Source organism: Corynebacterium sp. S5S1 (genome assembly GCF_001913985.1).
In the GTDB taxonomy this organism is placed as follows: domain Bacteria; phylum Actinomycetota; class Actinomycetes; order Mycobacteriales; family Mycobacteriaceae; genus Corynebacterium; species Corynebacterium marquesiae.
The window spans coordinates 1-42,638 of the sequence record NZ_MKXT01000018.1; the positions used below are offsets into that span (position 1 = coordinate 1).

The window sequence follows — 42,638 nt, forward strand, 5'->3', positions numbered from 1 at the left end:
TTTGGGCTTGGTTTTGATTTCTGCTCCATTTTTAAAGCATGGAGGATCGATGTCTCGAGACATCGCTTTTTACCGTTTCTGGGCAGTTTTAGCTTCAGGGACTTCTACCGGAACGATGTGGTGAGACATTGGTGCTGGTTAGACCGGAACGATCTTATGAGACATGCGGAACGATGTCTCCGAACCAGACACTGTCGGGGACACATTCACCGCTGACCACTTGATCTTTCTGGTGGTCAGCGGCTTATTTATCTTCCGGCCCGCTAATTATTTCCACTCCGGGTTTGCGGTATCCACCCCTTGTGCCTTTGCTGCATGCTCAATCGCGTCTGCCAGCCACCGCGCCAACCCCTCCTGCTGCGCCTCATAGTGAGCACGGAAGCGCTCGTCAGCTACGTAGCCGCGCGAGATTAAGAAGTGCTTTGCCGGCGTGACGGGAAAGAAGGCGCTTAATGCTTCGCGGTGCTTTTCGACGATCCCCTGCGCCTCCTCCGAATCCGGTGCCTTACCGCTCGCTACAGCTTCGGCAAGTTCTTTTTCCACCTCAGCCACGCCGGCTTGAGCATCGTTCCAGTTCTTCTCCGACCAGCCGGCAGTGCGCTGCTGATACATAGCCCAGTCCTCGCTGGGTCCGTAGGCCTCCTCGGCTTCTTGTTGATGCGCGGCGAAGTTGGCATCGCCGACAATCTGCCCAATTTCTTCAGTGGTGAGCTTTCGGTTATTCATTGCATCCTCCATCAAAGTGTCAATTGCTGCCAGCATGTCAGTAAGACTGTCGCGCTGTGCGAGCAGGCTTTCTCTTTGCCTCTGCAAATGTTCTAAATCAGAGGCCCCGCCATCTAGCAGCTGTTTAATATCGGTCAATTTCATACCAGTAGCGCGGTAGATCAGAATCTTCTGCACACGGGCGCAGTCCTGTTCGGTATAGAGCCGGTAATTGGACCAGCTGCGCCACGTGGGAGACAGCAAGCCTTGCGCTTCCCAGTGATGCAAGGTGCGCACCGTAATGCGAAAAAGCGCTGCTACCTCGCCAACGGTATAAAGAACTTCATCGATGTCGTCCATGGTTACATTGTCGCGCCTCACGCTGCGTCAGGGTCAAGGCCAGAAAAAATTTGCAGAATCTCTTGCCAGAGTGTTGGGTTTATGCAACACTTCGGTGCATGACAGCAAACGACGCCCCAGTTTCAACAACGATCCGCGCCAAACGGTTCCGCCGTCCCGGCCCCACCCGTGGATTAATCGCGTCAATGTATGGCTGCGTAGCTGTATCTGCGATTTTCCTCATCCTCGCATTGGCACTTTCTTCTTATTGGGCACTGTTGGGAATGTCTATAACAATGGTGTTTTCTTGCATTCCATGGACCATTCTGCGGGTATCCATTGATTCCCAAGACCGCAAGCCGCTGTCCTCTCTTGATGAGTACGAGGCCCAGGTCCTCGACCAGTGGCGCCGCAAGGCTTTCCAGCTGTCTACCGCCCTACTTTTTACCGGCGGTCTTGTCACCCTCCTCGTAGGAAATTGGTTCCTAGGCGGAGGCATTACCGGCACCATTGGCACCAAATATTTGCTTGGAGCTGGCTACTACCTGCTCTTTAGTTACTTCATCTCTGCCACCCTGCCCGCTGTCGGCTACGCACTGACCTTCAACCAGAACTCGGAGGACTAAACATGCCCACCTTGACCATCGACCACCTCAATAAGTCCTTCGGGGAGACTCAAGCCCTGCGGGATATGACCTTTAGCGTTAGTGACGGCGAAATCTTCGGTTTCGTCGGATCCAACGGCGCCGGAAAGTCCACCACCATGCGCATTGCGCTTGGTGTGCTGGCGAAAGACTCCGGCGAAGTCTATTTCGATAACGCCCCAATTAATGACGATAATCGCCGCCGCATTGGCTATATGCCGGAAGAGCGCGGCCTCTATGGAAAAGAACCGTTGCTTAGCCAGCTGGTCTTCCTCGGCACCCTGCACGGAATGGATAAACCCGCCGCCAGGCGCGCCGGCACTGAGCTCCTTGAACAGTTAGGGCTGGGCGAGCGCATGAACGATAAGCTCGATGACCTGTCTTTGGGCAACCAGCAGAGGGTGCAGCTGGCGGCCTCCCTTATCCATGATCCTGACATGCTGATTCTGGACGAGCCCTTCTCCGGCCTAGACCCCGTTGCGGTCAACGTCATGTCAGACATGCTGCGCGAGCGCGCCAACCGCGGGGTGCCCGTCATTTTCTCCTCGCACCAGTTGGACCTGGTGCAGCGCTTGTGTGACCGCGTGGGCATTGTGACGAAGGGGCATATGGTGGCTGAAGGGGGCGTCGATAAGCTGCGCAGCCAAGGCCCGCCTCGCTTCGAGGTTGCTACCCCAGCGCGCGGCTGGTATCCGGAAGGTACAGAGCTGGTGGCAGAAACTGCCGATGCCGTAGTGCTCCAAGCCGATCCCGCCGTAGATGATCAGACAATCCTGCAGGTAGCCCTTGCCGCAGGCCCGGTGCATTCCTTCGGCCGCAAGATCCCAGACCTGACCGAGCTTTTCCAGGACGTCGTCACCAACAACCAGAATGAGGAGGCCTAAGCCATGCAGTATTCCGCAATGAAGACCATCGGGGTTGTAGCCAAGCGTGAAATGGCAGTCGCACTGAAGTCGAAGATGGTAGTGGGCACAATGCTGCTGCTTATCCTCGGCGCCATTATCGCACCCATTGCTATCAATTTCTTCAGCGGCGATGACGAACCGGATTCCGTAGCCATCGTGGGCATGGAAGCGTCTGCCTTTGATGATTCCGGTATCGATGCCACAGAGGCAAAAGACCGCGCGGAAGCCCAGCAATTGGTGGAAAATGACGAGGCCGATGCCGCCCTAGTACCGGCAGAGAACGACGGCTGGGATCTCCTCAGCAAGGGCGATACGCCTGCCGCGGTAACTACCGCCGTCAACCAAATCGTTGCTTCTCAAGCACAAGTAACGGCGCTGGATAAGCTCAATATTGACCCGCAAGAGTTAGAAAAGGCTACCCCGTCCACCACGGTCAATCAGGTGAACTTAGAAGAAGAGGACGACACGGAGCAAAAGATGGCCGGCGTAGCCACGGTCCTCATTGCCGCAATGGTGGTCGTCTTTTCCGTCATGACCTTCGCCGGCTTAATTGGTGGCCGCGTCACGGAGGAAAAGTCCTCCCGCGTGGTGGAAATTATCTTGTCTTCCGTGCGCCCGGTGGACTTTTTGGCCGGCAAGATTTTGGGCAATACCATCATCGGTTTCTTGGCCACCCTCCTCATCCTGGGCGGCGGTGCAATCTCGCTTGCTGCAACCGGCTTGGCTGGTGACTTCGAGCTGGACTACGGCTTGGTAGCCGTCCTCCTCGTTGGCGAGATTCTAGGCCTGCTCTTCTTTGGCAGCCTCTACGCTGCAGCCGGCTCGATGGTACAGCGCACCGAGGATCTCCAGTCCACGCAGGCACCTATCCTGTTCCTCGTCTTTGCCACCATGTATGTACCAATGTTCGGCTGGATGCACTTGGATGCCACGTGGATGCAAGTCATGACCTGGTTGCCGCCGGTGTCCATGCTGGTCGCTCCGATGCAGGTGGCCGGGGGCAACCTCAGCTGGTTGGGCTTGCTAGCTAGCTATGTGCTCATGGCTGTGGTGACCGCACTGATTATCGTGCTGGTCGGTCGCATCTACCGCCGCGCCATTTTGAACAATGGCCGCAAGATGACCTGGCGCCAAGCCCTGGGCAAATAAAATTATCCGGCTCCCCGCCCTATGCAGGGGGAGCCGGATTCTTCTATGTGCCGAAGCTACTGAGTAATGAACTCGTTGGTGATCGGCTGGGTGATGTCCAAGGTGCCGTGCTCGATGTAGTACATACCGAAGAACATGGCAGCCAACATCACTACGGCTAGCAGCATGGAAGGGATCCACTGAAGGAATACGGGAACCCAGCCATTGCCCTTATCGCGAGCTGCTGCTTCGCGCTGTTCCTGAGCCTCACGCTCGTTCATAATGATAAAACCTTTCGATCCACCGAGGATTAACTACGGATATCTTAACAGTTAAGTGCCCGCAAGGCCGCATTCCTCGCACTTTTGATTGACGCCGAAGTCCGAACTCTAGATCCCCGGGTCCTCGTTATTAAGCAGCGCTTCTACGAAAGACTCGCGATCAGCGAGCATGCGCTCGATGTCTTCCTCCGCGCCTACGATCCACAGCTCGGTGTCTTGGTCGTAGGTCAGCGCGGAGTCTGGGTACGCCTCTAGCGCCTCTTCCATGGCGGCGACTTGTTCTGCGCTAGCCGTATCCTCCAAGTGTGCCTCGGGGTCGCCGATTCGCGGGCTAAGCTCCTCCAGCGCGGTGATGCCGTAGGTTTTATATTGCTTTTTTGGGTGCTCAAAGAGCTCTTGGCCCATCATGGAGCTTAATCCTTTCCGTGTAGTAGTGAATCCGGCACATACCCCTCGTAGCCTGGCAAGTTAGTCACCTGCACAACTCCGGTGAAAAAGCGCTTAAGCGCCGGGATATCCTCGGGCTGCAAGTGATCAAAGACCATGCGCCGCACCGATTCCACGTGTTCGGGCGCGGCGCGGCGTAGGTGTTCTAAACCGGCGTGCGTTACGCACACATTGATACCGCGGGCATCGTCCTCGTCCGGTTCCTTAAACAATAGGCCGCGCTTTTCCATCCTGGTTACTTGGTGGGAGGCGCGGGAGCGGTCCCACTCCAGCTGCGTGCACAACTCGCGCAGGCGCAGGCGCTGTTCGGGCGCCTCTGAAAGAGCGACTAGGACGGCAAACTCGGAGGCAGAGACTTCCCCGCCGGCTTTCAGCGTTTCATCCATTCCCCTATCTATTTTGCGCACAGCGGCAAGCAACAGGCGCCATAGCTCCTGTTCTTCGTCGTTTAACCAGCGAGTTTGATAAGGCATGGGACCTAGATTACCCCTTTGAGGGAAGCTATGTCGCGCTCGTCGCGTCCCGGCACCCGGGAGTAGCGCTCTGGCATGCAGGTAAAGACCAATACCTGATTATCCCGGCCGACATGGGAAAAGAGCGTGGCCATTAGTTGCAGACGGTGCGCGTCAGTAGAACCCAGCGCATCGTCGACGATGACCGGTACCGACTCCGCCCCCACTAATTGTGCAATGGCAAAGCGGGTGAGGATGGCCAATTGCTCGCGGGCACCACCAGAAAGGCTAGCCAGACTTACCGTCTCATTGTCCTGAGTGCGAGCGATGACACGTAGATCTTCATCGAGTTCAAAGGTGATTTCGCCACCATAAACAGTGCGCGCCAACTGTGAGAGCGCAGCCACGAAGGGCGCGGCGTAGCGCTGGCGGGCGGCATCGCGGTGCTTGAGCAATATTTCGCGGAGGTAACGGGCTGCTTGGGCGCGCTTGTCGACGCTCTCGTACACCGCCCGAGCCATCTCTACCGCCGCGGTGGCCTGCTGTGCGCGATCGGCGGCACCGGAGTGGAAGTTCACCTCGCTAGAAAGCCGGCCGAGGTCCACCTCGCAGCGCTGTATGCGTTCGGTGAGGTAATCCAGATGGGATTGCGCGCCTTCCACCAAGGAGTTGGCGGTCTTAAGGTCCACAGCTTCCATCTGATCCAGTTGCCCACGCAGGTCCGCCACTACGGATTCCAGGCGGATAACCTCGGCACGCAGGTCCCCGTCAGCGGCGCGTTCACGCCCGGAGGAAAGGTCTCGAGTCACGCGCTGCGCATTTTCGCGGGCGGCGTCTAGCTCGGCATCTAGGCGCACCACCTCGTGAGCAAGGCGGCTTTCGCGATACGGCATAAGCTCGCGGTCGAGCGCATCGACCTTTTCGCTCGCGGCTTCCTCTGCGGCTTCAGCGGCAGGAAGGTCTACCTCGGCGGTATCTTCAAGGTCCGCGACTTTTTCAGCCAGCGCGGAATGCTGGGAGCGCAAGCCGGCCAAGTCATCTGGACCCAGCTCGGCACTAAGCGCACGGGTAGCCGCATCGAGGGCATCGTTCTGCGCACGGTGCGTCTCATGGGCTTCCTCGGCCGCAGCCACTGAACCCACGCCCAAGGTATCGAGCAGATCGTGCAGCCGGGTGCGGGCCTGTTCCACATCGCGCTGGGTGTCCTCGGCCGAGTAGGAACCGGCCGAGAAGCGGGCGGTGATATCGCCGATGGTGATTACGCGGGAATCGACAAGCTCGACGGCGGTGTCCTCCCCCACCTCGACGTCCTCGCCATCGACGCGAATGGTAGAACCCGCCGGCCCAGAAAAATGCACCTTGGCGGCCGCAGCCTCGTGCAGGCGCTCTGCTACCGAAAGGGCCGAGTCCGCCTTATGCAAACCGGTGATATCGGCCGCGGTCACCTCGCGGCCGCGCTGCGCAATGACGGCGCGGGCTTGATCCGCCTCGGCGGCAAGGGCGTCAAGCGATTCTAGCCGGGCACTGAGCTGCTCAAATTTCTGCTTATCTTGCTGGCGGCGCGCTTGCTTAAGCGTACTACGAGCCGCGGCATAGTCCTCTTTGGCCTCCGCCAAGCGCTTTTCTAATCTTTCCTTCTCCTCGGCCTCCTCTTTAGCCTTGTCCTGCGCGGCGGTGAGCTTGTACTGGGCAGCCTCAGTGACCCTGGCAGATTCCTCAGCGGCGGTGACGAGCTCGGCGCGCTCGGTGACTGCGGATTGCGCACGAGCGAGGTCGTCCGTGGCACGCTCGAGCGTGGCTCTATGGGAGTCCAGCTTGGCCTGCGCGGTCGCGGCTTCCTCGGCCCGAGACCGCTTGTCAGTGAGATCGGCCTGCGCAGCGGGAAGTTCGGACTGGGCGGCGGCTTGGTCGCGCTCGAGTTGCTCATAGCGCTCAACCACGGAGTCGAGCTCGCGCAGTACGCGGGTAGCCTCTGCGTATTCTTCTTCGGCGCGGGACAGGGCTTCGGCAGATTCTTTGTACTCGCCGGCCGGGTTACCCTTCGCCGCGGTGAAGTAGCGCTGGTATTCCTTGTCCACGCGGGCCAAGAGCGCGGAATCATCGCCGGAGACCTCTTCTTCGGCAAGACCCGATTCGCGCTCCAAGGCGCGGGTGAGGCTAGGAATGCCGACGGCAGAGATGGCCTCGCCGGTGTCGTCTTGGCGCATAAAGAGGGCGTCGACAAGCGAGCGATCCAAGTGTTCTGAAAGGATACGCTCCAGTTCATCGTCGGCCTGGCTGCCGGTAAATTGCGCCGGCCGTGGGGAAGAAATATTCAGCTCGCACGACTTCTTAGACAGCCAACGCTTGGCAATGCGGAAGCGGTACTCTCCCACGCTCAGCTCGGCCGTAACTTCCGGGGCAACGTCCTTGCCCACCGGCTGCAGGGCGCGAATGCGCTTGGAGCGGCCGCTATGTTTTTCGGTGAGCACCACATCGAGTGCCTCCACGATGGTGGACTTGCCTGCCTCGTTCTCGCCGTGGATGACCACGACGCCGGTCTCAGGCAGCTCATCGAGGGCCAAGTGCTCAATACCGCGGACATTGGTGAGTTCTAGGCGGTGTATGCGCATTAGGACTGTCCCTCCAGGCGGAATAGCAGGTTGGCGGCATCGCGCGCGACGGGATCCTCACGGTTATCCAATAGTTCATGCAGCGCCTCGGCCGCGTAGCCGGAAATATCGAGGCTAGCCAATTCCTCTTCGCTGGGTTCCAGGTAAAGGTCCATGGTGCGCTCACGCGGACGCAGGGACGCAAATACGGCCTCGTACTCATCCAGGCCGCGCTGCAGGCGGGCATGCGCCTCGACCCCGAGCGTTCCGCGCAGACTATATTTCACGGCCGTGCGCACCTTATCCGGGTACTCGCCCAAGCGCGCGAGGAAGCGGTCCACGTCTTCGGCGGAATCCACGGCAGCGTCGAGGGCTTCAAAGGTCCAGCGGCCAATGCGGCGCTTGTCGACGTCCACCTTATCCCCCACGCGCACCACCAACGCATTGCCGGAATCGGATTCGCCGCCACCAGTACTCGTTTCCTTATAGTCCGTGGTCTCCGGGCTACCGGAGAACCACACCCGGCCGGTGGTGCCGAGGCTCGCAGTGGAGTGGGTATCACCGAGCGCGAGGTAGTCGATGACCCCGCGGTCCAGGCAGTCCTCGACGAAAGCAAGGTCGATGGTATCGGCGTCATCCTCGCCGGAGTGGGAATCCACCTGGCCGTGGCCGACGGCGATGCGGATGCCCGCGGCCGGCTCCAACGGTTCGAGCGCTTGGCGGACCAAGTCGTGGTTCGCGCGCTTGGAAAGGTACGGCGCGCCAACCAGTTCCACGCCGGGTGCGACCTCGATGGGCTCCGAGTCTGCTATGACGTGGACATTGTCCGCGCTGGCCTTATAAAAGACCGAATCCGCCACCAGCGGGTCGTGGTTGCCGGGCAGGACATAGACCGGCACCGGTAGGCGCTTGAACATCTCCGTGGCGCGGGCGAGGATTTCGCGCGAGAGGGCATTATGCTCGAAGACGTCACCAGCCACGACGATGAACTCCGCGCCGGTGTCCTGAGCCAGCTCTCCCAGCCGGACGATGGCGGCCTCGCGGTCATCATTAAAGCGGCCCTGGGCCTCGCCCTTCAAAAACCACCGGGTCATGCCCAGCTGAAAATCGGAGGTGTGGATAAACGTGGTAGCAGTCATTAGTGCGAGAGGTGATAGTAGAGGTCTTCAATATCGGATACCGCGCGCAGGAGATCCAGATTGGTGTGTGAAACCGAGCGCATGGCCTTGCGCAACAGGTCCGGATCGGAGTCATCGATAGCTGGGGCTACCTTGGGCTGCGGCAGCTTCGGCAACTCACGGCCGTTCCAGAAGATGTCATTCTTTTCTTCCTCGGACAGGTCGCTCGGGGTAAAGCTTTCGCGGCTGACCGTCTTGGCCTGCTCTAAGACCATGCGCTCGAGACGGACAAAATCCAGACCACGCATATTAAAAATGACGGCTGGGTCCGCATCAGCACGGGTGGCGAGCTTATCGCCCACCGCCACGATGTGCTTGCACACGTACTCGCCATCTGGGCAGTCGCAGGTCAGACGCAGGTCTTCGGCCTCGGGGGCAAAGAGGGTGTCCAAGGCGGCGTCGGAAAGCAGGCCTTTGCGCGCATTGGCCACGGAATTGGGGGTCCGGGCGAACTCGGTGGCCAGCTGGGCAATATCATCGTTATTGCGGTACGGCAGCTGGATGAGCACCGCAAAGGGCTCATTCTGGGAGCCAGCCACGCGCCCGTGAATCGCACCGTTGCGCACCTCGAGGCCTACGACGTGTCCGCCCTCGGCATACTGACGGCCGCGGGTAATCCGGCCGCGGTCCGCACCGTGTGAGGTAAAGGCTGCGATCCGCGAAGCCGTAGTGGACAGGATGCGCCCGCTGCGGTCGACGTGATTGACTTCGTCTGGGGTACTTACCCGCTTTCGAGTGCCAAAATTGGCATAGATGACGTTGTCGTCGCCTTTGACGGCCATGGATTACTCCCTCCCCCGGTAGCTCATGAGTGCGGCCAGCTGATCTGGGTCCAGCTCGGTGAGCCAGCCCTCGCCTTCGCCCACCACGGCGCCGGCCAGCTGCGTCTTACCGTCCAAGATATCCTGGATGGATTCCTCCAGCGTACCCGCGGTGATCATCTTATATACCTGCACATTGCGGCGCTGGCCAATACGGAAGGCACGGTCCGTCGCCTGGTTTTCCACCGCCGGATTCCACCAGCGGTCCATGTGCACGACGATAGATGCGGCCGTCAGGTTCAGACCGGTGCCGCCGGCTTTGAGCGAAAGGATCATCGCCGGCGGGCCGTCTTCGGACTGGAAATCTTCCACCATCTGGTCGCGCTTATTCTTGGTTACGCCGCCGTGGAGGAAGGGGATATCGCGGCCCAGCTGGTCACTCAGATAGGGCTGCAGGATATCTCCAAAGGCCTTGTACTGGGTAAAGACGAGGAGTCGCTCGCCGGATTCGGTGGCCTCGTCCACGATGCGCATGAGCTCTTTGACCTTGCCGGAGCGATGCTTGCCCTTCAGCGTCACCGGCGAGTTATCGCCCAAGTAGTGCGCGGGGTGATTACAAATCTGCTTAATACGGGTTAGCGAGGCCAACACCAAACCGCGCTTATTGATGCCCGTAGCCTCCTGCAGGTCCTTCTTTACCTGGTTGACCAATGCCTTATACAGGGCGGCCTGCTCGGTGGTCATGGATACGGTGAGGATTTGCTCGGACTTTTCCGGCAGGTCATCGATGATATTCGGGTCCGTCTTGACGCGGCGGAGGATAAACGGCGCGGTGAGCTGGCGGAGGCGCTCGGACATTTCCTCGTCATTATTGCGCTCGATGGCCTTGGCAAAGTGATTGCGGAAGAACGAGGCGGTGCCCAGCACGCCGGGATTGCAGAAATCCAGGATGGAGCGCATCTCGGAGAGTCGGTTTTCCACCGGGGTGCCGGTCAGTGCCACGCGGTGCTCTGAGGGCAGCGAGCGCACGGCCTTGGACGAGCGTGTAGCGGAGTTTTTGATCGCCTGGGCCTCATCGAGGACAACGCGCTGCCAGCCCACCTCGCCCATGTCATTAAAGTCGCGGCCCACCGTGCCATAGGTGGTGATAACGAGGTCGCACTCGCTGGCCTCCTTAAAAAAGTCCTCGCCGCGCGGGCGGTTCGAGCCGTGCTGCACCATGACTTTGAAATCTGGGACGAAGCGCTGAGCCTCGCGCGCCCAGTTGCCCACCACGGACGTTGGTGCCACCACGAGCGTGGGGCCGGTCTGCTCGCCGCGCTCCTTCTCCACTGCAAGGAGGGAGAGTAGTTGGAGGGTTTTGCCGAGCCCCATGTCGTCGGCAAGCACGGCACCAATGCCACTGCGCGACATCCAATACAGCCAGTCGACGCCGCGGCGCTGGTACTCGCGCAGCTCCGCATGTACGGATGCGGGAATATCCACGCGTTCCGGGGCGACCTTGTCCACCCCACCGAGCAGCGCCGTGTGCCAGGTGCTGCCGGTGAACTCGATGGGCTCTTGGGTCATGGACTCCAACGCCAGCTCGCGCAGTTCGGCCACGGTGACCTGTTCGTGCTCCTCGCCGCCCTCGTTGAATTCTTGGCGGCGGCGCTCCACGTCCGCCATCAGGGCTTCCCACCCTGGCTGGTCGAGCTGCTTGGCCATTTCCGCGGAGGCGGCTAGCTGCTCGAGCTCCTTCTTCTTGCGCGCGATGGACTTTTCCCGCAGCGCGTCCATGTAGCCGGAGACTTGGGAAACGACCTGCTTATCGGCCATGACCCACTTGCCGCGCAGCTGGATGAGGCCGGACTTGGAATTGACCAAGTCCTCCATCTCTTCCTCGGTCAGCTCCACATCGCCCACGGACATGCGCCAGTTATAGTCCACCAGCTTATTCATGCCAATGTGCTTCTTCGTGGCGGCCTCGGCCGGATCGCGAGCCTCGTGGGTTTCCAGCTTGGCCTTAGTTTCCATCTGCGCCCACGCCTTGGGCAGCATGACGGTCACGCCGCTGGCCTTGAGCTTATCCACCTCGTGGGTAATAAAATGAGTGAGCTGGTGGGTTTCAAGGTAGACGTCCCAGTCGCCGTCGCCAGGCTGCGGCAGCTGCGCGGTCTCCCCCAGCGTGGGTGCGATGCGCACGGCTTTGCGGTGAGCCTCGCGCAGCTTTTCCACACTCGCCCTATCCAAACTCTGCGCCGACACCGGCCGCGGTGAATCCGTGCCCGAGCGTACCCGCACGCGCACCGGCCACTTGGCTGCATCCGGGTCATCGTCAAGCGGTTCCTCCACGATGTAGACCAGCTGGAGCTCTACCTCGTAAATGGAATTCTTCCACTCATTGAGCCCGCGCAAAAGCTGCGCGCGTCCACGCCGGATCGGCCGCGTATCGAGCAACGCGCGGGCGAATTCGTGCCATGGCATTGGCCGCGGTGCTTCCGTCACGGGCCGCAGCTCGCGGAAGGCAATCCAGTGGGTGAGCTCATCGGCCAGGTCATCCGACAGCGCCCGGTTATTCACGTGCAAGATGCCCGGCGCAGCTGCCATCATCTCCGCAAGCCATCCGCGCTCACCCAGGCCGGAGGCCAGCTGCCACATGGGGAACCACTCATTGGCTTGGTAAGCAAGCCGGAAGGTCACGCGCCCGGCGCGTACGAACTTGCACAGCCCGCTGTAAGCATGGATCAGCCATTGGAGATCCGGCGCGATGGTGGCGGGCGGCTTGTGATTCAGGTGTTCCATTTGGGCAAGCGCCGCCACAGCCTCTTCTGGGCCGAACATTGCCATCGGCACCATCAAGGACACATCCTTACCCTTGGGCGTGCGCAGCGATACCCGTGCTCGGTTGCGGAAGGATTTCTTCGCCAAGATGGACTCCACCGCCGGCGGGAAGGTGCCCTCAGGAACGGCGTTGGGCATGACAATCTTGTGCCCTTCTACCTGTTCAATCCATAGACTAAGTCCCGTAACGGGGAGCCACAGTCCATGCACGAGGTAAGAAGCCATAACCGCCAGCATAGCAGCCCTTCCCATTTTGTTACATGCTCGTTATGTTCTCCCCTTTTCCCAGTTGAACGATAGAAAATCCATACGGAGATATGCGCCACACCTGTATTCTCGCTTGGGTTAACCTTGTGACCTAGTTAACGTGGGTATGTCCTACAGATCACTACAAGGAGTAAAACGTGCAAGATTCAACTTGGTACGTCATTGCGATGATCGTGTATCTTCTCGCAATGGCAGCCATTGGCTATTGGAGCTACAAACAAACCGATCAATATGACGATTATGTTTTGGGCGGCCGCGGTCTGCACCCATTCGTAGCCGCCCTCTCCGCAGGCGCTTCCGACATGTCCGGCTGGCTGCTCATGGGCCTGCCTGGCGCCCTATTCCTTTCCGGTATGTCCGAGCTGTGGATGGCCATCGGCCTGCTCGTCGGTTGCTGGGCTAACTGGAAGTGGGTCGCACCGCGCCTGCGTTCTTACTCAGAAATCGCGGCCAACTCCATCACCGTGCCGTCCTTCTTTGAAAACCGCCTGCACGATAAGTCCCGCCTGCTGCGCATCATCTCCGCAGCCATCATTATCTTCTTCTTTACCTTCTACGTCTCCTCGGGCATGGTTTCCGGTGGCCGCTACTTCGAGTCCACCTTCGGTGGTGACTACCTCACCGGCATGCTCGTCATCGCTGCGGTGACCATCTTCTACACCTTCGTCGGTGGCTTCTTGGCGGTGTCTTATACGGACGTCGTCCAGGGCGTTCTTATGTTCGTCGCCCTGATGATCGTGCCGATTATGGCCATTGTCTCTCTCAGCGATCCTGCCTCCATCTTCTCTTTCGCCGGCAATAATGCCTACGGCACCGATGGCGTAGTGGAAAATGACAGCTACTTCTCTATGTTCGCGGGCGTTTCCGCTGGCGTCATCATCGGCAACCTGGCTTGGGGCCTGGGATACTTTGGCCAGCCGCACATCGTGGTCCGCTTCATGGCGCTGCGTAAGCCTTCCGACGCCAGCCAAGGCCGCTTCTACGGCGTAACTTGGATGGGACTATCCGTCATCGGTGCTATCTTCGTCGCCCTATCCGGCACCGTTTACTTCACCCAGACCGGCCACAGCATCACCGACCAGGAAAACTTCGAAACCATCTTCCTGGATATGGCGCAGGCCATGATGCACCCACTGCCCGCAGGCTTCGTCCTGACCGCGGTTCTAGCCGCCATTATGTCCACCATGTCGTCCCAGATGCTCGTCGTCTCTACTTCCCTCATCGAGGACCTCTTCCTCATCTTTGCCAAGAAGAAGCCAGGCGAGCAGGTCCTCATCAACCTCTCCCGCACCGCCATCGTAGCTATCGCGGTCATTGCCGCCCTGCTGGCAATCAACCCATCTGACTCCATTTTGGGTCTGGTTGGATTCGCTTGGGCAGGCTTCGGCTCTGCCTTCGGCCCGATCATCTTGCTCTCCCTGTACTGGAAGCGCCTCAACTCCGCCGGTGCCATTGCCGGCATGCTTACCGGTGCCATCGTTGCTATTGGCTGGGGTATGTCTCCGCTTTCCGACGTCCTCTATGAAATCGTCCCAGGCTTCTTCCTGGCCCTCATCGTGGCAGTTATTGTCGCCAAGCTCACCAAAGAGCCTAAGCCAGAGGTTGTGGCCGAATTTGAAGAGTCCACCAAGCTAGCCAAGCTCGTGGAAAATAACTCCAACCTCGACTTCGAGGAAGCAGCAGAGAAGGTCACCGATAAATAGTCGGAACCAACGCGGACTCCGCGCAGTCCAATAGGACATGAAGTCCTATTACCTGGCCGCGCTATCATGCGTCACCGTCCTTATCGGCGCATGGTATGCGTGGCCTTTTCCACGTTTTGACGTCACCACGCTTCCCTCCCGTCCCGAGGCCACCGGCTACGACCGCGAAGAATTCGGCATTTGGCAGCCCCACGGTGCCTGTACCACCCGTGAGGTCATTCTAGAAAGCCAGTCCAGCGATCCCCTCCACGGCTGCCATGCCCGTAGCGGAACTCTCTATGACCCCTACAGTGGCACCACTATTCCTGCTACCTCCCCTATTGAGATCGACCACATTTTTCCCCTCTCCGCAGCCTATGACATGGGTGCTTCCGAGTGGGACCGCGAAACCAAGGTCCGTTTTGGCAACGATCCGCTCAACCTCGTAGCCACCAGCCGTGAGCTCAACCAAGAAAAGTCAGATTCCCTCCCTGCGGAATGGCTTCCCCCGGCCAACCGTTGCGACTACTCGCGCCGCCTCGCCGACATCGCCCGCAAGTACTCCCTTCCTCTACCCTCCAAGGATGTACGCGCGATGCAAAGGCAATGTCGGTTAGCCCTCCTGACTGGAAATTGATTAGGGTTGACGTGGCAACTTTCCGCGATTGAAGGGTTCTTTCAATGACTTCTTTCCTTGTATTCCTCCACGTGGCCGCGGCCATCCTCTTGATTGGCCCGGTGTGTGTATCCACTTCCTCCTACCAGACCCAAATGGCGAAGGCAGCACAAGGTGACCAAGCAGCCCTTGGCTCCGCCCGCGTTCTACACAACATCACCAATACCTACGGCTACATCTCCGCCATCGTGCCTATCCTGGGCCTCGGCGTATTCCTTTCCGATATCGACGCCTACAAGTCCGAAGTGAACTTCCACATCGCCATCTTGGTAGCCATCGTCGCATGGTGCCTGCTCTTCTTCGTCATTCTGCCGAAGCAGAAGAAGGCAATGGCCGCCCTCGAGTCCACTGAATCCTTCGACTACGCGGCAGCAAAGAAGCCGCTGTCCGCATTCGGCGGCGTATTCAACCTCCTGTGGATCATCTGCCTCATCCTGATGTACGTCAACTTCTAAGTGGCCTTTTAGAAAGCCATTTACTCCTCTGGGACAGTGTCTTCACTGTCCCTTTCTTCGTTTTCTAGCTCTTCTTTCAACTGCTGCGCATCTTCGTGCGCATTCTGCCGACGCCGCCGCGTCGCCTGTGCCACAGTCTGCGCCCACCTCCGGTTCTTCGGTGCAAGCGGTCCGCTGGCTTCGTCATAGACCCAAGTGGAATCCTCAAAGAGCCAGACGACATCCCCGCTGATCGGGTCCTTGATATAAAATGCCCGCCCATCAGTCTTGATGTTGTGGTGATGTTGACACAGACAAGTCAAGTTCGCCGCCGAAGTAGGTCCTCCGTCAGCAAAGTCATGCCGATGGTCCATCTGGGAAGCCATCGCCGGTCGCGTACATCCAGGCCACCGGCAGGTTCCATCGAGCCCTTCCACAAAGGCGCGGATATGCGGCGGCGTGACGTAGTTTCCACTTTCGTCTTCTGCAGCCTTCTCCATGTCGCGCACGGTCGTGGCGCGCGCTTGCATGTCATCCGCAACCTCCGGCGAAACCCAACCCAGGTTTTGGACGAAAGCAGGAGCATCCGGCAGGTCGCAGCGGTACATATTGAGCACCACTTTTGCCTTGGCCTCAGCCGCACCAATAAGCAACTCGACCGCCGCTTGCGCCAAAGGAATGTCCTTCTCCGCAGCCACACCGCGAATATTTCGGTCAATGATTTCGGCAGTCTCTAGGCCCACGTCGAGACAAACAGCGGCCCACTCCCCGCCCGTGGGCTCCAGGTGATAAGTCTCTTTGCGCCGCGGGTCGCGTGCGGCGATGGTCGGATCAAGGCGGACAATGAGCTCCCGCAGCTTTCGTCGCAGGTTGCGATGGGACGGTAGTTTTTGGTTGGGGCGTTTGGGGGTGAGGTAGGTGGTTAATTCGGCGTCGATAAGCAGGCATTGTTCGGTGCCAATCTCGCCCAACTTGGACAGCGATTGGTCAATAGTAATTAACCGGTCTAAATCTAAGTGGTAAAGCTCTTCCTGCCGGGCTTTAAGGCGCGGCAGCTCCTGTAATCGCTCAAAGGCGAAAATAATATTTCTAATTCGGGACTGCCGCGTTCCGGTGAGATCCGACAGTGATTGGCTAATTATTTCGATATCGTCATCCGGGTCTGGATGCAGGCGCTTCCATAGGAGGTATTCGGCCTTGCGGATGTCTGTAGCTGCTTGTGAGGTGGAATTTTCTGGATTGGTATTGGCAAAGTAGGGCGCATTCATGGACTTCCCCCGCAGAAGTTTCTCTAGAACATGTTTGCGCTTTCAGTATACAAAACCCCTCCGACACCCTACCCCCGTTTATAGTAAAACCGCAGGTCAAAAGGCACGAAAAAATGGGCCTCCGCAGAGGCCCATTGAGTCGAAATTGCTAATCGCGCCAGCGTCCACCGCGCTTGCGTCCGCCGCCGTGATCACGGCGTGGCGGGCGGCCGGTGTCCTTTTGAATCTTGATCAGCTGGCCGGAAATGCGGGTATCCTTCAGTCGGTCCAGTACTGCCGGGTCAAGGTTCTTTGGCAGGTCAACCAGGGTATGGCCCACCGCGATGGTGATGCGGCCGAAGTCCTTGGCAGACAGGCCACCCTCGTTGGCAATAGCACCCACGATGGCTCCCGGGCGCACATTTTGCCGCTTGCCGACGTCCAGTCGGTACGTCTCAAAGTCTCCGTCTGGCCGCTTAGGACTACGGCCCTTGCCGCCGCCCTTGAAATCGCGCTTGCGATCGTCGCGGCGGTCGCGGTCGCGCTTCGGCTTCGGCAGGGGCTTGTCTTCCATTAGGAAGTTCTTGCCGCCTTGAAGCATGACAGCGAGGGCCGCGGCAATGTCATCCATGGCCGCGTTATTGTCCTCGGAGTACTTGCGCACCAGGGTGCGGAAGAAGTCCGCCTGCTTATTGTCCATGGAGTTGGTAATGGACTGCGCGAACTTTTCCTTGCGCTTTTCATTGACTTCATCGACGGACGGCAGGTCCATCTCTTCCAGACGGGCGTTGGTCACACGCTCGATGGAGCGCAGCATGCGACGCTCGCGCGGGGTGACGAACAGGATGGCTTCGCCGGAGCGGCCCGCGCGGCCGGTGCGGCCGATGCGGTGCACGTAGGACTCGGTATCGTTCGGGATATCGAAGTTGACCACGTGCGTGATGCGCTCGACGTCGAGGCCACGGGCGGCGACGTCGGTAGCCACGAGGATGTCTAGGCGGCCATCCTTGAGCTGATCGACGGTGCGCTCACGCTGCGCCTGCGCAATATCGCCGTTGATGGCGGCGGCGCTGAAACCGCGGTCACGCAGGGTCTGGGCTACCTCTTCGGTCTCGTGCTTGGTGCGGCAAAAGACGATAATGGCGTCGTAATTGATGACCTCAAGGATGCGGGTGAAGGCATCCATCTTCGCGCGGTGCGGAATGAGGAGGAAGCGCTGCGTAATGTTGTCATTGGTGCGGCGCTCGGACTTCACCGTAACCTCGGCGGGGTTATCGAGGTACTGCTTAGAGAGGCGCCGGATAGCGTTCGGCATGGTGGCCGAGAAAAGCGCCACCTGCTTGCGGTCCGGGGTGTCCTCCAAGATGCGCTCGACGTCTTCCTGGAAGCCCATGTTCAGCATCTCATCGGCCTCATCGAGGACGAGGAACTGCAGCTGGGACAGGTCCAGCGAGCCCTTCTCTAGGTGGTCGATGACGCGCCCCGGGGTACCCACGATGACCTGCGCACCGCGGCGCAGACCGGATAGCTGAATGCCATAGGCTTGGCCGCCGTAGATAGGCAGCACCTCGACGCCCTTGAGAGACTCGGCGAAGGATTGGAAGGAGTCCGCCACCTGTAGAGCCAGCTCGCGGGTTGGGGCGAGCACGAGTGCCTGCGGATGGCGGGCCTTGGTGTCAATCTGCGACAGAACCGGCAACGCAAAGGCTGCGGTCTTGCCGGTACCGGTCTGGGCGAGGCCAACGACGTCGCGGCCTTCCATCAAGATCGGGATGGTTTCTTCCTGGATGGGGGACGGCTTGGTGAAGCCTACTTTCGCAACGGCCTCCAGAATTTTCTCTGGCAGACCAAGATGCGCGAACCCCTGGGAGTTGTCGTTGGCTGAGTCTTGGGACTCAGCGCCGGTGTCCTCAGAAGTATTCGCAGCCCTGGTGTCCTTGGTGACACCTTGCGAGTTGTCCTGAGATTCCGACTTATTAAAATCTTCCGGCTCGTTGACGCCGCCGGTGGCGTTATCGGTAATGCTCATTGCTTCACCAACCCTACGCGATTGCCGCCCCAAACTCCATATCCTAAGCGCCCGCGACGAAAGTGCGGTAGCTCAATGGCATGCCTGGGCGGTAGGCCAAATGCACGGCGCTGGGGGCGTCGAGCACGTGCAGGTCCGCTGCGGCGCCCTCCACGATGGTGCCCTTGGCGGGACGGCCCTGCGGGTCGAGGCCATTGCCAACGTTGTGGCGGCGCAGGGCGGTCGCCCCACCGGTGGTGGCGGCGTGAATGGCCTCATCGACGGAGAGATGTTGCTGCAGGACCGCGGTGGTCACGCAGTAGTTCATCGAGGAGGTATAGGACGTGCCGGGGTTGAGGTTGGAGGCAATGGCGAGGGTGGCGCCGGCGTCGAGAAGCTTGCGGCCTGGGGCGAGCGGCTCGCGAGTCGACAGGTCACAGGCCGGCAGCATGGTGGCTACGGTAGCGGAACTGGCCAGCAGCTCGACATCCTCGTCGCTCAAGTGGTTGACGTGGTCTACCGAGGCGGCGCCCAGTTCGACGGCTAGGGCCACGCCTGGGCCCTCGCCCAGCTGGTTGCCGTGCACGCGCAGGCCAAGGCCCAGCTTCTTACCGGCCTCCAGCACGCGGCGGGATTGGTCCTCGTTGAAGGCACCGCGCTCACAGAAGACGTCGATCCACTGCACATAGGGGGCAACGCCTTCGAGCATGGGGCCAACGACCTCATCGAGATACTCCTCCGCGTCCGCTCCCGGCGGGACCAGGTGCGCGCCCAAGAAGGTCACGTCATCGACGTGGCGGGAGGCTACCTTGGCAGCCTCCACCTCGGACTCGGTGTTAAGGCCGTAGCCGGTCTTGGTCTCGAAGGTGGTGGTGCCACCGCGGCGGCCGGCGGCCACGCGATCCGTCACCAGCTTGTCCAGGCGGTCGGTGCCGGCTTGGCGGGTGGCGTCCATGGTCACCGCGATGCCGCCTGCTTCATAGGAACCGCCGGAGATGCGGGCCTCGAATTCGGCGGAGCGGTCACCGTCGAAGACCATGTGGGTGTGCGAATCTACCCAGCCGGGCAGAACGGCGCGGCCACCTAGGTCCACCTTTTCGTCGGCCGCCGGTGCCTCGGAGGCTGGGCCGACCCAGGCGATGGTGCCGGATTGGGCGATAATGGCGGCGTCGTTAAGCGTGCCACGCTCGCTGACCGTACGGAGTTCTGAAATGCCGGTAAAAAGTGTGCTCATCTAGTCCCTTGCCTTGAATTCCATCGGAATGCGGACGCCGCGCTCGTCGGCGACCTCCTTCGCGCGAGTGTAGCCGGAATCAACGTGGCGGATAACGCCCATGCCCGGGTCATTGGTGAGCACCGCGCGCAGCTTGGCCGCGGCGAGCTCGGTGCCATCTGCAACGGTGACCTGGCCGGCGTGGATGGAGCGGCCCATGCCCACGCCACCGCCGTGGTGGAGGGAAACCCAGGTAGCGCCGGAAGATACGGCGGTCATGGCATTGAGCAGCGGCCAGTCAGCCACGGCATCGGTGCCATCGAGCATGGCCTCGGTTTCGCGGTACGGGGAGGCCACGGAACCAGAATCCAGGTGGTCACGGCCGATGACGATCGGCGCCTTGATCTTGCCCTCGCGGACCAGGTCATTAAAGAGCAGGCCGGCCTTGTGGCGCTCGTTGTAGCCCAGCCAGCAAATGCGTGCCGGCAGGCCCTCGAACTCGACATACTCCTCGGCGGCATCGAGCCAGTTGTGCAGGTGCTCGTTGTCTGGGAAAAGCTCCTTGAGCGCCTGGTCGGTGACCTTGATGTCCTCTGGGTCGCCGGAGAGCGCGGCCCAGCGGAAGGGGCCTAGGCCCTCGCAGAAGAGCGGGCGGATATAGGCGGGAACGAAGCCAGGGAACTCGAAGGCACGCTGGTAGCCGGCCTTGCGGGCCTCATCGCGGATGGAGTTGCCGTAGTCAAAGACCTCGGCGCCCTCATCCTGGAACTCGACCATAGCCTGGACCTGAGCGGCCATGGATTCGCGGGCCTTCTTGGTAAAGGTGGTTGGGTCTGCCTTGGCCTCGTTATGCCAGTCCTCTACGGTGATTTCAGAAGGCAGGTAGGACAGCGGGTCGTGTGCGGAGGTCTGATCGGTGACGATGTCGACGGTAAATTCCCCGGCGCGCTGGCGGCGCAGGACCTCTGGGAAGACCTCGGCGGCGTTGCCTACCAGGCCGACAGACAGGGCCTTCTTGTTTTCCTTGGCATCCAGGACCAGCTTGAGGGCCTCATCGAGGTCGGTGACCACCTCATCGAGGTAGCGCTTATGCTGGCGGCGCTTGAGACGAGTCTCGTCCACGTCCGCGATGAGGCAGGCGCCGCCGTTGAGGGTGACAGACAGCGGCTGTGCGCCGCCCATGCCACCGCAGCCACCGGTCAGGGTGAAGGTGCCGGCCAGGCTGCCACCAAAGCGCTTCTTAGCCACGGCCGCAAAGGTCTCGAAGGTGCCCTGCAGGATGCCCTGGGTGGCGATGTAGATCCAAGAGCCGGCCGTCATCTGGCCGTACATCATCAGGCCTTCATCTTCGAGCTTGCGGAAGTGCTCCCAGTTAGCCCAGTCTCCCACGAGGTTGGAGTTAGCAATAAGTACACGCGGTGCCCACTCATTGGTCTTCCAGATGCCCACCGGCTTGCCGGACTGCACCAGCAGGGTTTCATCAGATTCCAGGTCCTTAAGGGATTCTACGATGGCATCAAAAGCTTCCCAGCTGCGCGCTGCACGGCCGGTGCCGCCGTAGACCACGAGGTCCTCGGGGCGCTCTGCAACCTCGGGGTCGAGGTTATTCATGAGCATGCGCAAGGGCGCTTCGGTCTGCCAAGACTTGGCGGACAATTCGGTTCCGCGCGGCGCGCGTACTTCGCGTGGTTGAGACATGGCTTCCTTTCGTCGTGCTTTTCGACACCCTCCCAAGCCCCCTAGGCCGGTTTCCCGGGGCTGTCCCCGAGGACTTGCTCGGTGTCACATGTCATAAGGTACTGTGACGCAGCTCTGTGTACCATGACACATAAGCCCTAACTGTCTCGTATATGAGACACCCGCGGAATGATCTACGATGGCCTGCATGCGCCGGTTCATCCCCCTCCTTTCCGCGGCCCTCCTCGCCGCTTGTTCCACCCCTGCCGAGGAACCGCAGCCACCCCACTATGTAGCGCTGGGAGATTCCTATGCGGCCATGGGATCGACCACGCTGCCGCTCGATCCGCCCAATACCTGCGTGCGCGCACAAGATTCCTACCCCGAGCTCGCAGCCAAGGAGATAGGCGCAGAACTCACCAATGTCACCTGCCAGGGCGCTAGCACCCTCGACGTACTCTCCTCGGCCGGCGAGCACCCCGCCCAGGTGGACGCCCTACGCGAGGACACCGACCTGGTCAGCCTATCCATCGGCGGCAATGACGCCAGCTTCGTGCGGCTTACCCAGTGCGCCACGGACGATATCTGCCAGGCGGAATCAGGCGCGCAGATTGACTTAGAAATCCGCGATCTGCCCCGCCGGCTCGACAAGGTCTACGAGGAAATCCACCACCGCTCCCCTAATGCGAAGGTCCTCGCCACCGGCTATCTGCCATTGATTAAGCCTGGAGAGACCTGCCCCTACATAGAAAAAATCCCGGCCACTGACCGGGAATGGTTGGCAGAGTCCATCGAGCGCATCAACCAGGCAGTGCGCGAGGCCGCCGAGCGCCATGGGGCTACTTACGTGCTTGCCGACGCCGCCCTAGACCACACCGCCTGCTCCCCCTCGCCGTGGGTGGACTTTACGGGCAAGGACACCAATTCCTTCCCTATGCACCCCACCCACGCGGGACAGCAGGCCATGGCTGAGGCGCTACGCGCTGCCCTCTAGCCCGGCGCGCGCGGCGTCGTCGGAACCGGGCACGCGCAGCGTGGTCTTGTACTGGCACTCGAACTTCACCGGCGATTCTTTCACCATGGGAATGCGGTAATTGTCCGCATATTCCTTGGTGACGGACAGGCGGTCCCACTCACTGTCGCCATAATCGAGCACCTGGGCGGATTTATTGACTTCCTCACGCAAGTCATAGGTAGCTATATTCCACACGAACCAGCCGGTTTCCTCGGCATTGACGACCGTGTCCTTACAGCGACCATCCGGGTACTGGTTGGCCGAAAACATCACCATGGGTGGATCGAAGGTGAGGTTTTGCCACTGGCTATAAGGAGCGATATTTTCGCGACCTTGGCCGTCGACGCTAGAGAGCCAACCAATTGGTCGTGGCACCGTGCTCGCCTTAAAGGGCGAAAATGGCAAGGGGTTATCGTCGACATATTAACCACGCAGCTTTCCAGTAGCGTCCTCAACGGCGCCGATAAGAGCGCCCTCCTTAACTAGGCGCACGGTCTCCTCGATTTCCGGAGACAGGTAGCGGTCCACGCCGGGGCCGTCCACAGTCTCGCGCAGCTTCTCAATCACCGCGCCGGTTCCCTTGGCCGGCGTGCCCTCGCGCATGTCGATGGCGCGGGCGGCGGTGAGGATTTCCACGGCCAGCACGCGCTGCAGGCCATCAACAGCCTTTCGCAGCTTGCGGGCTGCGGACCATCCCATAGACACATGGTCTTCCTGCATGGCCGAAGACGGAATGGAATCGGCTGAAGATGGGTTGGCCAGGCGCTTCATCTCACTGACGATGCCGGCCTGGGCGTACTGGGCAATCATGTGGCCGGAGTCAACACCGGGGTCGTCGGCAAGAAAGGCATTCAGCCCGCGGTTGCGCGCCGGATCCAGAAAGCGGTCGGTGCGGCGCTCAGAAATGGAGGCCATGTCCGCGGCGACAATAGCCAGGAAGTCGAGCGCATAGGCTACCGGCGCGCCGTGGAAGTTGCCATTGGAGACCACGCGACCATCCTTGGTTACCACCGGGTTATCCACCGCGGCGGCGAGCTCGCGCTCGGCCACCTGGGTGGTATGCGCCAAGGTATCGCGGAAGCCTCCGGCTACCTGCGGGGCGCAGCGCACGGAGTAGGCATCTTGTACCTGATTCTTTTTGAACTCCTCGAGTGCAGCTTCCAAGATCTGTGATCCCTCGGCTACCTGGAGGATATTGGCCGCGGCATCAGCCTGGCCCGGATGTGGGCGCAACTGCTGCAGGTCATCCGCAAAGACCACGAGGGTACCCAGCAGGCCCTCCACGGTCATGGCGGTGGCAATATCGGCGGTCTTTGCGGCCGCGCGCAGGTCAGTAATGGCCAGGCAGAGCTGGCCGAGCATGCCATCGGTGCCGTTGATAAGCGCTAGGCCTTCCTTCTCGCGCAGCTGCAGCGGCTCGATGCCGGCCGCGACCAGGGCGTCGCGCGCATCCTGCAGCTCGCCGTTTACGCGCACCTCGCCTTCTCCCAGCAAGGCGAGCGCACAGTGAGCAAGCGGCGCCAAATCGCCGGAGCAGCCCAGTGAGCCATACTCTCGCACCACCGGCACAATGCCGGCGTTAAGGGCCTTGGCATAGGTTTCCACCACCACGGGGCGCACACCGGTGCGGCCGGTGCACAGGGTAGACAGGCGCAGCAGCATCAGTGCGCGGATAACTTCTTCTTCTATCTCTGGGCCGGTGCCTGCAGCGTGCGAACGCACAAGGGAAAGCTGCAACTGGGCGCGCATCTCCTCTGGGATATGACGGCGAGCGAGCGCGCCAAAGCCAGTGGAAATGCCATACACCGGGGTGGGATCTTGCGCGAGTTCTTCTACGCGCTCGCGGGTGGCGGCCACCTCTTCTAAGGCTTCGGGCGCAATCTCCACCGTCGCCCCATAGCGGGCAACGGCAACGACATCCTCGATGCTCAGCGCGCCAATGTTAACGGTCACGGTAGTTGGGTAGGCGTTAGGCATGGCAAAAACTCCTTTAAATAAGGGATCAATAAATTCCATGTGTCACGCGACAGCCTAACGCGATGAATGTATGCTACCTCACTTTTTGTGATTGCGGTACATTTTGGCCGCTACCTTGTCCGATGCTTCCAGCAAAGCTCGAATGGCGGCGTCTACCTTCGCATCCGACGTCCCTACCGGATACGTCACCGCTACCGCCGCCGCTGGGCGGTCCAAATGATCCAGGATGGGTACCGCCACAGAGGCCTGACCGCGAGTAATTTCTTCAATCTCCTGGTCCCACCCGCGTGCAGCTACCAAACTCAACCGTTCTTTCAACGCGGTAAAGCCGCTACCTCCCGCAGTATCAAAGGCGGCGCGCACCTCCGCATCAGGCAGATGCGCCAGCATCACACGCCCGGATGCCGTCTTATGTGCTTGCAGGCGCACGCCCACCTCGGTCACCAAGGAGGTAGCCCCGGCCGCACGCACCTCCTGCAGATACAAAATTTCCGATCCAGCCATACGTGACAGATGCCCCGATCCCCCCACCAGTGCCGCACACTGTTCCAAGTCCCGAGTAGCCATGCGCACCAAGGGTTGCTGCGTCACATAGGCCGAGGCCATGGAATACGCGGCCAGACCCAGGCCATAGGTCTTATGCTCCGGCAAATGGGCCACAAAACCAGCATCAACCATCTCCGCCAGCAGGTGGTACGTAGATGAACGCGGCAGGTTGAGCTCACCTTGGATGCGGGCAGCAGAAATAGGGACGTCGATGGTGGATAAAAGCTTGAGGATCTCCATCGCGTGACGCGCCGCGGGGACTCTGTTGGTACTCACGCTTAGTGATTGTAGGCAGAGTTTCCTGCCACACGCCGCGGTTTTACCTAACATCGAAAACCATGAACACTGAAAAAGCTGAACTTTTCACCCCCGCCCCCGAATGGTCCGGCCGCTCCGATGGCCCGGGACCAGAGCACGCTCGCTGGCATAGCGTTATCAATCAGTCCACCGACTCCCCCGCCCCCGTAACGCTTCTGGGGTTTGCCTCCGATGAGGGCGTGCTGCGCAATGGCGGCCGCCAAGGCGCAGCCGCAGGCCCAGCCGCACTGCGGTCGGCCCTGGGTTCCCTGGCAGTCCACCATGGGCATGCACTTGCCGACACCGGCACGATCACCACCCAGGCCGATGACCTCGAGGGCGCCCACGATGCGCTCTCCGAAAAGGTGCAGGAACTCGTCGAAGCCGGCACCCTCCCGATCATTCTGGGCGGCGGGCACGAGACTGCCTTTGGCTCCCACCGCGGCCTCTACCGCGCTGTAGGCGCCACCAAGATCATCAACCTGGACGCCCACTTCGATCTGCGTCGCGCGGACCACGCCACCTCCGGCACCCCGTTCAAGCAGATTTCGGAGCTTAGCGATGACTTTGATTACACCGTGTTGGGCATCTCCCGCCCCAATAACACCAAGGTGCTTTTTGATGAAGCCGAATCCCTTGGCGTGGCCATCACTTTGGATGAAGAGCTAACCAACCTCTCCCCGGCCGAATGCGGCGAACTTGCAGCCCGCGCCACCGAGGGCAAGGACAAGGTTCACTTGTCCATCGACCTCGATGTCCTACCGGCTTCTACCGCGCCGGGCGTATCCGCCCCGGCATCTCTGGGCGTGAGCTACGAGCGTATCCGCGCCATGGCCGTAGCAATTGCACAGACGGGCAAGCTGGCCTTGGTGGACGTCGTCGAGCTCAACCCCACCTTTGACATCGATAACCGCACGGCGAAGGCCGCAGCCCGATTAATCGATGACATCGTCACGGCCCACCTCACTAACTAAACGCCAACGGCGTTGGGGTTTACCCGGGCCGTGCAGTTTAGCGGGTAGCTTTCTTACTCATCCAACGTTGGACTCCCCACCACATAGCGGGAGTAAAGGCAACGGCGATGAGCCAGTAGACAAGCCAGAAGCTACCCGCTAAGCCAGTCATCACAATGCCTATTAGCAGCAAAAGCGCTGCGCCAGCACTTGCGAGGACACATTGTGTGAAACTGCGCTGGTCATCTTTGGCCCCTTTGCGAGTGCTGGCGCCAGAAACTTTCTGGTCAACGAATCCAATAATGTCTTTGCCGAAGACAACCGAGAAAGCAATATAAAAGGCCGCGAAGCCGTGCATGAATTCGGCCGTACCGCCTTGGCTCAGGCTCACATAGAAAAATACCAAGAGCAGCAGGTCGATGATTGGGGTCGCGGCCATAAGTATCAAGCCAAGTTTGCGCAGATTAAAGACGTAGCGCAAGAGGCAGCCAGCCACTAAGCAAAGCCAAAAAGCTACCTCAGCTGCAATAGTGGCTATAAGCATCATTGCCCTCCAGCGGTATCGATCCTCTAACCCGTCTTGGGTTCAACTTATCAAAACAGCAGGTGGGCAATCGGCGTGGCGATAAGAATGGTCAGCGCCACGCGCTCGAACCAGATGATGACCAGGTGGGTCAGCTTCACCGGGATCTTGGTTGCCAGGATGCACGGCACCAGAGCGGAGAAGAAAATGATGGCAGAAACTGCCACCACTCCGATGACGAACTTGAGCACCATGCTGTCGCTGCCTGCCACTGCGGTGGCGGGCAGGAACATCTCCGCAATACCCATGGCCGCGCCCTTTCCAGCCTGGACCGGCTCCGGCAGCTGCACTACCCACGCGAATGGGTAGAACAGGTATCCAATCCACTCGAAGATGGGCGTAAAGCGCGCAAGTAGTAGGCCAATAAGGCCCACCGACATAATGGAAGGCACGATGGCCGCCGCCATGCGCACGCCATCGCGCAGATTCTCCCAGATGGACTCCCACAAGGACGGCGCGCGCTGCAGTGCCAGCATTGCTTCGCGCCACGCGTTCTTGATGCGTGAGCCCTCCACCGGCTTTTCCGGGTCTGGGTGCGCGTCTGCAAAGTACTCATCCGGAATGGTGCGCAGCGGCGGAATGCGCACGGTAATGGCCGTCACTACAAAGGTCACGATGAGCGTGACAATAAAATAGGTGCCCCAGATCTTCATCAGATCAAGCTGCTTGGCCACGATAACCATGAAGGCCGCAGAGACCGTCGAAAAGCCGGTGGCAATGATGGCCGCCTCGCGCCCGGTATAGCCGCCCTTTTGGTAGACGCGGTCCGTCACCAAAATGCCCAGCGAATACGAGCCCACAAACGAGGCCACCGCGTCAATGGCGGAGCGCCCCGGCGTCTTCCACAGCGGCCGCATGATGGGCTGCATGAGCACGCCGACAAATTCCAGCAAACCAAAGCCAATGAGAAACGCAAGGAAAGCACCGCCAATCGGCACGATAAGTCCTACCGGAGTGGCAATGGAGTTCCACAAAAATGGCACCAAATCCTCGTCACCGAGCACCCACGGCAACGCATCAATAACCATCAGGAACGAAACCACCGCGCCCACAATATTGAGCACCGCAAAGACCGCCTGAAGCACACTTTCTTTAAACGCGCCGGTAGTAAAACTCCGCACCGTTCCATACACGGCCAGGGCAAAAATGATCCACGGCACCGCGGCAGGAATCCCCTCACGCATCATCGTGACCATGTGGTCCAAAGGGATGGAGCGCTTATCCTGATATGTCACCGGCAGGAAGAATACGAACGCGCCAATCGCGCTATATAAAAAGAGTTTCCACCGTCCCCCAGGCTGCGGGATTTCCCCGTCATGACTCTGGTGGGAGGAGTAAACCGATTCGGTAGAAGTCACAGTAAAACCGTCCCCTCAAGCTTGCCTACAAAAATCAAGCCCGCGCGACAGCCTTACGCGAACATTGGGGACATGTTATCTAAGTAACAGCTCACTGTCTACACGTTTTCGAGATCCAAGGCACAATAGAGTCATGTCTAATCCTATTCGCGTCGTCGGCGCCGTCTTCGTCGATGAAGAACGCACACAGCTTTTAGCCTTCCGCAAGAAGCCTGGCACTTCCCTTGCTGGCATGTGGGAATTTCCCGGCGGCAAGATCGAACCTGGCGAAACACCAGAACAAGCACTCGCGCGCGAACTTAAGGAAGAACTCGGCATTTCAGCCACCGTCGGCGAAGAAGTAACGACCACCGTTCACCATTACGATTTCGCCACCATCGAGCTCACCACCTTTTACTGCACCACCACCGCCTCTCTGCTAGCCGACAATCTCAGTCTCACCGACCACGACGCCACGCGCTGGGTCAACATCTCCGACGCCCTCGAACTCGAGTGGGCTCCGGCGGACGTGCCTGCGGTAGAGCAGCTCTGGGCAACGCCGCCCAAGCAAACAGTGTTTATTTAGCAAAATAATTATGTAGAAAAGGCCACAAAATAATTTGAATAATTGCCTGTGGGCTATTTAAACCACCGCTAATCTTGAATTGTCTTAAAGCAAGTTTGCTAAATTTGCTCACCAATTCCCCGGAGAAAAAATGACTGATAATTCGACTACTGCCCGTGACCTCAAAATCGAATGGCTTTTAGAAGAAATTCGAAATGCCGTCCGTACGGGAGTTTCTGTAGATGCGGCAGTAGAAAGGACTTCCAACAATCCTTTCGTCAAGCCCCCAGAAGAGCTCCTCAACGAAGCACGAATCATCTTTCTCCAGAATGCCGGGCAAATCTCAAAGTTTAAGGCTGTCGACTCCCTAATTCAGGATGAAGTGGATTCCGGCGATTGGTATGACGGCCCAGACTACGACAACCACATTTATTGGCCGCATGTAAAGGAAGTACTTCAACCCAAACTCGGCAGTGCGCTCGACGAAGTCGACAAAGCATCGAGCAAAGTGCTTTGCTCACTTCGGCCGCCCGCTGAAGATACGTTCGATGTCCGTGGCCTAGTACTCGGCTTCGTTCAAAGCGGCAAAACTACGAACTTCATATCTTTGATTTCTAAGGCCGCAGATATCGGATACAGGCTAATCATTGTCCTGGCAGGTATGACGGATAATCTCCGTGTTCAGACTCAGAAACGTATCAATGAACAACTCATCGATGAAACACCGAACTGGGTAAAACTCACCGATATCGATAGCGACTTCAATGCTTCGCAGTTCAACGCGAACAATCGGAATTCGGATACCCTTCTTGGGGCGCCGGCGAACCGACATATCGCAGTTGTGAAGAAGAACGGCCATATTCTTACTGCTCTGAATAATTTCCTCCAGGGCGCAAAAATTGCTACTAAAGATCTTCCTATTCTCGTCATCGACGACGAATCTGATCAGGCTTCTATCAATGTATCCCCCAAGGCCAGAGCCGAAGCCTCAAAAATCAACGCCCAAATCAAAACGCTTCTGCGGAATCCTAAGACGGCATACGTCGCGTATACAGCGACTCCTTTTGCCAATATCCTTATCGATCCAAATGACACCACTGATCTCTATCCAAAGGACTTCATCCATGTACTACCCAAACCGGAAGGATATTTCGGCACAGAGACTATCTTTGGCCGTGAGCCACTAAATGGCGAAGACGCCGAAGAGCTGGATGGTCTGTCTATGGTGCGGACGATCGACGAAGATGAAATCGGTGCGACACGACCTCCAAGTGGAAAGAAGGGCTTCGAAAACTGGGAGCCTGAAATTCCTAAGTCCCTCGATGAAGCAATTCGCTGGTTTATCCTCGCCACTGCAGCTCGCCGTGCGCGTGGGCAAAAAGATGCGCATTCATCGATGCTGATTCACACTGCAGTACGCACCGCTGCCCATGAGATCTTGCACGAATTAGTTCAAGAACAAGTGAAGTTCATCGCGCGAGCGCAGGACGACCCAGAGATGCTTAAGCTTCTCGAAGCACAATGGGTTTACGAGACCGAGCAAGTTTCCGCAGAAGCACTGGGATACGGGACTCTGACATTTGAGGAAATCAAGCCACAAATTTCAGACGTCCTCAAAGCAACTGAAGTAGTAATGGACAATGGTATATCCGAGCAACGACTTCAATACGAAGACGGGAAGCCGAAGACTGTTATTGCAGTCGGCGGCAATACTTTGTCCCGAGGTCTGACTCTAGAAGGCCTCGTCTGCAGCTATTTCGTTCGAAACGCTACTGCCTACGACACCCTTCTTCAGATGGGACGCTGGTTCGGTTTCAGAAACGGATACGGTGACCTTCCGCGAATTTGGATGACCGAAGATCTCGAGAATTGGTTCCATGACCTTGCTTTGGTGGAAGCGGACTTGCGAAAGGATCTAGCGCGTTACGCCGATGACGGCGAAACCCCGCTTACATTCCAAGCCCGAATCCGCACGCATCCGTCGATGGAAGTTACGGCTCGTGCAAAGCAGCAGAATAGTCGCCCAGCAGTAGTCAGTTATTCAGGCCAGAAAGTCCAGACGATTCTCTTCCGCCACAAGAATAAAGACTGGCTATCCCAAAATATTCAAGCGTCGGAATCCTTGGTCCAGGACATTCAAGGCAAGGGTCTAAAAGAGCATCAAAAGAAGAACGGTACTAAGTTCTTCAAACAAGTCCCTCCAAGCGTCGTTGAAAAATTCCTAGACGAATATGCCATCTACGAGGAATCCACTCTTGGCCGAAACAATGCGGAGCTGCTCAAGGCATATATCAAGAAGGAACACTCAACAGGCTCTATCCGAGCATGGGATATTTCCTTCTTCGGTAGGTCTGGCTCAGACAATCCTAAATCCATCGATTTAGGATTGACCAGCGAACTCAACTTGCTCAATCGTTCCCAGATGGTGGTTTCAGCAAGCCCGGATGTCGCTAACATTAAGACCCTCGTCGGTTCGCTGGATCGCTTAAATAGTGCCGATCTGGATAAGCCGGCGTTGCAGGAACTAATCGACGAGTTTGAAACACAGTCGACCAAAGCTGAAACTAAACTCCTGAAAGCGTACGAAGCAGCTGTAGGCACTGACGTCGCCCATTTAGGCATCTATGCCATCGATCCAGATTCAAAGACAAGTCAGTCGTCCGACTTCGTACACAAGTCCGGCAAAAACGTTGGAAAACTCATCACTCCGAGAAATCGACGTAAGGATTTGAATGCTGAGGACGTAATGATCGGCATCGGTCTCTTCTTCCCGACTTCGAGCAACCCAGATCCTGACGCTGAATATGTAAGCGCCCAGGACTTCCTCGATGCCGAAACCATGGAACAAGTCGCCGAAGCTGAAAGCGAAGTTCTTCAAGCTATCGAAGGTGAGGAGGCCTAGAAATGTCAGTTTTGAGCAAATCAGAATTTCTATTTCAGGCGGTTTCGAAGGATCAGAACCTCAACAATGGCGAGGAATGGGCACTAAGTACTGGTGTAGAAATTTCTGCCGGCGCCGTTCAATGCTTTTCCGATTACTCGGGAAAAATTGGCCTGATTATACCTACTTCCCAGGAGGAATTCGACACCTTCGTCGATGACAGGAAGAGCAAGGCAATTCATCTGACTCGTCGAAAGGTCGTCAACAATGGAATCGACACCGACTTCCAAGCACGACTGATTCTTCGGGATTTGAATCAACGAAGCATCTTTTATTTCTTTGTAGATGAGCTTCTAGGTTTCCTCGACGGGAAAGAAAACGCATCAATCACTGATGTGTCGGCTTTCCTTGCGAAGTGGCGTCACTTCTTCTCCAGCGATAAGCAGTTCGTTATCGATCCGCAGGTTGAAGTTGGGCTCCTCTGCGAACTAGAAGTGCTGCTCGGTTTGCTTCATGATGAAGTGCCCAATGCCGTCGAATCTTGGTACGGCCCAGAAAAGACGCGTCACGACTTCCTGCTTAACGACTGCGCGATTGAGTGCAAGGGAACGGCATCTGCGGACAGAATGTTGGTATCTATCCACGGCAGGAACCAGCTGGAAACCCCTAACAATAAACCGCTATACCTCGTATTTCGTCGATATAATCGCCATCCTGACGGAGCGCTATCGATTCCGTCCCTCGTTGAGGAGCTTCAGACATACTCTGCTTTCAATATTGAAAGCTTCACTGAAAAAATGTACCTCCTCGGGATAGATGTTTTCGATGAAGCACATTCGAAAGCCTTCAATAACTATTTCGCGGTTGACGTCCATGAATTTGAAATCACTGAGGAGTTCCCACGAGTGGAGGTCAAAGACCCCGCGAACCGAATCTCCGACCTCCAATACAAAATTGACCTAGCCGGCCCAAGTTCTATCCCTGGATACCGGCCAATCCCCTCATTCATTAAGTAACTCATGCCTTTTCACCACAAAAAGCCGTTCGATCCTTCCGGCGATGTCTACGCAAACTCCGTAACTCGAACGATGAAAAGCCAGGCTCTTTCTGCTTGGGACATGTTCACCCGCGAGACTTTGCAAAACAGTTGGGATGCCCGCGATCGTGCATCCCACGATGACGGCGTCACTTTCGCGATCGATTTTGTAGAGCTGAACCAACATCAAATCGATTGTTTAAAGAACGATGTCTTTGGCAATGACTTTGTCGGAATTCCGCAGCTTGAATCCGCGCTTGAGTCAGGCAGTCTGTCCGCACTGACTGTTAGCGATTCTGGAACGTACGGGCTTCGCGGCCCGAGTATTGCAACAGCTGCGGTAGACGGACCTACCGATTTCAACTCATTCGTTAGGAACATCGGTCGAAGCGACACCAAGAAGGTAGCCGGTGGTACTTACGGCTTCGGCAAAGGCGTCTTCTTCATCGCCAGCGAAGTTAAGACTATCGTCGTCTACACGCGAACCATCGATGAAAATGGTCAGCGTGTTAATCGACTCATCGCCATGTCTAATGCCGATGACTTTCAAGCTGACAATATCGCTTACACCGGCCGGCACTGGTGGGGAGAGCACGCCGTTGAGGAAACCGGCACTGACCGCACCGAGTTTGCTGAACCCTATACAGGCCAAATTGCCGATGCAATTGCAGCAGTTTTGGGCCTCGACAGCTACTTCACCGAAGATCGGCAGACCGGTACTTCAATCATGATTTTGAATCCTGATCTCTCTGTCCAAGAAGACCAGGTTAAATCCGGCCTAGACAGCGGCCGCATTGTTCTTCAACAAATCGCAAGTTCCCTTACTCGTTGGGCTTGGCCACACATGATTGATATCGACACGGGTATGGATCCGATCGAATTCAGTGTTTCCTACAAGCGTGAGCAAATGAAAATTCCCGACCCAAAAAAGGATCAAGGCCTCCGTCCTTTTGTAATGGCCTACTCAGAGGCAGTTTCTAATCCAAAGCCGCCGTCAAATGTCTGGAATAACAGCTACTTTGGTCGTCTAACGACGATTTCGGGCAAGCGTCCTAAGAAGGATCTAGGCACGCTGGCGATCGTGAGTTTGAACGATGCAATCTCTTCTGAGCAAACTGTCATCGGACAGGATATTTCCAACCACGTTGCCACGCTGCGAAATCCCCGAATGGTCGTCGAATATTACCAAGCTCCAGAAGCTGCAAACGGAAAACCGTATTGTGGAGTCTTTTTGGCAGACCCCGAGGCTGACCGCGTATTTGCCCGAAGCGAGCCGGCTGCGCACCACCAGTGGAACCGTGAGACGATTGCCCACGATGTAGAGCTTCTAAAAGAGTTTTGGGGAAGCACAAACAACCCTGTCAGTGTCTTCTTCACGAGACTGCGAGAAATGCTTCAATCAGTCGGACTTGAGAATGCCCGTCCCACTCGAAGCCAACACTTTCGCTCAGCGGCGGAACTGTCTAGTTCCCTAGGCACGCTAATTTCTAATGCAGAAGGCGGTACCAGCAACCGCTATATCAAGCCAAAGCTGAAAACTGTTCAACGCAAGAAATCCTCCTCGCGCGCGACTGCAAACTCTGAAATCGATTCCATTCGAAAGGCAGAAGGCGGAAAGCACACAACGTTCAGCGTCGATGTACAAATTCCGTCTAATAAACTGCCCGCGGGATTGACGATTCAACCCGCAGTAAACTCCGATAAAGGTGACCTTTACGAACAGTTGTCGAAACTAGGCGTACCTGTTCCGAAGATTGAAAAGATTGCCTTTACGGCAGACGAAGAAAATACAGCATCAAATGCATTAGCTTCCGCTGATGCACCGATCCTGCTCGAATCGCCAGAGGCTTCGTTGCTGGTCGACGTTTGGCAACCAAACGACACCGCCGTCTCACTTCGATTTGAGTTCGAGTACAACCTAAAACCTAATTCGATTGTGATTGGAGAAAGCACAGATGAGTAACGCAGTCAGTTTTGGCTACAACCGTCCTTCCCAAGACTCCATCGAAATAATTGATTTCAAGGTCGTAATCGACGGAGAAGCATTCGACAGCAAAACGGAAGAGCTCCCGACTTGGGATTATGAATCCAAAGTGGAAGTCTTCGCAGAATTAGATTTCGACTTCGAGCGGTTTACCAAGGAAGCGGGGTTCATTTCTTTCGCTGCTGATGAAGACTTACCGGAATATTCAGGGCTAATCTCTTGGTCCTGCAACAAGACTAGGCAACGCGGTGCAAGCCCTCGCCAATCGCTTCATGATGGCAAAAATACGCTGCACTTTGAGCTGGACAGTTTGTTGCTCGGCGGAGAACTTCAGATTGCAATCAACGTCGACCTCGAGACTCCAGGCGTAGCCTACGAGGACTTAATTCCGCCAGAGCGTCCTGGGTCGCGCCTATGGGCCAGCTATCCACTTCGGATTCGGTTAGAGGGCGATGGGTCACAAATGTCCATCACTCCCCTGGATTTCAAAGAAACCGGAATTCGCCCGCAAATGGCAATGTGGAAAGTGCAGGTTTCTCCTGACGTTCTCCTGCCTGTTCAAGCAGGCCTGAGAATCCTCATCAACACAGCTCACCCCACTAGCCGCAGAATGCTTGAAAAGGGTTCTGGCAAAGAAAAACAGATGTGGGAGCGTTATCTCCAAACCGACATTGTTACGCAGCTTCTCCTGCGCGCTCCAAGCTTGGACGAAATCGAAAACTTAGAAAGTCATAGCCTGTTTTCTGGCTCGCTGGCAGAAAGCATTTTCAATCTCGCCCAGGCACTATTCCCGGAGAAGCCATACGCCGACATCGCCAACGATCCATCCACCCTTTTCGCGACTGTCCAAGCGTTTACTTTCAAGGAATCCAAATAAATGGCAATCACGTATTTCCCACGACTCACCAACTCGGTCGCCATTTCGTTAATCGGGGATTTCTCTCGATTTAACGACCCAAGTGAACTTACGCAATTTGCCGCCACGCGACATGAAATGCAGTATCACGATCCACTTGCGACCTTACTCGTCGAAGAGTCGGAGCTGTCAGAGGTACGAAAGAAAATTGTTGCGCTCGCAAACGAACTTGGTTTTCCAGAGCAATTGGGGCGTCAGGCGGTAAGAAGCTTCGACCAACCAGCGGCTGACATTCTCTACAACAGTATTGATCTAGTTCCCGCCGAAGCAGCGAACGGAGAGATCTGGAACTTTCTAACTCTAGCGCTGCTTCCTGACATAGCTGCTTGGCGCTACCCAAATGTCGATGCAAAGTATGATTTCGAGCGTTGGCTCGGCGGTGACCGAAATGTTTTCCGTAAACTCTGGTGGCGACAAGCCACGCTAGGAAAGACCCTTAACGAAAAGATTGGTGAGGACGAAGCCGTAGGCGTCATGGAGCGTCCGAGCTTGTCTGCCAATCCTATAAATGCGCGCGCAATCATTTCGGCTTTCGATGAGGTTTACAAGCATCACACGCAACTTGCTCGCTCCGAGGTCATGCGTCTGGCCGCTCTACACGTCCGGCGCCTAGTGCCATTGATAGACTTTGATTTTTACAAGGAAGACGAACTGCGAGAGTTACTAATTCCAGTGATCGAAAATTCCTGCGTTGAATACGAGAACGAAAAGCGGACAAAGGAATAATGAATCAGATTTCTATCGCTCCCTCTGCACGCCGATTGACTACCTCCCTGAGAGATATCGGATACAGCTTTGAATCTGCAGTTGCAGATATTGTCGATAACTCAATTGCTGCCGGCGCCACAAAGATAGCAATCGATATCGAATTCGACGGCAAAAATTCCTCAGTCATCATTAAAGACGACGGTGATGGAATGACTGCGCAAGCAATCGACGAAGCTATGCGATTTGGTAGCCGACGTAGCTATGCCGACCAAGAACTGGGCCGTTACGGCCTAGGCCTGAAGACAGCATCGCTCTCGCAATGCAAGCGTCTTTCAGTCATCAGTAAGTCGAGCAACGCTCCACTCCAAGCAAGGATTCTTGATCTGGATTTCATCCAGACAGTCGACGACTGGGTCACACTTGATCACAGTGAAGAGGAAGAAGTAATTGCTCTCGCCGCTGAGCACTTCGGTGAAAGCGGAACGTTCGTCATATGGAACAAACTAGACCGACTGCTGCCAGCCAAGTCTCCTGACAGTGGTTGGGCAAGGCGCCGTATCGAAAACCTTGCTCCAAAACTTTCTTCCTACTTGTCGATGGTTTTCCACCGATTCCTTTCCGGCGAAGCCTACGCAAAGGTGGAGATTCAAGTTAACGGAGAATCGCTGAATCCTTGGGATCCTTTTGCACGCTCCGAGCCTCACACTCAGGAGCTCGATTCAGACGAATTTGAAATCGAACACGGTGACATCACAGGCACCGTCACGGTCAGGCGATTCCTTCTACCCCAGCGAAGCGAATTTAGTTCTCGCGAAGCTTTCGATGCTGCCTCCGGTATCGACAAATGGAACAAGCAGCAAGGTCTATATATCTATCGAGCTGACCGCTTGGTCCAATGGGGCGGATGGTCCAAAATCCGCACGATTGATGAGCACACCAAGCTGGCTCGGGCATCTGTCGATTTCGGCACCACCCTTGACGACGCGTTCAACATCAATGTCGCCAAAATGCGGGTGAATCTTCCGGGCCAGTTACGCAAAATGCTTGCAAGGCCAGTCAATGAGCTTTGCATTGCAGCAGACGCTGCTTACCGTCGTGAGAACGCGCGGAAACTGGTAGACGAGGAAAAACTGCCTGAATTCAAACCTGACTTTGGTGGAAGTGAGTCCGGTGAATCTATCGGCCTAGCTCTCCGAACCGCGGCAGCTAGAACCGGTAACTTCAAGGCTTTGGAAGCAATCTCTGAGCTCCTCAAGGCTGAAATGCCGGAACTAGCGAAGCACCTCGGTTTCGATTAAAAGAGAACGTCAGCTGAGCCCGTTGCAGTGCGTGCGTATTCGCACCACCGCTGCAAGGGACACGAGCTACACCGCGGACCTTCACTTACGCACACGGTTCTACCTAATTCGAACAGAGCCAAATGAGCACTGCGAGAATTTTCATTTAGGCCAAGCAGTCTTGCGATGCTGATTCGCCCATCGGATTGTTTGTTACGTGACTCTGTATCGGTTCCCTGAAAACGCGATGTAACACGCAAAACACCCTTCGCGACGATAACCGGCTCTTCGCTCTTACCTTCCACACCGGCATCAGGCGAGGAGAGCTCAAGGATATTTCGTAGCGCAGGATTAGTCGCAGGAAATACGTCAGGATCGATGCTTGGCTTCCAAAACTCTGCAGGTTTTTCGTTAACTTGTTCTACGATTTGTGAGAACTTCTCACGACGTTTCTCAAAACGCTCGCCTTGGAACACACCCACGACCGTCCTAAATGAGCTTTCCGGGACGCCAGATTCCCGCGTTGGTCCTTCCAAACTTTGAATCAATGGCCACAACATTTGGACTTGACCGCGCGTTGCTCGTTCTAGGAAGATTTCACAGATCAGAACGTGCCAACGATTGCCTTCTCGAATCCACGGCCACATGAGGTTAGCTTCGGGCTGTTCATTGTACCACTTAGCAAGGGTTTCCGAGGTCGCGATTGAGTCATAGGGCTTACTCGTATTTCGCTCTAGAGAATCGAGTACAGACTTTCCGATATTTTCGCCCAATCGAACTGGGACGGCGTTACCAATTTGTTTGAAAGCAGCACTCGGCGGACCGCTGAAGCGGAAGTCATCTGGGAAGGTCTGCAGTCGCGCAGCTTCACGTACGGTTAGAGTCCGAGACTGGCGTGGGTGGATGAAACCATAGCCATCTTTAGCGATATGCGCAGTGATCGTCCTTGAAAGATCATTTTCGTCTAGCCGCTTGTACTTATCGTTAAAAATGTCTGATCGATAGCGCTGAAGATGAGCTGGAAGATCCGAGTACTTCGTATCTGAAGTCATCATTTCAAAAGCGAGCTTGTCATCCTCACGTACAGGTCGTGTGATGTGGTCGTAGAGCCTGCTAGCGTCCGCGTTCGAAACACCTCGGCGAATATACTTCTGGAACTCAGTCTTCGGACCTGAATATTCAATCCATCCATCAGCGCCTCCCTCAGGACGCCAACCACCTTCTACTTCAGGCATATCGCCAATTGCATTCCAGACAGTAACCTTTTTCGTTACTTCCTCTGGCCAATCGAATTTAACGCTGTCTCTAAGAGCTACAAGAATATAGCGCTGGCGGAATTGAGGAACCCCGTAACGCCATGTATCAATAACACGGCTTTCAACGCTGTAACCGGCTTGTTCCAGTTCCTCAATCATGCTTCGCATGATGAACATTTCATCGTCCAAAGCCATGTCTGGAACATTTTCCATGACAACGGCTTTCGGACGAGCAAGGAGGGCTACTTCCAAATACGCACGCCAAAGGTTTCGACGCTGATCGTCAGGATCACGCATACCTTTCTCAACAAGATAGCGAATGCCATTACGCCCAGCTTTAGAAAAAGGCTGACATGGCGGTCCGCCCGCTAAGACATCGATGTCAGTTTCTTTCATCAAAGAGGCAACTCGTTCAACACTTTCAGGAGTTGATAGATCCCAAGTTGCTGAAATTCCAGGGAATCTAGCAGCGTGAGTCTCGACTGCGTAGTCGTAGTGATCGACTCCGAGCACAACTTCAATGCCCGCGTTAGTTAGCCCTTGGCTCAAGCCTCCGGCGCCAGCAAAAAGATCGACGCCGAGGACTGCTCCCTCTGCTTTCCTCCTCTTGGCGTATTCCAAAAGCTGATCGACTGTCTCGCAGTGATCCGGATGCTTCGGAAGCTTCACATAGGGGCCGCGGATTTGTTTGACGGCGTACTCGTCGACAGTTTTCACATGAATAATTTAGCTAGTCAAAGGCCTCTCCCACCAATCTAGATTCAATATCTACACCCATATCCAGACAACAGAGCGAAGACCTGGCGCTTTGTCGCGCCAGCGCTTGTGCGACACCCCCATCAGTAGCCCGCAATCTTTTGCAAACCACAGATTAATACCCCATTAATACTTCAACATCCGACGCTTCCAATTCCACTGATGGATTCCACCCGATAGATGAATAAATTTATCTGAGTGACGGTTGTGTCACTCCAATCGTATTCTGGGAATTACTTAACGTAATCTTATGGTTGGCGGTTTTGAATAACTTAGCGGTTTCCGTGGTTTGAGATATGCCACCTAAATGAAAATCTCTCTCACCGTCGAGGAAAAATGAATCACTCATCTAAGCGTGCTTACACGCCTTTTCGTGAAATTGCGTTCCGTCCTTCACGTATCGCACCGAAACATCTCAGGGTCCACTGCACCGGTTTCAAGCGCCGTCGTCCGCACGAACCTTATGGCTCGGCAACACCTCGTTTCTAATTAAAAACTTATAATCTTCGTTGGATGGTGGGCTAGCTTGAGATCACCATCTCTTAGTTGTATTAGGTCGCCTCATCCAAGATTCCGCGGACTATTTCCGCGATGTGCTTGGCATCGCTTCCTGTTCCCTGCTCAATCTGAGTGCGGCAGGAAAAGCCATCAGCGATGACAACCTTGCCTTCCGTGGCTGCCTTCCTCACCTTCGGGAACAGTTCGCGCTCCCCAGCGCCATGGACACTTCAGCGCGGCCTTTCTCAAAGCCCCAGTTTCCGGCCAGGCCGCAGCAGCTGGTAGCGATCTGTTCCTCGTTGATCCCCAATGCCCGCAGCACGGCAGCGGAATGTTGCGGGTCGCCTAAGGACTTTTCATGGCAATGCACCTATGTCAGCGCGGAGACATCGCCCGGCGCGATGACGCAGGCGGCGACGAATTGCTCAAGGCGCTTGGCAATAAGCTCGCTAAACGAGTGAGTGTTGCGCGCCCGGTGCTTAATCACTGCGCCGTATCTAGGGTCGTCGCAAAGCTCAGCGGCTTCATGTTGCAGCATCACGGTGCATGAGGGCTCCACGCCAATCATAGGAAGCCCGCGGTCCAGGTAGGGCTTCATCACCTTTGCCGTTTGCCGCAGCACGCGATTTACCATGTCGAGCTGCCCAGTCGAGTGCCAGGTCAGGGTGCAGCATACGAACTGTTGCGGTATGACCACCGTATAGCCGATTGCTTCGAGAACCTCCACCGCGGCCATCGCTGGTGAAGTACCCAGTGAGGAGTTGAAGGAATCCGGCCACAGCACGACCGTCTGCTCGTTGTCGGCCAGCGGCGGTACCGTCGCCTTGTCATTGTTGTTCGCGGTGCCGTTGTGCGCGACGTCGTCAAGCGCAGCGACGGTGGCGTGCTGCTTGTGCCACTTGCGCAGAGACGCGTGGGTGAAGCGGATGAGCAGGCGGTTCGGGTCGAAGCCGCCCACCTTCGCGATGAGCTCGTCGAGGCCCTTGGTGGACATCGCCTTGTCGATGAGCGCGGGCAGAAACAGAATCTTGTGTGCGATATAGCCCAGCAGCGGCAGCCAGCCCATCACCTAGTGGGCGCCTGGGCACAGCTTGCTTTTGTAATTGTTGTGTAGGAACTCCGCCTTGTACGCCGCCATGTCTACGTTCACCGAGCATTCGGAAACGCACGTCTTGCGGGACAGGCACAGGTCGAGGGCTTCCTCAACCTCTTTGGACTCAAAGCCGCCCTGGATGGACTCGCCGCGGAACATCTCACTGAACATGCGCGCACGTCCACGTGTCGAGTGCATCTCATCGCCGGTCATCTGGAAGGACGGACACATCGAGCCCGTCTCACTGCGGCACGCGGATACACCTACGCACCTATTGATGGCGTTGACCAGCGAGCCCTTGTCCTTACCCAACTTGTACACCGGCGTGAGCCCAAAGCGCCGCTGCCCCGACGCCATGCGCAGCCCCTCAGTCACTGCCTCCGGCTTTACTAGAACGCCCGGGTTGAAGAAGATCTCCGGATCGAAAATCTCCTTGAACTCTTCGAATAGCTCTCGCATCTCCTGCGAGTACATGCGGTCCAGTAACGCCGAGCGTGAGCGGCCATCGCCGTGCTCGCCCAAGAGCGAACCACCATGGGCCGAGACCAACTCCGCTGCCTCATTCATGAAGGATTCGAACTACGCGATGCCCTCCTCCGTGCCGAAGTCGAAGGAGATGCGCACGTGCACGTAGCCCTCGCCGAAGTGACCAAATGGAATACCGCGCAGCTCATGTTTTGCCATCAATGCGTACAAATCCCGCAGGTAGTCCGCCAAGTTTTCCGGTGGAACTGCCGAATCCTCCCAGTTGGGCCAGGCCTCCCCGCCATCGGTCAGGCGCGTCACGATTCCCGCCGCGGCCTGACGGATACGCCACGGCTCCCGCATTTCTTATTCCTTCGAGCTCGAGGACGGTCCCAAAACTCGGATATTTCTCGCCTCAGAGAAGTCCACGGACGAGCGCGTAGGACATCTCAAGTTGAAGCGAGATCATGGGTGCTTGATACTGTGCCCGCAGCTTTGAGTTGGTCGTGAACTGCACGGAAGATGTGCACGAAGCTGAGGAATCGTCTGTCCACTGTAGGGAGGTCCCCGAACAAGTACCGGGGAAAATATTACCGCGCTTACCTCATCTGGCTGACCTTCCCACCAATGCTACTTCTACTCCTTGGAAAGCCAACCGGACTCATTATCGCTTACGGAGTCCTAGGTACTCTGTTTATGCCGTTCTTAGGCCTTACCCTTTTGGTCCTGCTGAATACCAAACACACCCCAAAGCAATGGAGAAACGGTTGGATCGTCAACACCTTGATGGCGATAATCTCCGTCGCCTTCGTTTACCTTTGCGTTTCCCAATTGGGTGAAATTCTCTAGCCGAGAATACGTGCCTACTTCTCCTGCGGAACTCGCTTCGGCTTGTTCCCCACCCCGGCGTGCGGGTCGCGGCTGAATGCCCAGGCAATTGTCTGGTTCGGAGACATCGTTCCGCATGTCTCATAAGATCGTTCCGGTCTAACCAGCACCAATGTCTCACCACATCGTTCCGGTAGAAGTGCCTGAAG

The 42,638-nt window shown here is 57.1% G+C and carries 33 protein-coding genes and 2 pseudogenes; 16 read left to right on the plus strand and 19 right to left on the minus strand.

Annotated features, from left to right (window positions below; genetic code table 11):
* Nucleotides 1–267: 267 nt before the first annotated feature.
* Entirely contained in the window at nucleotides 268–1,065 is a 798-nt protein-coding gene (locus BKN05_RS07370) for a MerR family transcriptional regulator (RefSeq protein ID WP_286688314.1), read from the minus strand.
* A 98-nt stretch (nucleotides 1,066–1,163) separates the two neighbouring features.
* Here BKN05_RS07370 and BKN05_RS07375 point away from each other — a divergent pair, with 98 nt between their 5' ends.
* Genes BKN05_RS07375 through BKN05_RS07385 form a run of 3 tightly spaced genes read left to right on the plus strand, consistent with a single transcriptional unit; the run spans nucleotide 1,164 to nucleotide 3,742 of the window.
* Nucleotides 1,164–1,670 (plus strand): hypothetical protein, encoded by a 507-nt coding sequence (locus tag BKN05_RS07375; RefSeq protein WP_286688315.1) that lies wholly within the window; start codon nucleotides 1,164–1,166, stop codon nucleotides 1,668–1,670.
* A 2-nt stretch (nucleotides 1,671–1,672) separates the two neighbouring features.
* Nucleotides 1,673–2,572 carry an ABC transporter ATP-binding protein gene (locus BKN05_RS07380; protein WP_225747116.1) on the plus strand — a complete coding sequence of 300 codons (900 nt, stop codon included), beginning with the start codon at nucleotides 1,673–1,675 and terminating at the stop codon, nucleotides 2,570–2,572.
* A gap of 3 nt (nucleotides 2,573–2,575) precedes the next feature.
* A complete protein-coding gene (locus BKN05_RS07385; RefSeq protein WP_198492873.1) occupies nucleotides 2,576–3,742 on the plus strand; it encodes an ABC transporter permease in 1,167 nt (388 codons plus the stop codon).
* Nucleotides 3,743–3,798: 56 nt separating this feature from the next.
* On the opposite strand, the gene BKN05_RS07390 is transcribed toward BKN05_RS07385, so the two are convergent.
* From BKN05_RS07390 to BKN05_RS07420, 7 genes are all read right to left on the minus strand, one after another.
* The gene (locus tag BKN05_RS07390; protein ID WP_034668134.1) at nucleotides 3,799–4,002 is read right to left on the minus strand and encodes a hypothetical protein; all 204 of its coding nucleotides are present in this window, start codon (nucleotides 4,000–4,002) and stop codon (nucleotides 3,799–3,801) included.
* Between the two features lie 108 nt (nucleotides 4,003–4,110).
* Nucleotides 4,111–4,410 (minus strand): hypothetical protein, encoded by a 300-nt coding sequence (locus BKN05_RS07395; protein ID WP_005327602.1) that lies wholly within the window; start codon nucleotides 4,408–4,410, stop codon nucleotides 4,111–4,113.
* 5 nt (nucleotides 4,411–4,415) lie between these two features.
* The gene (locus BKN05_RS07400) at nucleotides 4,416–4,922 is read right to left on the minus strand and encodes a MarR family winged helix-turn-helix transcriptional regulator (RefSeq protein WP_049378350.1); all 507 of its coding nucleotides are present in this window, start codon (nucleotides 4,920–4,922) and stop codon (nucleotides 4,416–4,418) included.
* Between the two features lie 5 nt (nucleotides 4,923–4,927).
* Nucleotides 4,928–7,513, minus strand: coding sequence for an AAA family ATPase (locus tag BKN05_RS07405; RefSeq protein ID WP_286688316.1), 2,586 nt, complete (start codon nucleotides 7,511–7,513; stop codon nucleotides 4,928–4,930).
* Complete coding sequence (locus BKN05_RS07410) at nucleotides 7,513–8,631, minus strand: metallophosphoesterase family protein (RefSeq protein WP_286688317.1); 1,119 nt, start codon at nucleotides 8,629–8,631, stop codon at nucleotides 7,513–7,515. The genes BKN05_RS07405 and BKN05_RS07410 overlap by 1 nt, the downstream gene beginning before the upstream one ends.
* Nucleotides 8,631–9,452, minus strand: coding sequence for an SWIM zinc finger family protein (locus tag BKN05_RS07415; protein ID WP_198492869.1), 822 nt, complete (start codon nucleotides 9,450–9,452; stop codon nucleotides 8,631–8,633). The genes BKN05_RS07410 and BKN05_RS07415 overlap by 1 nt, the downstream gene beginning before the upstream one ends.
* Nucleotides 9,453–9,455: 3 nt before the next feature.
* Nucleotides 9,456–12,479 (minus strand): DEAD/DEAH box helicase, encoded by a 3,024-nt coding sequence (locus BKN05_RS07420; RefSeq protein ID WP_502686333.1) that lies wholly within the window; start codon nucleotides 12,477–12,479, stop codon nucleotides 9,456–9,458.
* A 179-nt stretch (nucleotides 12,480–12,658) separates the two neighbouring features.
* On the opposite strand from BKN05_RS07420, the gene putP reads away from it, so the two are divergent.
* Genes putP through BKN05_RS07435 form a run of 3 tightly spaced genes read left to right on the plus strand, consistent with a single transcriptional unit; the run spans nucleotide 12,659 to nucleotide 15,334 of the window.
* Nucleotides 12,659–14,224: a sodium/proline symporter PutP gene (gene putP / locus BKN05_RS07425; RefSeq protein WP_049378346.1), complete on the plus strand. Its 1,566-nt coding sequence runs from the start codon at nucleotides 12,659–12,661 to the stop codon at nucleotides 14,222–14,224.
* Between the two features lie 37 nt (nucleotides 14,225–14,261).
* The gene (locus BKN05_RS07430) at nucleotides 14,262–14,840 is read left to right on the plus strand and encodes an HNH endonuclease family protein (RefSeq protein WP_225747120.1); all 579 of its coding nucleotides are present in this window, start codon (nucleotides 14,262–14,264) and stop codon (nucleotides 14,838–14,840) included.
* 44 nt (nucleotides 14,841–14,884) lie between these two features.
* Nucleotides 14,885–15,334, plus strand: coding sequence for a DUF2269 domain-containing protein (locus BKN05_RS07435; protein WP_198492865.1), 450 nt, complete (start codon nucleotides 14,885–14,887; stop codon nucleotides 15,332–15,334).
* Nucleotides 15,335–15,354: 20 nt separating this feature from the next.
* Here the strand turns inward: BKN05_RS07435 and BKN05_RS07440 are convergent, their stop codons facing one another.
* The 4 genes from BKN05_RS07440 to hutU form a co-directional block, all read right to left on the minus strand.
* Nucleotides 15,355–16,581: an HNH endonuclease signature motif containing protein gene (locus BKN05_RS07440; protein WP_225747121.1), complete on the minus strand. Its 1,227-nt coding sequence runs from the start codon at nucleotides 16,579–16,581 to the stop codon at nucleotides 15,355–15,357.
* A gap of 148 nt (nucleotides 16,582–16,729) precedes the next feature.
* Nucleotides 16,730–18,589: a DEAD/DEAH box helicase gene (locus BKN05_RS07445; protein WP_286688318.1), complete on the minus strand. Its 1,860-nt coding sequence runs from the start codon at nucleotides 18,587–18,589 to the stop codon at nucleotides 16,730–16,732.
* A gap of 43 nt (nucleotides 18,590–18,632) precedes the next feature.
* A complete protein-coding gene (hutI, locus tag BKN05_RS07450; RefSeq protein ID WP_286688319.1) occupies nucleotides 18,633–19,802 on the minus strand; it encodes an imidazolonepropionase in 1,170 nt (389 codons plus the stop codon).
* Nucleotides 19,803–21,479, minus strand: a complete 1,677-nt coding sequence (gene hutU, locus BKN05_RS07455; RefSeq protein WP_286688320.1) for a urocanate hydratase — start codon at nucleotides 21,477–21,479, stop codon at nucleotides 19,803–19,805. It lies immediately after the preceding gene.
* Between the two features lie 187 nt (nucleotides 21,480–21,666).
* On the opposite strand from hutU, the gene BKN05_RS07460 reads away from it, so the two are divergent.
* Nucleotides 21,667–22,452 (plus strand): SGNH/GDSL hydrolase family protein, encoded by a 786-nt coding sequence (locus BKN05_RS07460; RefSeq protein WP_286688321.1) that lies wholly within the window; start codon nucleotides 21,667–21,669, stop codon nucleotides 22,450–22,452.
* On the opposite strand, the gene BKN05_RS07465 is transcribed toward BKN05_RS07460, so the two are convergent.
* From BKN05_RS07465 to BKN05_RS07475, 3 genes are all read right to left on the minus strand, one after another.
* Nucleotides 22,435–22,848, minus strand: a complete 414-nt coding sequence (locus BKN05_RS07465) for a flavin reductase family protein (RefSeq protein WP_286688322.1) — start codon at nucleotides 22,846–22,848, stop codon at nucleotides 22,435–22,437. The genes BKN05_RS07460 and BKN05_RS07465 overlap by 18 nt on opposite strands.
* Nucleotides 22,849–22,896: 48 nt before the next feature.
* The gene (gene hutH / locus BKN05_RS07470) at nucleotides 22,897–24,450 is read right to left on the minus strand and encodes a histidine ammonia-lyase (protein ID WP_286688323.1); all 1,554 of its coding nucleotides are present in this window, start codon (nucleotides 24,448–24,450) and stop codon (nucleotides 22,897–22,899) included.
* Between the two features lie 78 nt (nucleotides 24,451–24,528).
* Nucleotides 24,529–25,236 (minus strand): IclR family transcriptional regulator, encoded by a 708-nt coding sequence (locus BKN05_RS07475; RefSeq protein ID WP_286688329.1) that lies wholly within the window; start codon nucleotides 25,234–25,236, stop codon nucleotides 24,529–24,531.
* A 98-nt stretch (nucleotides 25,237–25,334) separates the two neighbouring features.
* Here BKN05_RS07475 and hutG point away from each other — a divergent pair, with 98 nt between their 5' ends.
* Complete coding sequence (gene hutG / locus BKN05_RS07480; protein ID WP_286688324.1) at nucleotides 25,335–26,267, plus strand: formimidoylglutamase; 933 nt, start codon at nucleotides 25,335–25,337, stop codon at nucleotides 26,265–26,267.
* Nucleotides 26,268–26,304: 37 nt separating this feature from the next.
* Here the strand turns inward: hutG and BKN05_RS07485 are convergent, their stop codons facing one another.
* Entirely contained in the window at nucleotides 26,305–26,793 is a 489-nt protein-coding gene (locus BKN05_RS07485) for a hypothetical protein (RefSeq protein ID WP_286688325.1), read from the minus strand.
* Nucleotides 26,794–26,840: 47 nt separating this feature from the next.
* Nucleotides 26,841–28,187, minus strand: coding sequence for a YjiH family protein (locus BKN05_RS07490; RefSeq protein WP_286688326.1), 1,347 nt, complete (start codon nucleotides 28,185–28,187; stop codon nucleotides 26,841–26,843).
* A 133-nt stretch (nucleotides 28,188–28,320) separates the two neighbouring features.
* Here BKN05_RS07490 and BKN05_RS07495 point away from each other — a divergent pair, with 133 nt between their 5' ends.
* The 7 genes from BKN05_RS07495 (at nucleotide 28,321) to BKN05_RS07525 (ending at nucleotide 37,554) form a co-directional block, all read left to right on the plus strand.
* Entirely contained in the window at nucleotides 28,321–28,752 is a 432-nt protein-coding gene (locus tag BKN05_RS07495; RefSeq protein ID WP_200435155.1) for a (deoxy)nucleoside triphosphate pyrophosphohydrolase, read from the plus strand.
* Nucleotides 28,753–28,882: 130 nt separating this feature from the next.
* Nucleotides 28,883–31,633, plus strand: a complete 2,751-nt coding sequence (locus BKN05_RS07500) for a Z1 domain-containing protein (protein WP_286688327.1) — start codon at nucleotides 28,883–28,885, stop codon at nucleotides 31,631–31,633.
* A gap of 2 nt (nucleotides 31,634–31,635) precedes the next feature.
* Complete coding sequence (locus BKN05_RS07505) at nucleotides 31,636–32,628, plus strand: PD-(D/E)XK motif protein (RefSeq protein WP_284766322.1); 993 nt, start codon at nucleotides 31,636–31,638, stop codon at nucleotides 32,626–32,628.
* Nucleotides 32,629–32,631: 3 nt separating this feature from the next.
* On the plus strand, nucleotides 32,632–34,611 hold the full coding sequence (locus BKN05_RS07510; protein WP_200435152.1) for a hypothetical protein: 1,980 nt from the start codon (nucleotides 32,632–32,634) through the stop codon (nucleotides 34,609–34,611).
* The gene (locus BKN05_RS07515; RefSeq protein ID WP_200435151.1) at nucleotides 34,604–35,509 is read left to right on the plus strand and encodes a hypothetical protein; all 906 of its coding nucleotides are present in this window, start codon (nucleotides 34,604–34,606) and stop codon (nucleotides 35,507–35,509) included. The genes BKN05_RS07510 and BKN05_RS07515 overlap by 8 nt, the downstream gene beginning before the upstream one ends.
* Nucleotides 35,510–36,274, plus strand: a complete 765-nt coding sequence (locus BKN05_RS07520; RefSeq protein WP_284766324.1) for a DUF6339 family protein — start codon at nucleotides 35,510–35,512, stop codon at nucleotides 36,272–36,274.
* Nucleotides 36,274–37,554: an ATP-binding protein gene (locus BKN05_RS07525; protein WP_200435149.1), complete on the plus strand. Its 1,281-nt coding sequence runs from the start codon at nucleotides 36,274–36,276 to the stop codon at nucleotides 37,552–37,554. Before BKN05_RS07520 ends, BKN05_RS07525 begins: the two co-directional genes overlap by 1 nt.
* On the opposite strand, the gene BKN05_RS07530 is transcribed toward BKN05_RS07525, so the two are convergent.
* The gene (locus BKN05_RS07530) at nucleotides 37,551–39,506 is read right to left on the minus strand and encodes a DNA cytosine methyltransferase (RefSeq protein ID WP_200435148.1); all 1,956 of its coding nucleotides are present in this window, start codon (nucleotides 39,504–39,506) and stop codon (nucleotides 37,551–37,553) included. The two genes, BKN05_RS07525 and BKN05_RS07530, sit on opposite strands and share 4 nt — an antisense overlap.
* Before the next feature lie 590 nt (nucleotides 39,507–40,096).
* Nucleotides 40,097–41,967 (minus strand): annotated as a pseudogene (locus BKN05_RS07535) (FAD-binding and (Fe-S)-binding domain-containing protein); the annotation flags it as partial.
* A gap of 193 nt (nucleotides 41,968–42,160) precedes the next feature.
* On the opposite strand from BKN05_RS07535, the pseudogene BKN05_RS07540 reads away from it, so the two are divergent.
* Nucleotides 42,161–42,450 (plus strand): annotated as a pseudogene (locus BKN05_RS07540) (divalent metal cation transporter); the annotation flags it as partial.
* Between the last annotated feature and the right edge of the window lie 188 nt (nucleotides 42,451–42,638).

Excerpts from the sequence above, each read along its gene's own strand:
- BKN05_RS07370 (WP_286688314.1), bottom strand. The coding sequence starts at position 1,065 with ATGGACGACATCGATGAAGTTCTTTATACCGTTGGCGAGGTAGCAGCG.
- BKN05_RS07375 (WP_286688315.1), top strand. The coding sequence starts at position 1,164 with ATGACAGCAAACGACGCCCCAGTTTCAACAACGATCCGCGCCAAACGG.
- BKN05_RS07380 (WP_225747116.1), top strand. The coding sequence starts at position 1,673 with ATGCCCACCTTGACCATCGACCACCTCAATAAGTCCTTCGGGGAGACT.
- BKN05_RS07385 (WP_198492873.1), top strand. The coding sequence starts at position 2,576 with ATGCAGTATTCCGCAATGAAGACCATCGGGGTTGTAGCCAAGCGTGAA.
- BKN05_RS07390 (WP_034668134.1), bottom strand. The coding sequence starts at position 4,002 with ATGAACGAGCGTGAGGCTCAGGAACAGCGCGAAGCAGCAGCTCGCGAT.
- BKN05_RS07395 (WP_005327602.1), bottom strand. The coding sequence starts at position 4,410 with ATGATGGGCCAAGAGCTCTTTGAGCACCCAAAAAAGCAATATAAAACC.
- BKN05_RS07400 (WP_049378350.1), bottom strand. The coding sequence starts at position 4,922 with ATGCCTTATCAAACTCGCTGGTTAAACGACGAAGAACAGGAGCTATGG.
- BKN05_RS07405 (WP_286688316.1), bottom strand. The coding sequence starts at position 7,513 with ATGCGCATACACCGCCTAGAACTCACCAATGTCCGCGGTATTGAGCAC.
- BKN05_RS07410 (WP_286688317.1), bottom strand. The coding sequence starts at position 8,631 with ATGACTGCTACCACGTTTATCCACACCTCCGATTTTCAGCTGGGCATG.
- BKN05_RS07415 (WP_198492869.1), bottom strand. The coding sequence starts at position 9,452 with ATGGCCGTCAAAGGCGACGACAACGTCATCTATGCCAATTTTGGCACT.
- BKN05_RS07420 (WP_502686333.1), bottom strand. The coding sequence starts at position 12,479 with ATGGCTTCTTACCTCGTGCATGGACTGTGGCTCCCCGTTACGGGACTT.
- BKN05_RS07430 (WP_225747120.1), top strand. The coding sequence starts at position 14,262 with ATGAAGTCCTATTACCTGGCCGCGCTATCATGCGTCACCGTCCTTATC.
- BKN05_RS07435 (WP_198492865.1), top strand. The coding sequence starts at position 14,885 with ATGACTTCTTTCCTTGTATTCCTCCACGTGGCCGCGGCCATCCTCTTG.
- BKN05_RS07440 (WP_225747121.1), bottom strand. The coding sequence starts at position 16,581 with ATGAATGCGCCCTACTTTGCCAATACCAATCCAGAAAATTCCACCTCA.
- BKN05_RS07445 (WP_286688318.1), bottom strand. The coding sequence starts at position 18,589 with ATGAGCATTACCGATAACGCCACCGGCGGCGTCAACGAGCCGGAAGAT.
- hutI (WP_286688319.1), bottom strand. The coding sequence starts at position 19,802 with ATGAGCACACTTTTTACCGGCATTTCAGAACTCCGTACGGTCAGCGAG.
- hutU (WP_286688320.1), bottom strand. The coding sequence starts at position 21,479 with ATGTCTCAACCACGCGAAGTACGCGCGCCGCGCGGAACCGAATTGTCC.
- BKN05_RS07460 (WP_286688321.1), top strand. The coding sequence starts at position 21,667 with ATGCGCCGGTTCATCCCCCTCCTTTCCGCGGCCCTCCTCGCCGCTTGT.
- hutH (WP_286688323.1), bottom strand. The coding sequence starts at position 24,450 with ATGCCTAACGCCTACCCAACTACCGTGACCGTTAACATTGGCGCGCTG.
- BKN05_RS07475 (WP_286688329.1), bottom strand. The coding sequence starts at position 25,236 with ATGGAGATCCTCAAGCTTTTATCCACCATCGACGTCCCTATTTCTGCT.
- hutG (WP_286688324.1), top strand. The coding sequence starts at position 25,335 with ATGAACACTGAAAAAGCTGAACTTTTCACCCCCGCCCCCGAATGGTCC.
- BKN05_RS07485 (WP_286688325.1), bottom strand. The coding sequence starts at position 26,793 with ATGATGCTTATAGCCACTATTGCAGCTGAGGTAGCTTTTTGGCTTTGC.
- BKN05_RS07495 (WP_200435155.1), top strand. The coding sequence starts at position 28,321 with ATGTCTAATCCTATTCGCGTCGTCGGCGCCGTCTTCGTCGATGAAGAA.
- BKN05_RS07500 (WP_286688327.1), top strand. The coding sequence starts at position 28,883 with ATGACTGATAATTCGACTACTGCCCGTGACCTCAAAATCGAATGGCTT.
- BKN05_RS07505 (WP_284766322.1), top strand. The coding sequence starts at position 31,636 with ATGTCAGTTTTGAGCAAATCAGAATTTCTATTTCAGGCGGTTTCGAAG.
- BKN05_RS07510 (WP_200435152.1), top strand. The coding sequence starts at position 32,632 with ATGCCTTTTCACCACAAAAAGCCGTTCGATCCTTCCGGCGATGTCTAC.
- BKN05_RS07515 (WP_200435151.1), top strand. The coding sequence starts at position 34,604 with ATGAGTAACGCAGTCAGTTTTGGCTACAACCGTCCTTCCCAAGACTCC.
- BKN05_RS07520 (WP_284766324.1), top strand. The coding sequence starts at position 35,510 with ATGGCAATCACGTATTTCCCACGACTCACCAACTCGGTCGCCATTTCG.
- BKN05_RS07525 (WP_200435149.1), top strand. The coding sequence starts at position 36,274 with ATGAATCAGATTTCTATCGCTCCCTCTGCACGCCGATTGACTACCTCC.